The organism is Sphingopyxis sp. RIFCSPHIGHO2_12_FULL_65_19, assembly GCF_001830555.1.
Lineage (GTDB): Bacteria > Pseudomonadota > Alphaproteobacteria > Sphingomonadales > Sphingomonadaceae > Sphingopyxis.
In genome coordinates this window covers 1-40,771 of sequence record NZ_MIAM01000073.1, presented here as the reverse complement: position 1 = coordinate 40,771, position 40,771 = coordinate 1, and the positions used below count along the sequence as shown (strand labels likewise).

Genomic DNA, 40,771 nt, shown 5'->3' with positions numbered 1-40,771 from the left:
GATGGTCGGTCCCGACCGTTTTCGCAAAGGCACCGACCTGTATTTCGATCGCCATGATGGCGAAGCGGCGACGTGCGAGGATTTCGTGCGCGCGATCGAGGACGGCGCGGGTATCGACCTGACGCAATTCCGGTTGTGGTATGGTCAGGCGGGGACGCCGCGCATCACCGCGCGGGTTGCCACCGACGCGGTGACGGGCGAAACCATGCTTTATCTGACGCAGGCGGTGCCGCCGACGCCGGGGCAGCCGGTCAAGCAACCGATGCTGATCCCGCTACGCATCAAGGCCTATGACCGGGACGGCGGCGGCGAAAGCGCCGAGCAGCTGGTGTTGCTGGACAGCGCCGAAATGGCGGTTCCGCTGGGTCATCATCGCAGCCGTCCGATGCTTTCGATCAACCGCGGTTTTTCCGCCCCCGTGATCGTCGATTGCGCGCGCGACGAGGGCGAGCTTGCCTGGCTCGCGGCGCACGACGACGACCCGTTTGCGCGTTACGAAGCGCTGCAACAGCTGATGCTCGACACGCTGGTCGCGGCGGTCGCGGGCAAGAAGGTCGACAATGGCGCGGTGATCGAAGCGGTCGCGCAGACATTGGCTGGCCGCGACCGCGATCCCGCCTTTGTTGCCGAAGCGGTGTTGTTGCCCAGCGAGGCCTTCATCGGCGACCAGATGGTCACCGTCGATCCCGATGCGATCCGCCGCGAACGGCTGGCGCTGCAAGCGGCGATCGGCGCCGCGCTCGAAGCCGAGTGGCGCGCGATCCTTGCCGGTCACGCTCCGCCCGCGACCGATTTGTCGCGCGGCGCCAAGGGAGGCCGCCGACTGCGCGGCGTCGCGCTCGCCTATCTCGCGGCGACCGGGGCGGACGATGTTTCGGCGCTCGCGTTCCGCATCTTTTCCGACGCCGACGGGATGACCGAACGGCAGGCCGCGCTCGCGACGCTAGCGCATGGCGACAGCGACGAGCGCGCCCATGCGCTCGACATTTTTTACCAACGCTATCGCGACAATCCGCTCGTGCTCGACAAATGGTTCCAGGTGCAGGCCTGGTCGCTGCGTTCCGATACCCCCGATGCGGTAAAGGAGCTGGCGCGACATCCCGATTTCACGCTGGCGAACCCGAACCGCGTGCGCTCGCTCTATGGGGCGCTGACGGGCAATCAGGCGGCTTTCCACCGCGCCGATGGCGCGGGTTATCGGCTGATCGCCGACCTGGTGATCGCGCTGGACCCCAAGAACCCGCAGACCGCAGCGAAGATGATTCCCCCGCTGGGCCGATGGAAACGTTTCGACGAGGCACGCGCCGCGATGATGAAGGCCGAACTGACGCGCATCCTGGCGCAGCCCGGCCTGTCGCGCGACGTGACCGAGCAGGCGTCGAAAAGCCTGCTGGGATAGGGGCGGTTTTGGGGTGGGGAGCGGGCGTCTAAATCCTCCCCATCGACTTGTGATGGGGAGGGGGACCGCCGCCGCAGGCGGTGGTGGAGGGGCCGCAACGTTGCGCCATTGCCCCTCCGTCAGCGCTGCGCGCTGCCACCTCCCCATCGCAAGTCGATGGGGAGGAACTTTATGTCCGCTATCGGTCGTTTTAAGCCTTTTTCTCCTTCCGTTCGCATCGAGCGAAGTCGGGACACCCATCGAAAGAGCGCAATGCCGACGGGCATCTCGACTTCGCTCGATGCGAACAGGTCGGGGTAGGCCAGTATCTTTTCTTCCGGTCGCCGGCAGCCATCGCTGCCTAGCTCGCTGAAAACAGCTTGGTCCCGGCGACGCCGATGACGATCAGCGCCATAAAGCCGATCTGGACGGCGTTCACTTTCTCGCCAAACCAGAAGACGCCGCCGATGATCACGCCGATCGCGCCCAGCCCGGTCCAGATTGCATAGGCGGTGCCGGCCGAAATGCCGCGCATCGCAAAGGCCAGCAGCGCCATGTTGAGGAAACTCAGCGACACGGGAACAAGCGATGCTTGCCAGGTCCCGATCGTCGCGGCCCATTTGAGGCTCAGCGCCCAGATGATTTCGGTCACAACGGCGATCGCGAGGATAACCCACGCCATAAGACGGTCCTTTCAAGTCGGCGGGCTCGAAAGGAAAGGGCGCAAGCCGGAAACCCGAAAGAGGCTGCGCGTCGACCGATGATGTAGAGCGGGGCGTCCTAAAGCGGACGACGGGGAATGGCAACCCGGTGCGGCGGGCTTATTGGCCGCCCAGCCACCCCGTAACCTCCCCCGCGACCTTGTTCGCGGCGCGGGTCAGCGCCTCCCCGACGGGTTTGGCTTCGACCTCGGCACCGATCGCTTCGCGCGCCTCGAACCGGCGCTGCGTCACGCTCTTGCCACCGGCTGCCACCAGCATCGCCTGGTAGACGACGACCGCTTCGTTCGTGCGCGCGTCGACGCCGAATTCCATCAACTGGCCCGCGAGCTGCTCGCCCGGCGCGGTCAGATATTGTCCTTCGTCAAGGACAACACGCGACGTGCGCGCGGACACGGTTTCGGACACCAGCCGCTGGAACAGGCGCGACGGCGCCTCGACCCACTGGGCGTCCTTGACATAAGCGACGCTCGACCCGTCCTGCTGCACCGGGATACGCGTCGTGCGCAGTTTCTGGGGCGCGGTGGGGATCAGGATCGTCAGCGTCGATGCTTCGGCAGCGGTCCGGGCGTCACCCGCCGCGGGCGCGGCATCGGCGTCGAGCGTGAGGAGGAAAGGCGGGGTCTTGCCGCCAAGCCCGATGCACGCCGACAGCGAGACGGCGGCAACAGCGACAATCAGGGGAGCGCGGAGGCGGCGGATCATGGCGTAAGTCCTCATTGCTTGTAATCGGGCAGCTTGCTGCCGCCCAGAACGGCGCCGGCGCCCTGCTGGTCGAGCTTGTCGGTCAGGCTGGACAGCGAGGCGGAGGTGCGGCGCAGGTCGCGGATCAGGGCGTTGGCTTCGGGGATGGTCGTTTCGCTGAAGGTCTTGAGGCCCGGCCGCGCGTCCGAAATCGCCGATTCCAGCGTCGCCATCGACGCGTTGGCAGACTTCAGCGTATCGCGCAGGTTCGCCATTGCGGGGTCGACGTTGCGGTCGATCGTGCCTTGGGCCGACGCGGCGAGGTTGCCGATCTGTTCGGCGGCGTTGCCCGTCTGCTGGATCGCGATGCGCGTGTCGGCGAGCGCGCGTTCGATCGCCGGGCCGTTGCGGGCAAGGATCGCGGTCGATGCCTCGACATTGTTGAGGATGCCGCGAAGGCTGGCCTGATTTTCGTCATCGGCCAGTTCCGCCAGCCGTTCGGTCAGCGTCGAGAGCCGCTGGAGCAATTGCGGCGCGGTGTTCAGCAGTTCGCCGAGCCCGCCGACGCGCGTCGGAATGACAGGCTTGCCCGCCGGCCCCTTGTCGGCGATCGGCGGTGCATCCTTGACCGCTCCGTCGAGCGAGATTTGCGACACACCCGTAAAGCCGACGCCTTCCAGCGCCGCCGTCGTGCCTTGCAGCACGGGGACGCCCTCGTTCACCTCGATGCGCACGCGGACGAATTGCGGATCGTCGGGCCACAGCGCGATCTCGCGAACCTGCCCCGAAGGGACGCCGGAAAATTGCACCTGCGCACCCTTGTTCAGCCCGTCGACCGACTGTTTGAAAAATATGTCATATTCGCGCTTGTCGCCGCCACTGTCATTCGCCAGCCAGACGATGAAAAAGGCGAGCGCCGCGGTAAAGAAGAGGACGAAAGCGCCGACGAGGACGTTGTTTGAGCGTGTTTCCATCAGCTGTTCCTATTGCCGCTTCGCGGTTTGGTTCCCGCTTGCCGCAGCCCGGCCGCGTGGCCCGTTGAAATAATCCTGTATCCACGGATGCTCGGTGGCAAGCAATTCGGGGATCGTGCCGACTGCGATCACCTTCTTTTCCGCCAATACGGCGACCCGGTCGCAGGTTGCATAAAGCGAGTCGAGGTCGTGGGTGATGAGGAAGACGGTCAGGCCCATCGTATCCGCCAGTTCGCGGATCAACTCGTCGAATTTCGCAGCGCCGATCGGGTCGAGCCCCGCGGTGGGTTCGTCGAGGAAAAGCAGCGCGGGATCGAGCGCGAGCGCGCGTGCAAGGCCGGCGCGCTTCACCATGCCGCCCGACAGCTCGGCGGGATATTTGGGCCCCGCATCGGACGGCAGGCCGACCATCTGGACCTTATATGCCGCGATTTCGTCGAGCAATCGCTGGTCGAGCCGCGGATAATATTCGCGCAAGGGCACCTGGATATTCTCGGCCACGCTGAGCGTCGAGAACAGCGCGCCGCCCTGGAACATCACGCCCCAGCGCCGCCGCAGGTCGCGCGATTCCTCTTCGTCGGCGATTGTGTCGAGCGTCTTGCCATAGACCTCGATCTCCCCCGCGGTCGGCGTCTGCAACCCGATGATCGAGCGCATCAGCACCGACTTGCCCGTGCCCGACCCGCCGACGACGCCGAGGATCTCGCCCGAGCGGACGTCGAGGTCGAGGCCGTCGTGGATCACCGCTTCGCCAAACTCGTTGCGAAGCCCGCGGATGCAGATCGCCCGGTCGAATTTTTCGGGCCGCACCGCGTCGGCGGCGGCCAGTTCCTCGTTGATTTCGAGGTCGCTCTCTTCGCTCATCAATTCCATCCCAGCGAAGAAAAGAAGACCGCGAACATTGCGTCGAGGACGATGACGAGGAAAATCGCGGCGACAACCGCCGATGTCGTCCGCTGCCCCACCTCTTCGGCATTCTGGCGGACCTGCATTCCTTCATAACAGCCGGTGACGCCGATCAGGATGCCGAACACCGGCGCCTTGATCAGCATGATCCAGAAATCGGTCATCGGGATGATTTCGCGCAGGCGCTGGATATAGGTGAGCGGCGGGATATCGAGCCCGACCCAGCAGAAAAGCCCGCCGCCCGCGATTGCGCACAGGCTGGCGTAAAAGCCGAGCAGGGGCATGGTGATCGTCGAGGCGGCGACGCGCGGCAGCACGATCGCTTCCATCGGCGACACGCCGATGGTGCGCATCGCGTCAATTTCTTCGGTCAGCTTCATCGTGCCGATCTGCGCCGCAAAGGCCGACCCCGACCGACCGGCGACCATGATCGCAGTCATCAGCAGGCCGAGTTCGCGGATCGAGGCGCGGCCGACGAGGTTGATCGTGAACACCTCCAGCCCGAATTGTTCGAGCTGCACCGCGCCTTGCTGGGCGATGACGATCCCGATCAGGAAGCTCATCAGCCCGATGATCGGCAGGGCATCGACGCCGACTGCCTGAAAACGCGTGACAACGGCGTTCCAGCGAAGGCGGCGGCGCGCCCGGATCTGGGTGCCGAGCGCGACGATCATCGCGCCGAAAAATCCTATGATGCCGAGCAGTTCGTGCCAGATCGCGACGCTGGCATGGCCCACTTGTTCGAGCATCCGTACCCACGCGGGGCGGCGGTCGCGGTGGACGCGATACTCGCTCTTGTCGCTCGCCAGCGCGTCGAGCAGCCGCTGCGCCTCTTCGCTGGCGCCGATGACCTTTGCGCCATGTTCGTTGACCGTGCGCGTGACGATCCATGCGCCGACGGTGTCGATCCGTTCGAGCGCCGACAGGTCGAGGGTCGCGATCGGGCCGAGCGCATCGAGCCGCGCAGGCACATCGCCCAGACGCGCAAGCGTCAGACGGCCTGTAAAGCGAACTTCGGCGCCATCGGCGCCGTCGCCATGTTCGAAATCCGCCCGGGCCACCATCGTGCGGAGGACATTGTATTATTTGCCCCGCGACGGCAAGCGAATCCATGGCCGGGCATCGCGGCCCTTGGCCGCCGTGCAGGCCGACACTATGGGTGGGGGATGGAAGACCCGACCGCCGTTCCGATCCCCGACTATGCCCATCGTGTCGCGATGTACGACATGGACCGGACGATCACGCGGTCAGGGACTTACAGCGGTTTCCTCATGCATGTTGCGCAGCGGCGCCAACAATGGCGATTGTTGTTGTTGCCGCTGGTCGCGCTGGCCGCCGCCGCCTATTCGCTGCGCCTGATCGACCGGGCGCGGTTGAAGGCCATCAACCTCCGGCTGCTGGTCGGAAAACGCTTTCGCCGGACCGAAATCCTGCCGCTTGCCGAAAGCTATGCCGACAAGGTGGTCGCGCGCGGGCTACACCCCGCCGCGCTCGCCCAGATCGCGGCCGATCGCGAGGCGGGATACCGGCTGCTGCTGGCGACCGCTTCCTTCCACCTCTATGTCGACGCGATCGCCGCGCGGCTGGGCATGGACGATGTCCTCGCGACGCAGCTCGACGAACCCGACGGCGCCGACCATATCCACGCGCGGCTGGCGGGCGACAATTGTTATGGCGACGCGAAGTTCGCGCGCATTTCGGACTGGCTGGCGGCGAACGACATCACGCGCGAAGCGGTGCATGTCCGCGCCTATTCGGACCATGTCTCCGACCATCCGATGCTGCATTTCGCCGACGAGGCGGTCGCGACCACGCCATCGCGCAAGCTGAAATTGCTCGCGCCGCAAATGGGCTGGCAGGTCGTCGACTGGCGGACGCGCCGCGGTCGTTAAACCGCGTCCAGTGCCTGCGCGAAGTCGGCGATCAGATCCTCGGGGTCTTCGATGCCGATCGACACGCGCACCAGATTGTCGGTGATGCCGAGCGCCTTCTTGCGCTCTTCGGGCACCGACAGGTGCGTCATCGCCGCGGGATGGCTGGCGAGCGTTTCGGTGCCGCCGAGGCTGACCGCAAGCTTGGCGATCTTCAAGGCGTCGAGGAAACGAAAGCTTTCCTCCTCGCCGCCCTTGATGAACAGCGAAAAGGTCGATCCCGCGCCGGTGCAATGGCGGTCGAAAATGTCCTTCTGGCGCGCATCGCTGATGAAACCGAGATAGCCGAGGCCATCGACCTTGGGATGGTCGCGCAGGAAGGTGCAGACCTTCAGCGCATTTTCGCCCGCACGGGTCATCCTGAGTTCGAGCGTTTCGAGGCTGCGGAGCAGCATCCACGCGGTGTTGGGGTCGCAGATCGTGCCGATCGTGTTGCGCATCGGGCGGATGATGTTGAGCAGATGCTGGTCGCCCGACACGCCGCCCGCGACGAGGTCCGAATGGCCGCCCGCATATTTGGTGAGGCTGTAGACGACGAGTTCGGCGCCCTGTTTCAGCGGCTTTTGCCACAGCGGGCCGAGGAAGGTGTTGTCGATGGCAATCGCGGGCTTTTGGTCGCCAGGGAATGCGGCGTCGCGCGCGGCCCGCACGGCTTCGACATCGACGAGCGCGTTGGTCGGGTTCGCCGGGCTTTCCAGATAGACGAGCGCGACCTTGCCGCCCTTGTCTTCGGCGAGTGTCTTGGCGCGGGCGAGGATCGCGTCGATTTCCTCGCGCGTCGCCCCCGCGGGGAAGTCGACGAAGCTGACCCCGAAGCGCGACAGGATGCGCGCGATCAGCGATTCGGTCGCGGCATAGAGCGGGCCGGAGTGGACGATCACGTCGTTCTGACTCACCAGCGCGAGAAGCAGGGTCGCGATCGCCGACATCCCGCTCGAAAAGACCAGGCTGTCGTCGGCGCCGTCCCAGACGGCCAGGCGGTCCTCCAGGATTTCCTGATTCGGGCCGTTGAAGCGCGAATAGACGAGGCCGTCGGCAGGCCCCTCGCGCTTGCCCGTGATATGTTCAAAGAAGCGCTTGCCCGCGGCGGCGCTTTCAAACGCAAAGGTCGAGGTCAGGAAGATCGGCGGCTTCAGCGACCCTTCGGAGAGCACCGGGTCATAGCCGAGCCCCATCATCAGCGTGGCGGGGCTGAGCTCGCGATCGCCGATTTTCCGGATATTCGTCTTGGGTTTGCCGCGCATGGCCATGAAACTGCTCCTGATGATGTTGCGGCCCTTATACCGCGATAAGTTTCGTTTGAAACTATATTGCGCGGGATCAGGCGATCGCGGCGATCGCCCAGACAACACCGATCAACAGCGGCACGCCGATGATGTCGAGCGCAAATCCCGCCTTCAAGATGCGCGGTAGCGCGATATGCCCGGTCGCCCAGGCGAGCGCATTGGGCCCGGTGCCCGACGGCAGCATGAAGCCCCAGCTTGCCGCCATCGCGACGGGCAGCGCGAGCAGGATCGGGTCCGCGCCCGTCGCCGCGATCAGCGCCGCGAGCACGGGCATGATACCGCTGGCGGTCGCGACATTGCTCGCAAATTCGGTGATGAGGATGGTGAGGGCGACGATGATTGCGGCGAGCAGGATCGTCGGTATGTCGCCGAGCGGCGCGAGCACCGCGCCCAGCCACGCGGCAAGCCCGCTCGCGGTAATCGCGGCGGCGAGCGCAAGGCCGCCGCCGAACATCATGATCACGCCCCATGGCGCGCGGTCGGCTTCTTTCCAGACCAGCAGCGGCCGGCCGGTGCCGTCGGGCAGGACGAACAGGAGGAGGCTGCCGGCGACCGCAATGGTGCCATCGGTCAATGCGCCGTCGGGCAGGAAGGGTTCAAGCCACGGCTGCGCGATCCAGGCGATCAGGACGAGCAGGAAAACGGGAACGACACGGCGTTCGGCGGTCGACCATATCGCCTGATTGCCAAGCGCCGCAGCGGCGCCTTCGCCATCGAAGGGGTGGGTCGACAAGCACTGGACGCGCGCGACGACAAACATCGCGGCGGGGGTGGCAAGCAGCACAACGGGGACGCCGTAGATCATCCAGTCGAGGAAGGAAATGCGCAAGCCCAGCGCCTTTTCGATCAGCCCCGCGGCAATCGCATTGGTGGGGCTGCCGACGAGCGTGCCGAGCCCGCCGATCGACGCGGCAAAGGCGATGCCCATCATCACCGCGCCTGCAAAGCCGGTCGTTTCACCCTCCTGCACGCCGCCCGCGCGCACAACGGCGAGCGCGATCGGGATCATGATGAGCGTCGTCGAGGTGTTCGAGATGAACATGCTGAGCAGCGCCGTCGCCGCCATGAAGGCAAAGAGCAGGCCCGGTGCGGTCGGCGAGGCGCGTTTCAGCAACGCGAGGGCAAGGCGCCGGTGCAGGCCGACGCGCTCGATCGCAAGGGCAAGGAAGGCGCCGCCGAGGATCAGGAAAAGGATAGGCGAATAATATTCCTTGGCGATGGCATTGGCGTCCATCACCCCGAAGGCGGGGACGGTGAGGAAAGGGAGCAGCGCGGTGACGGTAAGGGGCAGCGCCTCGGTCATCCACCAGATCGCCATCAACAGGGTGAGCGCCGCGACATGCCAGGCGGTAAGTTCCATGCCCGCCGGGGCAGGGAGGAGCAGCATGGTGCAAAAAACGACGAGGCCGCCGATCAAACCCAACCAGCGCGTCCTTGTCATTGCTCCCCCTGTCCCATCTCTCTTATCTCGTCATCTCGGCGAAGACCGGGATGACGGCTATTGGATGTGGGCTATTTTGCCAACCCGATCACCGACAATTGGCGGCCATAGGAATTTTCCCCTTTGTGGCACGCGCGGCGATAGCTGAAATAATCTTCGGTTTCGGCATAGGTGTCCTGTCCGCCGATGGCAATTCGCGTCAGGCCCGCCGTGGCGAGCCGCGCCGCGACATAAGCCGCGATATCGAACATCGCGTGGCCGGGCTTGCCCGCGGCGAAGAAGCGCTCGTTTGCGGGATCGTCGGCGAGGAAGGTCGCGACGAAGCCGTCGTCGACCTCGTAAGATGCGCGGCCGATGCACGGACCGATCGCAGCGGCGATGTTCTCGCGGCTCGCGCCGAGGCTTTCCATCGCGTCCAGCGTTGCGTCGGTGACCCCGGCGATCGCACCTTTCCACCCCGCATGAGCGGCGCCGACAACACCGGCCGTGCGGTCGGCGAACAGCACCGGCACGCAGTCGGCGGTCAGGATGCCGAGCAATATGTCCGGCGTGCGCGTCGCCAGCGCATCCGCCTCTGGCCGCGCGGCAAGATCGGTATCGCCATCGACGATCACGCAGCGATTGCCGTGGACCTGATAGGCGCCGGTCAGCGTCGCGCCCGGCAGCACCGCGTCGGCCACGCGCCGACGGTTCTCGTCGATCAGCGCACGGTCGTCGTTCGAGCCAAGGCCACAGTTCAGCGACGCGAGTTCGCCCGCAGACACGCCGCCGCGGCGGCCGAAGAAGCCGTGGGGGACGCCGTGCAGCGGCAGAGCGGTGACGAACGGCGCGGTCACAAGTCGAGCCTGAAAAAGCGGTCCTCGTCGATATGATTGCCGACCCGGAAAGCGTTTCGCCCGACGTCGTAGAAACCATAGCGGCGGTAGAAAGCCTGCGCGCGGTCATTTTCGGTAAAGACGCTGAGGTAGAGGATCGAGGCGCGCGTCCGCGCCCAGGCGATACCCCAGTCCATCAAGGCGGCTGCGACGCCGGTGCCCTTGGCGGCTTCGGCAACATAAAGCTGGTGAAGTTCGACGGCGCCGTCTGTGGGTTGATCGTCGGGCAGGTCGAAATCGAGCGGGCCCATCTTGATATAGCCAAGGATCGCGCCTGCCGCGTCGCGGGCCAGCGCGATGTCATGCTCTTCACTCGCGATCTGCGCACGAACGCGATCGGGCGGATTCCAGCTTGCCAGAAAAAGCGCAAGATCGGCGGGGGCATAGATGTGGCCGAAAGTATGTCTGAACGAGCGTTCGGCAAAGGCAGCGATCGCGCCGGCATCCTCCGGCGTTGCCAATTGGATGTCGGTCATGCGGCGTCTCCTGAAAATCCGGTGGGGGTCGGCCAGCCTGGCGCGGTGAAGGCCATCACCTTGAACAAGTCGCCCATGGCTTGCGGCGTGACCAGACGGTCGCGCTGGCCTTTGAGTTCGGCGGCACGCGCGGGCGCCGCTGCCTGGAGCGACGCCAGTCGCGCATCGATTCCCAGCCGCCGCAGCCAGTCGCCCTGCGCCGCGAGCGCGCTGACGGTCACCCCGGCGTTATGGGCCGCGTCGGCCAGCGTAGTGAAGTCGACATGCGCGGTCAGGTCGACCTCGCCCGGATCGGCAAAGGGCGGGGCGAAGCGGTGCGCCCTGACCGCCTGCAACGTGTCGCCCGCGGCGGGCCCCGCATAGCCATAGTCGATCGCGAGCATCGCGCCGCCCTGCCGGGCGAGGCGAAAGGCGCAGCGTTGCATGATGACCGCGGAGACGGGGGTGGTTTCGACGATCGTGCCTTCGGGCTTGCTGCGCAGCGCAGCGGGGATCGCGTCGTCGGCGGGCGCATCGCCCGCGATCGGCGCGAAGGCACCGTCGCGGCGCTCGACCATGCGTTCGCGCCACCCGCCGGCGACACGGACATATTGGTGGATCGGCAGCGCGTCGAAAAATTCGTTCGCGACGATGATCAGCGGCGCGTCGCCCGGCAGCGCGTCGATCTCGTCGTGGTGCTCGGCCGCGGGCACGCGCGCATGCTGTGCCGCGCGCAGTGCCGGGCTCGTCTCGACGAAGTCGACGCCCACGGGTGCGCAGCCAAAGCGCGTCATCACCCGCAGCGCATCGACCGCCAGCGTGCCGCGGCCGGGGCCGAGCTCGACATAGCGAAAGGCGGGATTGCCCGCGCGCTGCCACATATCGGCGATCCAGATGCCGACCATTTCGCCGAACATCTGGCTGATTTCGGGCGCGGTGGTGAAATCGCCCGCCGCGCCGAGCGGGTCGCGGGTGGCATAATAATGGGCGTTCGCCGCGGCCATATAGTCGGCGACGGTCATCGCCCGCGCGGCGGCGATGGCGCCGATCAGCTGCTCAGGGCGCGGCGGCCCGTCACGCAACGCTGTCGATTCCGGCGACCGGCTCCACCCGCTGGCGGCGGCCCTTGGCGGTGACGACGAGCCAGACACCGATCAGCAGCATCGGCACGGTCAACGTCTGGCCCATGGTGAGGCCCCACGACAGGGTGCCGAGCTGGACATCGGGTTCGCGCACGAACTCGACCGCAAAGCGGCTGAGGCCGTAGATGATCGCGGCCATGCCGAACAGGAAGCCCGGCTTGTAGCGCGCGTCGGTGCGCCAGAAGAAGAAGGCCAGGATCGCCATCATCACAATCCCTTCCAGGCCTGCTTCGTAAAGCTGGCTGGGGTGGCGCGGGTCCATCGTGCCGCTATCCGGAAAGATGATCGCCCAGGGAACCGTCGTCGCGCGCCCCCACAGTTCGCCGTTCACGAAATTGGCAAGGCGGCCGAAGAAGAGGCCGAACGGCACGACGCAGGCGACATAGTCGCAAAAGCGCAGGAAGCTGAGCCTGTCCTTTTTCGTCACATACCAGATTGCGATCAGCACCCCGACCACCCCGCCGTGCAACGACATGCCGCCGTCCCACAATTTGAAGATTTCGAGCGGCTTCTGGATATAATTGCCAAGATTATAGAACAGGACATAGCCGAGGCGGCCGCCGAGGATGATCCCCAGCATCGCGTAGAAGATCATGTCGTCGGCGTGGCGCCGCGCCATCGGGGCACCGGGCTGCGCGATCAGCTTCAGCAAATACCAGTAACCGACAAAAATGCCGGCGAGATAGGCGAGTGCATACCAGCGGATCGGCAGACCGAAGACGCTGAACGCGACTTCGCTGTTCTGGCCCATCAGCTCGTTGAAGTTCACATATTGCGTTGCTTCGGCTAAGGTTGCAAAAAGAAACATATAGTCGCGCTGTCCTTCCCCAGGAGAGGCCTCCCCATAAGGGGTAAGGCGAGCGAGACCAAGAGGAGAGATGAAAGATGCCATCAGCGCTCGATTTGCGCCTGGAAGCCGCCTATAATCTGATCACCGGACCGGGCGGGCCGATCCAGATCGGGTCCGTCGAACGCTTCGGTCAGCAGCTTCCCTTCATTGCCAACGCGCCAACGAATCTGGCTGATTATGTTGCATTCTTTGCTGCGCAGCATGGCGACGCGACCTTCCTCGTCGAGGGTGAGGAGCGGCTTTCGTTCAAACAGGTCTATGTCGCGGCGCGGCAGGTCGCGGCGGGGCTGGTCGACGGCTATGGCGTCCAGCGCGGCGACCGTGTCGGGCTTGCGATGCGAAACGCCAACGCATGGTGCGTGACCTATATCGGCATATTGATGGCGGGCGGATGCGCGACCTTGCTCAACGGCTGGTGGCAGGGTGGCGAGCTTGCGGCTGGCATCGCGGACAGCGAAGCGAAGCTGGTGATCGCCGACGTCCAGCGCGCCGCGCGGCTCGACGGCATTGCGCATGATGCAAAGGTCGTCACGCTCGACATCACCCGCCCGATCGGAGAGGCGATCGCCCCGATTGCGGATAAAGGCGGCGCCGACACGGTTTTGCCGACACTGACCGGGCAGGATCTGGCGACGATCCTTTTCACCTCCGGCTCCACGGGTCAGTCGAAGGGCGCCTATTCGCGGCACGAAGCGGTGTGCCAGGCGATCTTCAACTATGTCACGCAGACCGCCAGCATCGTGCATCTCTTGACCGAGGATGGGCAGATGTCGGACATCCAGCCGGCAACGCTGATCTGTACCCCGCTGTTCCACGTCACCGCCGAAATCCCGGTGTTCCTGCAAAGCTTTGCGCTGGGGCGCAAACTGGTGCTGATGCCCAAATGGAATGCGGAAGAAGCGATGCGGCTGATCCAGGACGAACAATGCAATTATTTTGTCGGCGTACCGCTGATGAGCTATGAAATCCTGATCCACCCGAACCGCAAGAATTACGACCTGTCGACCTGCAAAAGCTATGCCGGGGGAGGCGCGCCGCGTCCGCCGGAACATGTGAAGCGCCTCGCGACCGAGATGGGGGAAGGCAAGCCTCTGCTCGGCTATGGCCTGACCGAAACCAATGCGGTTGGTTGCGGCATCATCAATGAAAATTATCTCGCCAAGCCGATGTCGACCGGCCCCGCGTCGAAGCCGCTCGTCGATCTCGCGATCCTCGACGATGACGGCAATCCGGTGGCACAGGGCGGCGTCGGCGAGGTGTGCATCCGGTCGGTGTGCAATTTCGAGGGCTATTGGAACAATGAGGCGGCGACCAAGGCGGCCTTTTTCGACAATGGCTATTTTCGTTCGGGCGACCTCGGCTACCTCGACGAAGACGGGTATCTTTTTATCGTCGATCGCAAGAAGGACATCATCATTCGCGGCGGCGAGAATATCAGCTGCCAGGAAGTCGAAGCGGCGATCTATGAACATCCGGACACGAACGAATGCGCCGTGTTCGGCCTTCCCGACGAGCGGCTGGGCGAGTGCGTCGGCGCCGTGGTGTGGATGAAGCCGGGCAGCAGCGTGACCGCCGACGATCTGACCGCCTTCCTCGGATCGCGGCTGGCGCCTTACAAGGTGCCGTGCCAGATCTGGATGTCGAGCGACGCTCTGCCCAAGCTGGGCAGCGAAAAGATCGACAAGGTCGGCTTGCGGACCCAGTATCGCGAGGAATATGCGGCGAAGGTCGTCGCGTAACCGAACGCGGTGAAGGAGCGAACCGGGACCATGGCCGAGGCTGAAACTCCCGTCGCTCCTTCCCCAAGCGCCCCGCCGGTTCGCGTCTATCGCCACCGGCTGCCGACCCGCGTCTGGCATTGGGTCAATGCCGCGACCCTGCTTATCCTGCTGATGAGCGGGCTGATGATATTCAACGCGCACCCGCGGCTTTACTGGGGTGAATATGGCGCGAATTTCGACCGCGCCTGGCTCGTCATCGGGTCGACCGCCGATGCGGGTTATCTGCGCGTCGGCGACTGGAAAGTCGACACGACCGGCGTGCTTGGCCGCTGGACGGATGCCGACGGCGCGGAAAAGACATGGGCCTTTCCGGGCTGGGCGACCATCCCGACCAGTTATAGCCTCGCCGACGGGCGGCGCTGGCACCTGCTGTTCGCATGGGTGCTGTCGATCGGTCTGGCGCTTTACATGCTGTGGACGCTGATCGGCGGTCATCTGCGCAAGGACCTGCACGTCCGCCGTTCCGAATGGTCGCCGCGCCACATCTGGCGCGATGTGAAGGACCATGCGCGGCTGCGCTTTCCGCGCGGAGAGGCGGCGGCGCGTTACGGCATATTGCAAAAGCTCAGCTATATCGGGGTGATTTTCGTCGCGCTTCCGCTGATGATCGCAACGGGCCTGACGATGTCGCCGGGGATGAATGCGGCGTGGCCCTGGCTGCTCGATATTTTCGGTGGCCGGCAATCGGCACGCTCGATCCATTTCATCACCGCCTTCGCGCTTGTCGCCTTCTTCCTCGTCCATATGGCGATGGTATTGCTCGCGGGGCCGGTCAACGAGCTTCGTTCAATGATCACCGGCTGGTTCCGCCTGCCCCCCGAGCGGGAGGAGCGCGCATGAGCGAGATCATGCTGCCGCGGCGTCAATGGATCGCGCGTGCTGGCGGCCTTGTCGCCGCGGCGGGCGCGATGCCGTTGCTGTCGGGCTGCGACGCGATCAACGACGCGCCCGCGGTGCGCAAGATATTGTCGATGGGCGAAGAGATGAACCGCGCCAGCCAGCGTGCGCTGATCGACCGCCATGCGCTCGCGCGCGAGTTCGATCGCGCCGACCTGTCGCCCTATTTTCGGCCCAACGGCACGCGGCTGCCCGCCGGGGCTGATTATGCTGCCCACGCCGCGGCCGGCTTTGCCGACTGGCGCGTCCGGGTGACGGGCCTGGTGGCGCGGCCGCTGTCGCTATCGATGGCCGATATTCGCGCCATGCCGCAGCGCACCCAGATCACGCGCCACGATTGCGTCGAGGGATGGAGCGCGATCGGTCAGTGGACCGGGGTTCAACTGAGCCGCATCCTTGCCGCGGCAGGGGTGCAGGATCGCGCGCGCTATATCGTGTTTCGTTGCGCCGACCGGCTGGGCGACGCGCTCTATTATGAGAGCTGCGATATGGTCGATGCGCGGCACCCGCAGACGATCCTCGCCTGGGCGCTCAACGATGCGGTGCTGCCGATTGCGAACGGCGCGCCGCTGCGCCTCCGGATCGAGCGCCAGCTTGGCTATAAACATGCCAAATATGTCAATGCGATCGAAGCGGTCGCCAGCCTCGACGCGATCGGCGCGGGCAATGGCGGCTATTGGGAAGACCGGATCGATTATGAATGGTACGCCGGCATCTGACCGGGAAGGCCATACGACGTCAGGCCGGATAGCATTTGTTCATGCTATCCCAGCTCAACGCGACGAGCTGTTCGAGCGCGTCGAGATCCACATCGGAGAGCTTGTTGATATACAGGCATGACTTTCCCGTCTTGTACTTGCCGAGCCGGGCGAACAGCGCGTCGGCTTCGGGCTGGCGATCGCAATAATGGCCCATCAGATATAGCGTCATTGCCGCCTTGCGGGGGCTGAACCCGGCGCGGCACATCGTCCCCGAATGGCCGCTCGCGTAACGATAATCATAGCTGCCATAGCCAATGATCGACGGTCCCCACATTTTCGGGGTCATGCCGGTCACGCGCCGATGCAGGGCGTCGATCAGCCCGGCCTCTTCGCGCCGCCGCGCGTCGGGGACCGACGCGATAAAATCGCCAACCGCCGTATCGGTGACCTTGGTCTTGATTTCCGCCTTGCCCATGCCGCTTCTCCCTGTCTCCGGCCGAGGGTGCGGGCGGGGGGCACGCCAATCCGGTTGCGCGCCAGCCAGCGGACTGCTAGCCGCGCCCGCGTCTTTCCCTCGCCAAAGGTGCCATCATGTCCGAGTCCTTCAAGCGCGTCGTCCTCGCCTATTCGGGCGGCCTCGATACCAGCGTCATCCTGAAGTGGCTACAGGTCACCTATGGCTGCGAGGTCGTGACCTTCACCGCCGACCTGGGCCAGGGCGAGGAACTCGAACCCGCGCGCGCCAAGGCCGAGCTGATGGGGATCAAGCCCGAGCATATCTATATCGACGACGTCCGCGAGGAGTTTGTCCGCGATTTCGTGTTTCCGATGATGCGCGCCAATGCGCGTTACGAGGGTGACTATCTGCTCGGCACCTCGATCGCGCGCCCGCTGATCTCGAAGCGGCTGGTCGAAATTGCGAAGGAAGTCGGGGCCGACGCGGTCGCGCATGGCGCGACGGGGAAGGGCAATGATCAGGTGCGCTTCGAGCTGTCGGCCTATGCGCTCAACCCCGACATCAAGGTGATCGCACCGTGGCGCGAGTGGGACCTGACCAGCCGGACCGCGTTGATCGATTTCGCCGAAAAGAACCAGATTCCGGTGCCCAAGGACAAGCGCGGCGAGAGCCCGTTTTCGACCGACGCCAACCTCCTCCACACCTCGTCGGAGGGCAAGGTGCTCGAAGATCCGTGGGAAGAGACCCCCGACTATGTCTATTCGCGCACGGTGAACCCCGAGGACGCGCCCGACACGCCCGAATATATCACGGTCGATTTCGAGCGTGGCGACGGTGTCGCGCTGAACGGGCAGGCGATGTCGCCCGCGACGTTGCTCGCGGCGCTCAACGACCTTGGCCGCAAGCATGGCATCGGCCGCCTCGACCTTGTCGAGAATCGCTTTGTCGGCATGAAATCGCGCGGCATGTATGAGACGCCCGGCGGCGAGATTTATGCGCGGGCGCATCGCGGCATCGAAAGCATCACCCTCGACCGTGGCGCGGCGCACCTCAAAGACGAGCTGATGCCGAAATATGCCGAGCTCATCTACAACGGCTTCTGGTTCGCGCCCGAGCGTGAGATGTTGCAGGCGGCGATCGATCATAGCCAGGCCAATGTCACCGGCACCGTCCGGCTCAAGCTCTATAAGGGCAACGCCAGCGTCGTCGGCCGCAAATCGCCGCTCAGCCTTTACAGCGAACGCCATGTCACGTTCGAGGACGACGCCGGCGCCTATGATCAGAAGGACGCGGCGGGTTTCATCAAGCTCAATGCCTTGCGCTTGAAATTGCTCGCGAAACAGGGTCAATAAAACGGCCGGGAACAGACCCGGCTGCGACAGGAGCTTGGTCCATGTTCTCCCTTCTGCTGGCTGCCGCCGGCCTGACGCCTGCGTTCAACGATGCCCCCTATGCCGACCTTGCCTATGCGAAGCCGGCCGCCACCGCCGGATGCACCGCGCGTTTCGACGGCGGCACGATCGAAATTACGCAGGCGTTCAACCCGGCCGCGCGGACGATGATCAACGTAGCGGTCGTCACCGGCAAGCCGACCCGCACGTTGCGCGCCGGATCGCAGCTTTGGGCAAAGTCGAGCTTTGGCCCTGCATGGCGAGCCCTGGTCACCGAATCGTCGCCGCAGCGCCTGCGTTTCGTTGCGCACCACCGTTTCGTCGGGGACCTGTTCAGCGACGATACGCCGACGATCATGCTCCACGAACGGATCGATGCGGGCGACGCGAAGGACGCGGTGTTCGTCGATATCGGATCGGGTAGCGGCTTTCGCGAAAAACTGGCGGCCGCGTTTGATTGCGCCGACTCGCTCGGTATCTAATTTCGCGCCCCGGTCCATGGCGGAGCGCGGGGCGGAAAAGCGGTGGCGCGAACGGCCGATCCCCGGCACTATCGCCTGATGCGCTTCTTCGACCTCTCGTCCTGGCAAAGCATCGGCATGACGTTGCTGGGTCTCGCGCTCGTCACGCTGATCGGCGTGGGCATTCGGCTGATGGTGATGATGACGATCCAGCAGCGGCGCGAACGGATGAACCGCCAGATCAACGAGCGGCTTCGCACGCTGATGGCGGCGTACAAGGCGCTTGGCGGTTCGTTTACCGGCGACCTGATGGTCGATCCGCGCCATCTGCGCGACATCAGGCGTCACGCGAGCGAACCGAAAGCGGAGGCACCGATCGACCTGTCGGACGAGGCGGCGCCTGGAGATGATGAAAGCGGCGAATCGGATCGGCCACGCCGTATCCGCGATGCCGTCGAGGCGGCGCTTTCCGATATCATCCTGCTCGGCACCGAGGCGCAAGTACGGCTTGCCAGCCGCGCGGCGCAGGAACTCGCCGACGGGCGTCCGGTGCATGTCCACGAACTGGTCGTCGAACTCCGCGATTTCATTCGTAAGGCGCTCGACCTCGATCCTGTTCCCGCCGACGTGATCATCCCCGCCCAAGGCCCGACGCGTCCGACGGGCAGCGGCGGCAAGGGCGGGGGCCGCAGCGGCGAGGCACGCGGCGGTGGGCGTGGCGGCGGGGGCGGCGGCATGGGCATGGCGGGCGGCCTTGGTGTCGCCGGCGGCGCAAGCCTCGCGCGCGGATCGGCGCCTGACGAAGCCGCAGACGTATCCGTCGACACACAGCAAAAATGAGGGGTTAGCAAGCGGACCGGACCTGCGCTAAGGCGCGGGGATGACCGCGACCCGCTTTTTCTCTGACAATGCAGCGACCGTCCATCCCGTGGTGATGGAGGCGCTGGCCGCCGCCAACCATGTCGATACCGCTTATGACGGCGATGCGCTCAGCCAGTCGCTCGACGCAGCCTTTTCCGAGTTGTTCGAGACAGCATGCGAAGTCGTCTGGATTCCTACCGGAACCGCGGCGAACAGCATCATCCTCGCGCATTTCGTGCGGCCGTGGCAGGGTATTCTTTGCTACGAAGAAGCACATATCGAAGTCGATGAATGCGGCGCGCCGACTTTTTATTCGGGCGGGGCCAAGCTGATGCCGCTGCCCGGACGCGGCGCGAAGATCGATACCGAAGCGTTGAAAACCCGCATAGCGGGTATCCGGCGGGATGTGCACCAGGTCCAGCCCGCGGCGGTCAGCATCACCAATGCGACCGAATATGGGCTGGCGTGGCGCCCGGACGAAATCGGCGCGATCAGCGAGATCGCGAAGGGCGCCGACATGAAGCTGCACATGGATGGCGCGCGTTTCGCCAATGCCGTGGCCTTTCTTGGCTGCGCGCCTGCCGATGTCACCTGGCGCGCGGGGGTCGACGCGCTGTCGTTCGGTTTTACAAAAAATGGCGCGATGATGGCCGAGGCGATCGTGTTTTTCGGCGGCAGCGGCGGCGCCGGGGTGCGCGAGCTGAAAAAGCGGGGCGGCCATTTGCTGAGCAAGGGACGTTTTGTTGCGGCTCAGATCCGCGCAATGCTCGCCAACGACCTGTGGCTCGCCAACGCGCGCGCTGCCAATGCGGGCGCGGCAAAGCTGGCGGCAGCGTGCGGCGGCCGATTGATGCACCCGGTCGAGGCGAACGAGCTGTTCGTGCGCCTGACCCCCGCGGAAGCCGCCCGTTTGCGCGCGGCGGGGTTTGATTTTTACGACTGGGGCGATGGCGCCGCGCGGCTCGTCGTCAGCTGGGACCAGGACGCCGAAGCCGTGGCGCCGCTGGCAGCCGCGATCGGCGCGCTATGACCAGCGAGCAGCCGACGCTGCTCAGCCCGCGCGTACTGCTGCCCTTCGCGCTGGTGACGTTGATCTGGGGATCGACGTGGATCGTGATCAAGGGTCAGCTCGGCATCGTCCCGCCAAGCTGGTCGGTGACCTATCGCTTTGCGGTTGCGGCGATCGCGATGTTCGCCTTTGCCATGGCGCGGCGCGAGCGGCTGTGGCTCGAACCGCGGGCGATGGCGTTTGCGGCCGGGCTGGGGATCGCGCAGTTCGCGCTCAACTTCAATTTCGTCTACCGCGCCGAGCAACATATCACCTCGGGGCTGGTGGCGGTGTTGTTTGCCTTGCTGATCGTCCCCAATACGCTGCTCGGGCGGGCCTTTCTGAAGACGCCGCTTGAGGGACGGTTCCTTGCGGGGGCGGGGATCGCGATCGTCGGGGTCGGGCTGATGATCCTTCAGGAATATCGCGCCGCGGCGCTGGGCGCGGACGAGGTGCTGCTGGGCACCGCGCTGACCCTCGCGGGCGTGATGAGCGCATCGACCTCCAATGTCATGCAGGGGACGCGCATGGCGCGCGCGCAGTCGATGGTGGCGATGATCGCCTGGGCCATGCTGTTCGGCGCGCTTGCCGACGGCGCCTTTGCGTGGATCACCACAGGTCCGCCCGTGATCGAGCGGACCGCGGCTTATATCGGCGGCGTTCTCTACCTTGGGATCATCGCGAGCGCGGTGACCTTTCCGCTCTATTTCAATGTGATCCGTGCGGTGGGGCCGGGGCAGGCGGCGTGGTCGAGCGTGCTGATCCCGATCATCGCAATGGGTTTCTCGACCGCATTCGAGGACTATCGCTGGGCGACGCTGTCGGTCGCAGGCGGGGTCGTTGCACTGATCGGGCTGGCGATCGCCGTTGCCAAACGTCCTGAACGGCCGTCGGTGAGTGGCAACATGATTTCCTTGCCGGTGCAGCGCGAGAATGAGTTGCCATAACTGTATTGTCGTAATAATACGGTGATATGAAAATATTCTTCGGCTCGCTCGTGCTTTTCGCTGCCTTCGCCGCCGTTCCGGCACAGGCGCAACCCGCCTGCCAGCCCGGCACCTATGCCGCCCCCGACGGCGATTTCGTCGTGCTGGCAGAGTTGCCGACGATTCCCGCGCCCGCGCTTCGCTATCTGTTTCGCGACGGGCGGCGCGGTGCGACGTCGGATGGGGCGGCACCACTGGCCTGTGGCACCGAGGACGTCATGGTCCAGGGCAAGGCATGGAAGCACGTCGCCTTTCACGAGACGCCCGCGACATTCGACAGCGTGGGCACGAAAATGACGGGTGTGCTGATCGAGCCGCCGGGCGCGCCAGATGCCGGGCGCCCGCTCGTCGTGATGGTGCACGGGTCCGAGCGAACCTCGCCGATCGGCGGCGTCTATGGCTATGCGATGGCGGCGCAAGGCCTGTCCGTCTTCGTCTATGACAAGCGCGGCACCGGCGCGTCCGACGGTGAATATACGCAGAATTTTGAACTTCTTGCCGAAGATGCGGCCAACGCCCTTGGTCAGGCGCGCGGCATGGCAGCAGGTCGCTTCGGCCGCGCGGGCTTCTTCGGCGGCAGCCAGGGCGGCTGGGTGGCGCCGCTCGCGGCGACGCGTGCGAAGGCCGATTTCGTCGCCGTCGGGTTTGGTCTCGTCGCCTCGCCGATCGAGGAGGACCGCGAACAGATGGTGTCGGAGGTGCGCGCGGCGGGGCTGGGGGAAGAAGCAGTGGCGTGGGTCAATCGCCTGTCGCAGGCGACGGCGACTTTGCTGCTGTCCGACTTTCGCACCGGCTATGATGCGCTTGACGCGGTGCGGGCCGACATGGCGGGCAAGCCGTGGGCGGCAACGATCGAGGGCGAATATAGCGGTGCGATTGCGCGCATGACGAATGACGATCTGAAACGGATCGGCCGCGCGCGCGTCGATAATCTCGAACTGATCTGGGACTATGACGCGGTGGCCGCGCTCAGGAAGCTCGACGCGCCGCTGCTCTGGGTGCTTGCGGGCGAGGATCGCGAAGCGCCGATCCAGACGACGCGCGCTGCGTTGCTGGGCCTCGCACGGGACGGCAAGCCCGTCGATGTCTATCTGTTTCCCGACACCGACCATGGCATGGTCGAGTTCACGACTGCGGCTGACGGATCGCGCCGCGCGACGCGCATCACCGACGGCTACCTGAAATTGCTCGGCGACTGGATCAAGCGCGACGTGCGCGGCGTTTATGGCCGGGCGGAGCGCCTTACCCCGCGCTGATCCGCTCGATATCGGCGCCGACCGCCTGCAGCTTTTCCTCCAGCCGCTCATAACCGCGGTCGAGGTGATAGACGCGGTTGACCTCGGTCGTGCCTTCAGCAGCAAGGCCCGCAATAATCAGACTCATCGACGCGCGCAGGTCGGTCGCCATCACCGGCGCGCCGACCAGGTGGTCGACCCCGCGCACCACCGCGCTGCGGCCGCGGACGTCGATGTCGCAGCCCATGCGCGCCAATTCGGGCACATGCATGTAGCGGTTCTCGAAAATGGTCTCGGTGAACAGCGACGCGCCCTTGCCCAGCGTCGCCATCGCCATGAACTGCGCCTGCATGTCGGTCGCGAAGCCGGGATAGGGCGCGGTCGACAGGGTCACGGGTTCGGCGCGGCCCGACATGGCGACACGGATGCCGCCCTTGGTTTCCTCGACCGTCGCACCGGCTTGGCGAAGCGCCGCGAGCGTTGCGTCCATCTCGTCGGCCTTGGCGCCGACCAGTTCGACGTCGCCCTGGGTAATGACAGCGGCGCAGGCATAGCTACCCGCCTCGATACGGTCGGCCATCACGCGATAGGTCGCCCCGTGGAGGCGGTCGACACCCTCGATCGTCAGCGTCTCGGTGCCGATGCCCTCGATATGCGCGCCCATCGCGACGAGGCAGTTGCACAGGTCGACAATCTCGGGCTCGCGCGCCGCATTTTCGAGGATGCAGCTGCCCTTGGCGAGCACCGCGGCCATCAGCGCATTTTCGGTCGCCCCGACCGAGACGACGGGAAAGGTGAACTTGCCGCCGGCGAGGCGCCCGCCGGGTGCAACGGCCTTCACATAACCGGAGGTCAGCTCGATCTGGGCGCCGAACGCTTCGAGTGCTTTCAGGTGCAGGTCAATCGGGCGGTTGCCGATCGCGCAGCCGCCGGGGAGCGACACCGTCGCTTCGCCCGCGCGCGCGAGGAGCGGCCCCAGCACGAGGATCGAGGCGCGCATCTTGCGCACGATGTCGTAGGGCGCGACGGTCGAGGTGAGCGTCGTCGTGCGCGCGGTCATCACGCGGCCGAAATCTTCGGGCCGCGATCCCTCGATCGTCGTCGAGCAGCCGAGTTGGTTGAGCAGGTGCCCGAAGCCGTCGACATCGGCGAGCCGCGGCAGGTTGCGCAAGGTCAACGGCTCGTCGGTGAGCAGCGCGCAGGGCAGCAAAGTAAGCGCCGCATTCTTGGCGCCGGAAATGGGAATACGGCCCTTGAGTCGCTGGCCGCCGCGAATGACGATTTGATCCATCGGCTGTCTTTAGCGCATGCGCGGGGGCGCGCAAGCGGGCTAGGTTCGGGACCCTAGGACGGCGACCCCGCCGATGGAGCGCGATAATCGGCGTCGCCGTCGAATTGCGTCCGCGCCTCGCGCTCGCCCTTGCCCATGAAGATGAAGCCAACAATGCCGAGGATGAACAGAAGGGTGCCCAGCACCGGAATGTCGCCGTCGACCGTGAACCGTAAAATCATCCACAAAAGGGCCATGATGGCCGAAATCAGGAATAGCCTCTGATTGTTCGTGGCAAAGCCATAGGTCGCACGGCCGTCGGGCGTGCGGACGCCGTGAACGCCCTTTTGATCGAAGGCGGTGTAAAGATAGAATCGACCCTGCGCACCGGGGGCCAATTCGTCGGCGACATTCTGTTTCACCACGGCATTGCGGATCGTTCGTTTCGGCCCGCTGTGGGGCTGGAAGACGATGGTGCGAAAGACGGACAGGCCGCCGCGGGCGCGCCGCAGTTCGGCGGATTCGACGTGTCCGTCGATGATTGATGTCGTCATGTGTCGGCTCTCCCCTGTTGCGGTGGCGCGACCCGTTGCGAAGCTAATCGATCGGCGGAAACAAGGAAAGCGCGATGATCTTTGAAGTCCTCTGGTCTGCGCCAAGCTTTCTTGATGGCGTTGGGAGCCGAAGTGTGAAAACATGATGGCCCGGATAGAATGCGTGGGGACTGTATTTTTTCGGATAAGCACTTGTCGAAAAGGGGAAAGACATGCGGAATCCTGTCATCGCGATCATCACCTCGCTGTCACTCGTCGGCACGCAGCTGGCCCTTCCGGTCGCAGCCCAGACACGCCCTTGGCCGCCGACGGGCGGACCCCAGATCCAGCCGCCACGGCCCGGCACGGGCTATGCCGGGACGATCCGATGCGAGTCGCGCGGCAATCGCGAACAGCGTTGTTATGTCCGGACCGACAATCGCGTTGAAATCCAGCGCATCTTGGGCGGCGATTGTGCGCGCGGGCGCGGTTGGGGCTATACCGCCGATCATATCTGGGTGACCGGCGGGTGCCGCGCCCAATTCGGCTATGGATATGCCAATGGCGGCGGCTATCCGACCCCGCTGCCACAGCCGGTCGACGATTTCGCCGGTATCGTGAACTGCGAATCCCGGGGCAAGCGTTACCAGCAATGCGATGTCCCGACGAACAACCGCGTCGAATTGACGCGAAAGATCGCGGGCAAGTGCAACGCAGGGCGCCAATGGGGCTACACGAGTGATTATATCTGGGTCGACAAGGGCTGCCGCGCCACGTTCGGCTATGGTTATCGCAATGTCCGCCCGCCCGAAAAAGACAAGGACAAGGGGCCGAGCACCGGGTTGATCATTGGCGGAATCGTTGTCGCGGGCGGGCTGCTGGCGTTGCTCGCAAGCCAGAAAAAGAAGAAGGCTGACGGCACGGCCGACGAAAGCGCGACGACCCATCCGCCGCAGGGCCCCGCGACGCTCACCGCCAATCTCGGCAGCCTGCCGAGCGCATCGCGGCCGTCGGTGCAGAATTGCATGAACGACGCCGCGCGCCAGATCGGGATCACCGGCGGGACGCGGTTGTCCTATGACAAGCTGATCTCGCTGGAACAGGGCAATGGCGGCTGGCGCATCCGCGCCACGATGACCGCGACTTATCCCGACGGCGCGAAGCAGGTCGAATTATATTGCCGCGCGACGCCAAGCGAAATCATCCAGCTCGACTTCACCTAGCGTTGGACAGAGCGGGCGCGTCCGCTATCCGGGTGTGAATTGGCAACGGGTTACAGGACGGACGTGATGATGAAGGATGGTGGGCCGGCCGTGACAATCTGGTCGCGCGCCTATCCGCTGCTGACGGTCACGGCGCTGTTCTGGGCGGGCAATTCGATCGTCGGGCGCGCGGCGCGCGACCTGGTGCCCCCCGCGGCGCTGTCCTTCTGGCGCTGGACTTTCGCACTCGCGCTGTTGCTGCCGCTCGCCTGGCCGCACCTCAGGCGCGACTGGCCGGTGCTTCGCGCGAATGCAGCGATCGTCATACTGCTCGGCGCGCTGGCGATCGGCGCGTTCAACACGATGCTCTATACCGGGTTGCAAAGCACGACCGCGCTCAATTCGATGCTGATCCAGTCGGCACTGCCCGCGCTCGTCCTGATCGTCGGGGCGTTGGTGATGGGCGATGACACCAGCGTGCGCCAGGTGGCCGGGGTGCTCATCTCGCTCGCCGGGGTGCTGGCGATCATCGCGCGCGGCGATCCCGCGATGCTCTGGGGGTTGCGGCTTAATATCGGCGACGCGATCATCGGCGCGGCGGTGCTGCTGTGGGCGCTCTATTCGGTGCTGCTCCGCCGCCGCCCGGCGGTGCATCCGCTCAGCTTCCTCGCGGCTTCGATCATCGTGGGTATCGTCGTGATCGCGCCGGTCTATGCGCATGAGCTCTGGTCGGGGCGGCGGATCGTGTTGGGGATGGGGAGTGCGCTTGCCATCGGTTATGTTTCGATTTTCCCGTCCTTCCTGGCCTATCTCTTTTTCAATCGCGGGGTCGAACTGATCGGGTCGGCGGCGACCGGGCAATATATGAATGTGATGCCGCTGATGGGCGCCGGGCTCGCCATGCTGTTCCTTGGCGAACGGCTGCACCCGTTCCACATCATCGGGCTGGCGCTGATCGTGGTCGGGATATTGGTCGCCGGGCGTCCGGAACCAGCGGCTCCAGCCTAGGCCAGTGCTTCTTCGACCTGCGCCAGCCGATCCTTGCCGAAGAACATCTGGTCGCCCACGAAGAAGGTCGGGATGCCGAACACGCCGCGCGCCACCGCGGATTCGGTGTTGGCGACAAGCTTTGCCTTGATGTCCGGCTCCTGCGTGCGCGCGAGCAAGGCGGGGCCGTCAAAGCCGTTCGCCGAAAGAAAGGCCGCGATCACGTCCGGATCGTCCATCTTCAGCCCCTCTTCCCACATCGCGCGGTTCACTGCATCGACATAATCGTCGAGCGTGCCTTCGTCGTCGGCGACGATCGCGCCGCGCATGATGGTGAGCGTATTGACCGGGAAGTGGGGGTTGATGCGGAATTTGGAGAGGCCATGCCTCTCGATGAAGCGGCGCATCTCGAGATTTTCATAAGCGAGCTTGGCGGGGGCGTCGGCATATTGGACCATCGGCGCCTTGTTCCCCGTTGACTTGAAAATGCCGCCCAACAGACAGGGCGTGACGACCAGATCGGCGCCGGTGCGGTCGAGCAGTTCGGGCAGCACCTTCATGCAAAGATAGGCGTTCGGGCTGCCGAAGTCGAAGATGAGTTCAAGACTGTTGGTCACCATTTTTCTCCCCAGGGACGGAGGTCGAGTTCGTGCGTCCAGGCGCTTTTGGGCTGGTTGTGGAGCATGACATAATTGGCGGCGATGGCATCGGGGTTCAGGATCAGATCCTGCGCCTTTGCATTGTCGAAATCGGGGTGGCGGCCCTTGATGAAGTCGGTGTCGATCGCGCCGTCAATGATCGTATGCGCGACGTGGATGCCCTGCGGCCCCAGCTCGCGCGCCATCGACTGGGCAAGCATCCGCAACGCACCCTTGGCGCCCGAAAAGGCCGAAAAGCCCGATCCGCCGCGCAAGCTGGCGGTGGCGCCGGTGAAGATGATCGTGCCGCGGCCGCGCGGCGCCATGCGTTTCGCGGCCTCGCGCCCCATCAGGAATCCGCCAAGGCACGCCATCTCCCAGACTTTGGTGTAAACGCGCACCGTCGTTTCGGCGATCGGGAAATTGACGTTGGCGCCGATGTTGAACACCGCGACCTCCACCGGACCGACCTCGGCCTCGACCTGGTCGAACAGCGCGATCATCTCGTCCTCGACGCGCGCGTCGCCGGGAAAGGCGCGGGCCTGATGCCCGTCGTTGCGGATCGCTTGCGCCAGCGCTTCAAGCTGGTCGGCGTTACGCGCGCGGCGGTTGACGCAGGCGGTCAGCCCCTCGGCAGCGAAAGCGCGGGCGATCGCTCCGCCGGTGGCATCGCCGGCTCCGATGATGACGGCGGCTGGATGGGACATGCGACTCTCCTCTTGCTGCGCATCGTAACTATGATAATCATAGTGACAAGTGATTTCTGTTCCCCGCCGGAGGAGGCTAAGGACGCGAGATGCCCAGGCGCGCTGATCTTTCGGATACTTATTGTCCCGTCGGACGTTCGGCCGAGTTGCTGGGCGACCGGGCGGTGCTGTTGATCCTGCGTGACCTGTTTTTCGGGCGACGGCGGTTCGAGGCGATCGCGGCGAACACGGGTCTGGGGCCGCAGCTCGTATCGGCGCGGCTCAAGCTGCTGGAACGCGAAAATGTCGTCGAGCGCCACGCCTATCAGCACAGGCCCCCGCGCCACGAATATCGGCTGACCGACAAGGGCAAGGATTTGTTTGGCGTGCTCTATGCGATGCGCGGCTGGGCCGAGCGTTGGGCGTATGAGGAGGGGGAGACCGGCGACGGGCCCGCGATGCGCTACATCCACCGGGCGTGCGGGGCCGACGTCGGGACGGCGCTGGTGTGTCCGGGGTGCGGCGCGCCGCTGGGCTATGGCGATCTGAAGGGCGAGCCGTCGGCGGCGCTGAAGGCCGAGCAGGCGCGGCGCGCGGGTTAGGTCAGGCCTTTTCCAGCGTGCATTGCAGCGGGTGCTGGTTCTGCCGCGCGGCGTCCATCACCTGATTGACCTTGGTTTCGGCAACCTCATAGCTGAACACGCCGCACACGCCGACGCCCTGCTGGTGGACGTGCAGCATCACCTGCGTCGCCTGTTCGATGTCCATGTTGAAAAAGCGCTGGAGGACCATCACGACAAATTCCATCGGCGTGTAATCGTCGTTGAGCAGCAGCACCTTGTACATCGACGGCTTTTTCGCCTTGGCGCGCGTGCGCGTCGCGATGCCGACACCGGGGCTGCCCGGTGAGCCGTCGTCCTTGTCCGCCATTGCGCGGACATTTTTCGGCTCCGCCATTACGCGCGCCGGAAACAGGGTCGAAACTGGAAACATCATGGGCAGGGATATCGCAAGCCGCGGGCGAAGCGCAAGGGGCGCGCGCGCGGATTTTAACCTCTTGTTCGCCAGCAGGGCGAGGAGCGCCCGGCAAAAACAAGAACCGCCCGCTTCTTGAGGAAGCGAGCGGCCTTGGGGGTGTCGGCGCAGGCGGGGAGGGAGGGGGAGGGTGCCCGCGCCAACGGAAGGTGAAAGCGCCTTAGGCGGCCTTCATCTTCGAGGTGATGACCGAAACGCGGTTCGAGATCGGCGCGAAGCTGTCGTTCGTCAGCTTGACGACGAGTTCGCTGGTCTTCGAGGTCTGCGCAACAGCGGCGTCGAACGCCTTCTTGCTGTTTTCGGCATAGAGCTTGAAGAAGTCGGCCGGGGTCTTGACGGCGGTGTAGCCCTTCAGCGCGGCGGTCGTGTCTTCAAAGCTCTTGCGAGCATAGGTGACGCCTTCCTGGCCGAGCGTTTCGATGCCCTTGGCCGCGATCTTGCCGGCTTCGACGAGCGCTTCGACGTTCGCCTTGTTGAATTCGACGGCGTCTTCAGCAAGCTTGCTGGTCTTGCTCATCGCTTCCTTGGCCTTCTCGTTGAAGTCAGCGGTCATGGCTTCGGCGCGGGTCTTCGCTTCGTCGGCGAACTTCTTGACGGTGTCGTTCATGGTCTTGAATCCTTTGGTGGCGGCGGCGACCGGCTTCGGCGCGGCCTTGGGGGGCTTGGATGCGATTTTCTTCACGGCCGCCTTCGGGGGAGCGACCTTCTTGGCAGCGGCCTTGGGGGCGGCAGCCTTTTTCGCGACCGGCTTGGCTTTTGCCTTCACCGTCTTGATCTTGGCAGGGGCGACGGCGGGAGCGGCCGCGGGGGCAGCAGCCTGGACCGGCGCAGCAGGGGTCGCCACCGGCTTTACCGGGGTTTCCAGCGTCGCGGCTTCAAAAGCCTTTTCAGCACTATCCATCTTGGTAGCCATCGAGACAACTCCTTTATGTTGCAGTGCACAATATAGGAGTGATGTGGCAATTTCAAGAGTATTTTTGTGCACTGCACAAAATTTCTCTCACTGCACCCCGACGGTGAGGATATTCGTCAGATATTACCGCTGTTTGACATAACGGCCCGGCGCATCCTCGGTCGCCTTTCGGGCGCCTTTTCCGGGGATTCGTGCGCCCTTGGCGGTGATTTTTGCGTCATCTTGGGTGGCAACCCAATCGATCCAGTGCGGCCACCAGCTGCCCTTGGTTTCCGCGGCGCCGGCAATAAACTCGTCGAGCGTCGCGGCGCCGCTGTCGCCGGTCCAATATTGATATTTGCCCGCGGCGGGCGGGTTGACCACCCCGGCGATATGCCCCGAACCTGCGAGCAGGAAGGTCTTGGGGCCCGACAAATGATCCATCAACCGCCACACGCTGGGGAGCGGCGCGATATGATCCTCGCGCCCCGCCTGGATGAAGGCGGGGGTCCGGATTTTCTTGAGGTCGATCGGCGTCCCCATCACCGACAGGCTGTTCGGGATTACCAGCCGATTGTCGCGGTAGAGGTCGACCAGATATTGGCGGTGCCATTTGGCGGGCAGGTTTGTCGTGTCGCCATTCCAGTACAGGAGGTCGAACGGCGGATAGTCGTTGCCGAGCAGGTAATTGCTGACGACATAATTCCAGATGAGGTCGCGCCCGCGCAAGCTGTTGAAGGTGGCCGCCATATAGCGTCCGTCGAGGAAACCGGGGGCCGACAGTTGCTGGAGCAGCGCCAGATAGCTGTCATCGACGAACATTTTGAGGTCGCCGGCCTGTTCAAAATCGACCTGCGCGGTGAAAAAGGTTACCGACTGGACCTTGTCGGCCTCTCCGCGCGCTGCGAGCATCGCCAGAGTCGCGGCAAGGGTGGTCCCCGCGACGCAATAGCCGATGCTATGCACCGCAGGAACGCCGAGCAGGTCGCGCACCGTGTCGATCGCATCGACCTGCGCCGCGACATAATCGTCCCAGGTAATTTCGCTCATCGATGCGTCGGCCGACTTCCATGATACCATGAACACGCTCAGCCCCTGATCGACCGCCCAGGCGACAAAGCTTTTTGCGGGGTTGAGGTCGAGGATATAGAAACGGTTGATCCACGGCGGGAAGATGACCAGCGGGACGGCGAACACCTCCTTCGTCGTCGGCGTATATTGGATCAGCTGATAAAGGTCGGTTTCGTGGATCACCTTGCCCGGCGTCGTCGCGATGTTCACGCCGACCTCGAACGCGTCGGGATCGACATGGCTGAGCTGCCCGCGCGACAGATCGGTGAGCATGTGCTTCAACCCTTTGAGCAAGCTTTCGCCGCGCGTTTCGACGGCGCGCTTGATCACCTCGGGATTGGTGAGTGCGAGGTTGGTCGGCGCCATCGCGTCGGCCATCGCCTTTGCCGCAAATTCCATCTTGGCGCGCGCCGCGGGGTCGGGACCGTCGAGCTGGCGCGTCGTCGCAAGCATCTGTTCGGCGAGCAGGCCATAGGTCTGACGGATCATCGCGAACACCGGGTTGGCGGTCCAGTCGGGATCGGCGAAGCGGCGGTCCCTGGTGTCGGCTGTCGGCGCGCCGGGGGCGATCGGCTGGCCGATGCTGGCGAGCGAGGTCCAGAAGGCGACGCCCTGGTCCCACATCCTCGACGATTGCGCGCTCCACAGCTGGGTCGCCGGATTGTCGATCCATTTGGCGGGGTCGAACAAGGCCGCGGCGCTGGCGTTGCCTTCATTCGCCTGACCCAGCGCAAATTCGAGCATCATCTGCTGGGCGCGGCCGATCACGCTCGTCCAATGCTGCATGTCGTCGGGGGAAGGCAGGAAGGGATTCGGAGCTTCGTTCGTGTCGCTTTTGTCTGCGTCGCTCATGCTCGTTCCTGCTGGTCAGTGCGGATATATTGCCTATAACAAGGCGCGATGCGGCTGGCGAGGCTGCCGCTCGCGTCAAGCACATCAAACGCAAAGGAGTTGTTCTAGTTTCCCATGTCCGAAGATGAATTCTATCGCATCAAGCGCCTGCCGCCCTACGTCATCGCCGAAGTGAATGCGATGCGTGCGGCCGCCCGCGCCGCGGGGGAAGACATCATCGACCTGGGGATGGGCAACCCCGACCTGCCGCCGCCGGCGCATGTGATCGAAAAGCTGTGCGAAGTCGCGATGAAGCCCGATGCGCATGGCTATTCGCAGTCGAAGGGGATTCCCGGTCTCCGCAAGGCGCAGGCCAATTATTATGCGCGCCGCTTCAACGTCGACCTCGACCCCGAAAGCGAAGTGGTCGTCACCATGGGGTCGAAGGAAGGGCTTGCGAGCCTGGCGACCGCGATTACCGGCCCCGGCGACGTCGTGCTGGCGCCGAACCCCAGCTATCCCATCCACACCTTTGGCTTCATCATCGCGGGTGCGACGATCCGCAGCGTGCCGACGACGCCCGACGAAAATTACTGGCGCGCTCTCGACCGCGCGATGGCCTTTACCGTGCCGCGCCCGTCGATCCTGGTCGTCAATTACCCGTCGAACCCGACCGCCGAGGCGGTCGATCTGGCCTTTTACGAACGGCTGGTCGCTTGGGCGAAGGAAAATAAGGTCTGGGTGCTGTCGGACCTCGCCTATTCGGAGCTTTATTACGATGGCAACCCGACGCCGTCGATCTTGCAGGTGCCGGGCGCGAAGGATGTCGCGATCGAATTTACCTCGATGTCGAAAACCTATTCGATGGCGGGGTGGCGCATGGGCTTTGCGGTCGGCAACAAAAGGCTGATCGCCGCGATGACGCGGGTGAAATCCTATCTCGACTATGGCGCCTTCACCCCGATCCAGGCCGCGGCGTGCGCGGCGCTCAACGGGCCGCAGGATATCGTGGCGAAGAACCGCGACCTTTATCAGAAGCGCCGCGACGTGATGGTCGAAAGCTTTGGCCGGGCCGGCTGGGACATCCCCAGCCCCAAGGCGTCGATGTTCGCCTGGGCCCCGCTGCCGCCCGCACTGAAGGACATGGGCAGCCTTGAATTTTCAAAGCAATTGCTGACCCATGCCAAGGTCGCGGTCGCACCCGGCGTCGGTTATGGCGAGGACGGCGAAGGCTATGTTCGCATCGCAATGGTCGAAAATGAACAGCGCATTCGCCAGGCCGCGCGCAATGTTCGCAAATTCCTTGCCATGCACGGCGTCAACACCCCGTCGGTTGCGGCGGGCAGCGGGGGATAATGACCCTCGACGCGAGCGCGATCGCGCAGACCATCCAGCTGTCGGTTACGCCGGTGTTCCTGCTGGTTGCGACCGGCAGCCTGCTCAATGTCATTGCCGGCCGGCTCGCGCGCGTCGTCGATCGGTCGCGCAACCTGATGGAACGCTGGGCTGAAACCGAAGGCCTGGAGCATGAGCGCATCGTTGCCGAGCTGCGCATCGCCGACCGCAGGATGGGAATCATCAACAATTCGATCCTGTCGGCGGTGGCGTGCGGGATCGTGGTGTGCGTGCTCGTCGCGCTGCTGTTCACCCAGGCCTTTACCGGGATCAACCTGGGGGTCGCGGCATCATGGGCTTTTGCGGCCGCGATGCTGTTGCTGCTCGTGTCGCTGATCCTGTTCCTCGTCGAGGTTCGGCTGGCGGTGCGCGCAATCCATGTGCCGATGGAGCTGCTCGAGCTCGAGGATATGGGCTGGAAGCGGCGGAGCGACCGGCGCTGACAAGATGCCGACGCGCTGACGATATCTCAGGGCGTCACGCTGGCCCGATAGGACGATATCTCAGGGCGTCACGCTGGCCCGATAGGTGGGTGCCACGCGCTTGCGGCTCGCCTGCTCATAGGCATAGCCTGCTGCCAATATGTCGGCGTCGCTCCACTTGGCGCCGATGAACGAGAGACCGATGGGCAGCCCTTCGACGGCGCCCATCGGGACCGTCAGGTGCGGATAGCCGGCAACCGCAGGGAGCTGGCTGGCGCTCGGACCGCTATAGGTGTCGCCCTTGCCCAGATCGCTGATCCACGCCGGCCCGTTGGTCACCCCGACGAGCAGATCGACGCGATGCTCCCGCAGCAGGCGGTCGATACCCTCTGGCCCCGCGAGCCGCGCCGCCTTTTCGCGCGCCGCCAGATAGGCTGGGGCGTCGAGGCCACCCTTTGTTTCGGCCAGTTCAAACAGCGATTGGTCGAACCATTGCAATTCCGCCGGGTGCGCCTTGTTGAACGCGATCAGGTCGGCAAGCGAGCGCGGCGCCGCGGCGTCGGGCAGGCTGGTCAGATAGGTCGCCATGTCGGCCTTGAGCTCGGTCAGCAGGATTTCCAGTTCGGCAGCACCGAGCCCGTCCATGCCTTTTCGGCTGTCGGTGATCGCGACGATCGTGGCACCAAGGTCGGCCATCTGCTGAAGAGCCGCATCCAGCAAGGCGGTGATCCCGGCATCGTCGCCGACGCGGTCGCGGAGCACCCCGATGCGTTTACCCTTGAGCGCATCGGGGGACAGCGCCGCCAGATAGTCGGTCCGGCGCGCGTCGGCCTCGACGGTCGCCGGATCGGCGGGGTCGCTGCCCGCGATCGCGCCCATCACCGCCGCCGCATCGCGCACTGTCAGCGTGATCGGGCCTGCGGTGTCCTGGCTGTGGCTGATCGGGACGATGAAGGTGCGGCTGACCAGGCCCACGGTCGGTTTGAAGCCTACGACCCCGTTGACACCCGCCGGGCAGGTGATCGATCCGTCGGTTTCGGTGCCGATTGCCAGCGGCGCAAGGCTGGCGGCGACCGCGGCGGCGCTTCCCGATGATGAGCCGCAGCTGTTGCGATCGAGCGCATGAGGGTTGCGCGTCAATCCACCGACCGCGCTCCATCCGCTGGTCGATTTGTTGGACCGGATATTCGCCCATTCGCTGAGATTGGCCTTGCCCAGGATGACCGCGCCGGCATCGCGAAGCCGCGCGACCAGCGGCGCATCGCGGCCCGTGACATTGTTCTTGAGCGCCAGCGAACCGGCGGTCGTCGCGACCGGCCCAGCTGTTTCGATATTATCCTTGATCAGGATGGGGATGCCGTGGAGCGGACCGCGTAGGCGTCCGGCCTTGCGTTCGAGGTCGCGTGAATGGGCCTGGCTCGTGGCGTCGGGAAAGGTGGCGATCACCGCATTGAGTTTCGGCCCATTGTCGTCGAGCATCCGGATGCGGTCCAGGAAGGCGGCCGTGACGACGTCGCTGTTGATCCGTTTTGCCGCCATTTCGTCCTGAAGCGACGCGGCCGTTTCGCCTTTAAGGTCGGGAAGCAGCGGCGGCATGGCGGCGGCCGGGGAGAGGATGAACAGGGCAGCGGCGGCGAGCGGTGAAAATTTTTGCATGGACCGCAGGCTGGCAGCCGTAGCGGCAATTGCAAGCGGGCATTTTCAGGACGACGCAACGGCGTTGACTTCGCTCCTTCGGATTGCTCCGATGGCGCCGGGAGATAAAAATGAACGATCAAGCCGCCTTGTCGCAGGGTGCGGCCGCACCGGCCGCCGGCGTTTCCGCACAGACGCGGACGATGTTGTGGATCTTGTTGATCGTCTACATCTTCAATTTCCTCGACCGGCAGATCGTCAATATCCTCGCCGAACCGATCAAGGCCGATCTTGGCCTGTCGGATACCCAGTTGGGCCTGCTTGCCGGCCCCGCCTTCGCGGTCTTCTATGCGCTGCTTGGCATTCCGATCGCGCGCTATGCCGACAAGGAGGGGACGAACCGCGTCCGTCTGATCTCGCTGGCGCTTGCCATCTGGTCGGCGATGACCGCGGTGTGCGGGCTGGCGCAGAATTTCGTCCAGCTGCTGTTCGCGCGGATCGGGGTCGGGGTCGGTGAGGCAGGGTGCACCCCGGCGGCGCATTCGCTTATCTCCGACAGCGTGCCGGCCGAAAAACGTTCGTCGGCGATCGCCTTTTACGGGCTTGGCGTGCCGATCGGATCGCTGCTCGGGCTGATCATCGGCGGCATCGTCAACGACCTTTACGGCTGGCGCATTGCGTTGATGCTGGTCGGGTTGCCAGGATTGCTGCTTGCCCTGGTGGTGTTGTTCGTCATGCGCGAGCCGCGGCATAGCCGGACAGCCGAAGCCGCCGCGACCGCCGCCGCGATGACCCGCCTTTCAACCGGCGAGGCGATGCGCGAAATCTTCACGTCGCGCGCCTTCGTCTATATTTTGATTGCCTCGTCGGTCGTCGCCTTCCTTGGATATGGCAAGGCGCTGTGGACGATCAGCTTCTTCATCCGCAGTCACGGGTTGTCGACGACCGAAGCCGGCCTGTCGATGGCGGTCGTGCTGGGGCTGGCCGGGGTGTTCGGCACCTGGCTGGGCGGCAAGATGGCCGACAAATTCGGTGCGCGCGACAAGCGGCACATCCTGACCTTCCCCGCATATGGCATGGCGGTGGCGGCGCCGATCCTGTTCCTCGGCTATTTCATGGAGGACTGGCGCGTCGCGGTGGCGCTGCTGATCATCCCGACCATCCTCAATTCGGCCTATTATGGTCCCGCCTATGCCTGTGTGCAGGGGCTGGTGCGGCCGCAGGCGCGGGCGGTCGCGGCCTCGATCATGCTGTTCGGACAGAATCTGATCGGGCTCGGCTTTGGGCCGTTCCTGTTCGGGGTCTTGTCGGATGCGCTCCAGCCGCTGGCCGGACAGGAAAGCGTGCGCTGGGTGCTTTATGGCGCCGCATGGCTCGGCCTGATCCCCGCCTTCTTCTTCTGGCGCGCGAGCTTGCGGCTGAAGGCTGAACTGAAGTCGGGGTAGCTTGTCCTTGCGAGCGAAGCGACGCTATCGCCGCGCCGCTTCACTCCTCGCAAAGATGATTCAATAGGGTGGATCTTGTTTCGCGCGTTGCGCCTTGGCGGCGTCGATCCACCAATTGAGGTCGTTGGCGAAACGCGGGAAAGATTTGACCAGCCGCGCGCCGTCGTCGCCCGTCGGTTCGCCATTGTCGTCGAATGCGCCGCCGATCCGCCCGACGGGCAGGATCGACGATGTGACTGCCATGCCCATTTCACCCAGCGTGTCGCGCCAGCCCATCATCGCGCGCACCCCCGACCACGGCCCGGCGGAGTAACAGGCGATCGCGGCGGGGCGCCAGAACCATTCTTCCAGATAATGGTCGGTAAGATTCTTGAGCCCCGGCTGCGGTCCCCAATTATACTCGCCCGTGACGAACAGAAAGCCGTCGGCGGCGCGGATCTTGGCGGCCAGATCGGCCATCGCGGGTGGCGCCTCGCCCTTGGCATATTCCTTGAACATGCGGTCGAGCATCGGAAGGTCCACCGCTTTCGCGTCGATCAATTCGGCGCTGTCGCCACGCGCGGCCAGCGCATCGACGATCCAGCGGGCAAGTTTGATCCCCTGGCGGTCGCGGCGATAGCTGCCGTAAAAAACAAGAATATGTCGGGCCATGGCGGTGTCGTGGCATGGCTTGCGCCGAAACGGAAGTCCCCTAAGCTGGTGATGACCATGGGGGGGGATACAGGATGCGCGTTTATCGCACGCCGGACGATCGGTTCGCGGCTTTGCCCGACTGGCCTTTCGCGCCGAACTATCTGGACATCGCGGGCGGGCTTCGTGTCCATTATATCGACGAAGGCGACCGCACCGCACAGCCCGTGCTGATGCTGCACGGCGAGCCGACCTGGGCCTATCTGTACCGGCATATGATCGGTCCCGCGGTCGATGCAGGCTTTCGCGTGTTGGCGCCCGACCTCATCGGATTTGGCCGGTCGGACAAGCCGCTCGACCGTGCGGCGTATAGCTATGCAGCGCAGGTCGCGTGGATGCGGCAATGGATCGAGGTGCTCGACCTTCAAAACATCATCCTCGCCTGTCAGGATTGGGGATCGTTGATCGGGCTGCGACTCGTCGCCGAAATGCCCGAGCGGTTTGCGGGCGTCGCGCTGTCGAACGGAGGCCTGCCCGAAGGCCAGGCTGCGCCGCGGGCGTTTGCAATCTGGCGGGCCTTCTCGCGCTACAGCCCGGTTTTTCCCATTGGGCGGATCGTCAAGGCGGGCACGAAGCGCGCGCTCAGCGCCGAAGAAATCGCGGCCTATGACGCACCCTTCCCGACACGCGCATCGAAGGTCGCGGCGCGCGTCTATCCTTCCTTCGTTCCGCTGGGAGACAATGTCGCGGTTACCGATCAGAAACGGGCATGGGCCGCGCTTGAAGCGTTCGACAAGCCCTTCCTTTGCTGTTTTTCCGACGGCGATCCGATCACTCGCGGCGGCGACGCCCTGTTTACCGCGCGCGTTCCGGGAACGAACGGCATGGCGCACCGCACGCTGAAAGGCGGCCACTTTATCCAGGAGGATGATCCCGCGGGTTTTGTCGCGGCGATCCGCGACGTGGCGACGACGCGGCGTTAATCGGCCACCCGGCCGATCAGCGTGCCCTTCGCTCCCGATCGGTCATAGGTAAATTCGATCTGCGGCCATCGTTTCTGCCAGCGCCGCGCGACAAGGCGCTCGCCGGGGCGTGCGGCATCGTCGAGCAGGATCATCGCGCCGCTCGCCAGCCGCGGGAACAGCGATTCGGCCGCGCCGCGGACCAGCGGGTGCAGCGCCCATGGCGGCCCGTCGATCACCAGCAGGCCGATGTCGGTCGGCAGGTCTGCCAATTGATACCACAGCCCCGGCCAGTCGCCGGGCGGCGGGCCGAGCGGTGCGTGGCGGAGATCGGCCGCAACCCCCTGGCTCGCCAACCAGTCGGCGGTCGCCGCGGTGAAAAACTCGTGCTGGTCGTAACTGATCAAGCGCCCGCCGCCATACAGCGACAAGGCCTTGGCGATGACCAGACTGCTTGCACCGCAGCCAAGTTCCACCACTGTGGCTGGGCGCAGCCGCTCGATGGCATCGACGATATGGGTCAGGAAGCGGGTGTCCGCTTTCCAACTGCCAAGGTGCGGCAGCGCATCGTCGGGAAGGTCCAGGCGCTGCAACAGCGCCGCCTTGTCGGCCTTGCGGCCGCCCGACAGCGACCGGAGCAGCCACGGCCACTGGATGGCGCCAAAGGCGACGACTTCGAGCCGTTCGCGCAGCGGCCGCGGCAACGCGTCATACAGATCGGGGCGGGCAAGCGGGTGCGTGGTTTCGCGGCTGGTCATCCGCACGCCCCCTAACGGCGGGCGGTGGCAGTTCGGTGACAGGCACGGACCCAGCGCCTCCGGTCGCCGCGCCCGCGCGGCGACCGGAGGCGCAGAGATTCAATCGCTGAACGGATCGCGGATCAGGATCGTGTCTTCGCGTTCGGGGCTGGTGGAAACCAGCGCGATCGGTGTTTCGATCAGTTCCTGCACGCGCTGGATATATTTAATCGCCTGTGCGGGCAGGTCGGCATAGCTGCGCGCGCCCGCGGTCGATTCGTGCCAGCCGTCCATTTCCTCGTAAATCGGCTCGACCTCGGCCTGATCGGCCGAATGGGCGGGGAAATAGTCGAGGATCTTGCCGCGCAGCCGATAGCCGGTGCAGATACGGATCGTGTCGAAACCGTCGAGCACGTCAAGCTTGGTCAGCGCGATGCCGGTCACGCCCGACACGGCGCAGCTCTGGCGCACCAGTACCGCGTCGAACCAGCCGCAGCGGCGCTTGCGGCCGGTGACGGTGCCGAATTCATGGCCGCGTTCGCCCAATTTCTGGCCGATCGCATCTTCCAGTTCGGTGGGGAAGGGACCGCTGCCGACGCGCGTCGTATAGGCCTTGGCGATGCCGAGCACGAAGCCGACGGCCGAGGGGCCAAGCCCCGATCCGCTCGCGGCGGTGCCGCTGACCGTGTTCGAACTGGTGACGAAAGGGTAGGTGCCGTGATCGACGTCGAGCAGCACGCCCTGCGCGCCCTCGAACAGGATGCGGTCGCCGCGCTTGCGCGCCTCGTTGAGCGTCACCCACACCGGCTTGGCGAACGGCAGCACAAACCCGGCGATGTCGGACAGGTCGGCCATAAGTCTCGCCCGGTCGACCGGCGGCTGGCCGAACCCAGCGCGCAGCGCATCATGGTGCGCGCACAGGCGCTCTATCTGAGGCTCCAGATCGTCGAGATGGGCAAGGTCGCAGATGCGGATCGCCCGACGGCCGACCTTGTCCTCATAGGCGGGGCCGATGCCCCGGCGCGTGGTGCCGATCTTGCCCGCGCCGCTCGCGTCCTCGCGCAGCCCGTCGAGATCGCGGTGGATCGGCAGGATCAGCGGCGCGGTTTCGGCGACGTGCAGCATATCGGGGGAGATTTCGATGCCCTGCTCGCGGATGCGGGTGACCTCATCGCGGAAATGCCAGGGATCGAACACGACGCCGTTGCCGATGACCGACAGGGTGCCGCGCACGACGCCCGAGGGCAGCAGCGCGAGCTTGTACGTCTTGCCGTCGATGACGAGCGTGTGTCCGGCATTGTGCCCGCCCTGAAATCGCACGACGCAGCTGGCGCGTTCGGCGAGCCAGTCGACGATCTTGCCCTTGCCCTCATCGCCCCACTGGGCGCCGATCACGGTGACATTTGCCATGGATACAGGTCTCCACCCTGCCGGGGTGGGTCCGGCTCGCCCTTCGACAGGACTCGGCGAGCGGACGGAGCGATGCGGCGGGATTCGCCGCTTTCCGCGCGGCGGATTAGCCGCGCGGGATCGGCGCGTCAAGGAGAGGAGGCGCGCGCCTCAGGATTCTTGCTTTGCCGCGATTTCCGACTCGCCGGATGTTACCGTCCGGCGCGAAATCGCTCAGAACACCTCGGCGAAGAAGTCCTTCATCGCCTGCCAGCTGCGGCGGTTGGTGTCGGGCTGGAAACCGAAGGTCTTGCCCTCGTCGAGCGGCACGTCATCGGCGGTGAACGCATGGCCGGTGTGGCCATAGGCGATCAGCTGCCAGTCAACGCCCGCTGCGGTCAGCTCGTTGCCCAGCGCTACCGTCGCCTCCGGCGGGCACAGCGGGTCGTTCCAGCCGTGGCAGACCAGCAGCTTCGCCTTGATGGGGGCGTTCGGGAACGGCGGCGCGTCATAGACGCCGTGGAAGCTGACGCCCGCGACGAAATCGCCGCC

General features: G+C 64.9%; 42 protein-coding genes. 18 read left to right on the top strand and 24 right to left on the bottom strand.

Annotation, left to right across the window (positions count from 1 at the left end):
- A partial coding sequence (locus A3E77_RS19400) for a DUF3458 domain-containing protein (RefSeq protein ID WP_293649335.1) occupies nucleotides 1-1,399 on the top strand: 1,399 nt, incomplete at its 5' end.
- A gap of 340 nt (nucleotides 1,400-1,739) precedes the next feature.
- Here the strand turns inward: A3E77_RS19400 and A3E77_RS19395 are convergent.
- The 5 genes from A3E77_RS19395 to A3E77_RS19375 form a co-directional block, all read right to left on the bottom strand.
- On the bottom strand, nucleotides 1,740-2,060 hold the full coding sequence (locus A3E77_RS19395; RefSeq protein ID WP_293649332.1) for a DMT family transporter: 321 nt from the start codon (nucleotides 2,058-2,060) through the stop codon (nucleotides 1,740-1,742).
- Between the two features lie 139 nt (nucleotides 2,061-2,199).
- The gene (locus A3E77_RS19390) at nucleotides 2,200-2,802 is read right to left on the bottom strand and encodes an ABC-type transport auxiliary lipoprotein family protein (RefSeq protein WP_293649330.1); all 603 of its coding nucleotides are present in this window, start codon (nucleotides 2,800-2,802) and stop codon (nucleotides 2,200-2,202) included.
- Between the two features lie 11 nt (nucleotides 2,803-2,813).
- Nucleotides 2,814-3,755: an MlaD family protein gene (locus tag A3E77_RS19385; RefSeq protein WP_293649328.1), complete on the bottom strand. Its 942-nt coding sequence runs from the start codon at nucleotides 3,753-3,755 to the stop codon at nucleotides 2,814-2,816.
- A 9-nt stretch (nucleotides 3,756-3,764) separates the two neighbouring features.
- Nucleotides 3,765-4,619 (bottom strand): ABC transporter ATP-binding protein, encoded by an 855-nt coding sequence (locus A3E77_RS19380; RefSeq protein WP_293649325.1) that lies wholly within the window; start codon nucleotides 4,617-4,619, stop codon nucleotides 3,765-3,767.
- Complete coding sequence (locus A3E77_RS19375; RefSeq protein WP_293649322.1) at nucleotides 4,619-5,725, bottom strand: ABC transporter permease; 1,107 nt, start codon at nucleotides 5,723-5,725, stop codon at nucleotides 4,619-4,621. Before A3E77_RS19375 ends, A3E77_RS19380 begins: the two co-directional genes overlap by 1 nt.
- Before the next feature lie 102 nt (nucleotides 5,726-5,827).
- Here A3E77_RS19375 and A3E77_RS19370 point away from each other — a divergent pair, with 102 nt between their 5' ends.
- Entirely contained in the window at nucleotides 5,828-6,553 is a 726-nt protein-coding gene (locus A3E77_RS19370; protein ID WP_293649319.1) for an HAD family hydrolase, read from the top strand.
- On the opposite strand, the gene A3E77_RS19365 is transcribed toward A3E77_RS19370, so the two are convergent.
- The 6 genes from A3E77_RS19365 to lgt all read right to left on the bottom strand — a co-directional run bounded on the left by A3E77_RS19365 (nucleotide 6,550) and on the right by lgt (nucleotide 12,599).
- On the bottom strand, nucleotides 6,550-7,842 hold the full coding sequence (locus A3E77_RS19365) for a cystathionine gamma-synthase family protein (protein ID WP_293649316.1): 1,293 nt from the start codon (nucleotides 7,840-7,842) through the stop codon (nucleotides 6,550-6,552). The genes A3E77_RS19370 and A3E77_RS19365 overlap by 4 nt on opposite strands.
- Nucleotides 7,843-7,912: 70 nt before the next feature.
- Complete coding sequence (locus tag A3E77_RS19360; RefSeq protein WP_293649313.1) at nucleotides 7,913-9,319, bottom strand: SLC13 family permease; 1,407 nt, start codon at nucleotides 9,317-9,319, stop codon at nucleotides 7,913-7,915.
- A 71-nt stretch (nucleotides 9,320-9,390) separates the two neighbouring features.
- Nucleotides 9,391-10,155 (bottom strand): peptidoglycan editing factor PgeF, encoded by a 765-nt coding sequence (gene pgeF / locus A3E77_RS19355; RefSeq protein ID WP_293649310.1) that lies wholly within the window; start codon nucleotides 10,153-10,155, stop codon nucleotides 9,391-9,393.
- On the bottom strand, nucleotides 10,152-10,670 hold the full coding sequence (locus A3E77_RS19350; RefSeq protein WP_293649307.1) for a GNAT family N-acetyltransferase: 519 nt from the start codon (nucleotides 10,668-10,670) through the stop codon (nucleotides 10,152-10,154). Before A3E77_RS19350 ends, pgeF begins: the two co-directional genes overlap by 4 nt.
- Nucleotides 10,667-11,671, bottom strand: coding sequence for a class I SAM-dependent methyltransferase (locus A3E77_RS19345; RefSeq protein WP_293649341.1), 1,005 nt, complete (start codon nucleotides 11,669-11,671; stop codon nucleotides 10,667-10,669). The genes A3E77_RS19350 and A3E77_RS19345 overlap by 4 nt, the downstream gene beginning before the upstream one ends.
- A 52-nt stretch (nucleotides 11,672-11,723) precedes the next feature.
- Nucleotides 11,724-12,599: a prolipoprotein diacylglyceryl transferase gene (gene lgt / locus A3E77_RS19340; protein WP_458574471.1), complete on the bottom strand. Its 876-nt coding sequence runs from the start codon at nucleotides 12,597-12,599 to the stop codon at nucleotides 11,724-11,726.
- Between the two features lie 77 nt (nucleotides 12,600-12,676).
- Here lgt and A3E77_RS19335 point away from each other — a divergent pair, with 77 nt between their 5' ends.
- Genes A3E77_RS19335 through A3E77_RS19325 form a run of 3 tightly spaced genes read left to right on the top strand, consistent with a single transcriptional unit; the run spans nucleotide 12,677 to nucleotide 16,038 of the window.
- Nucleotides 12,677-14,380, top strand: coding sequence for a class I adenylate-forming enzyme family protein (locus A3E77_RS19335; protein ID WP_293649304.1), 1,704 nt, complete (start codon nucleotides 12,677-12,679; stop codon nucleotides 14,378-14,380).
- 30 nt (nucleotides 14,381-14,410) lie between these two features.
- Nucleotides 14,411-15,262: a cytochrome b/b6 domain-containing protein gene (locus tag A3E77_RS19330; RefSeq protein WP_293649301.1), complete on the top strand. Its 852-nt coding sequence runs from the start codon at nucleotides 14,411-14,413 to the stop codon at nucleotides 15,260-15,262.
- Nucleotides 15,259-16,038 carry a molybdopterin-dependent oxidoreductase gene (locus tag A3E77_RS19325; RefSeq protein WP_293649298.1) on the top strand — a complete coding sequence of 260 codons (780 nt, stop codon included), beginning with the start codon at nucleotides 15,259-15,261 and terminating at the stop codon, nucleotides 16,036-16,038. Before A3E77_RS19330 ends, A3E77_RS19325 begins: the two co-directional genes overlap by 4 nt.
- Nucleotides 16,039-16,057: 19 nt before the next feature.
- On the opposite strand, the gene A3E77_RS19320 is transcribed toward A3E77_RS19325, so the two are convergent.
- Nucleotides 16,058-16,495: a DUF1801 domain-containing protein gene (locus A3E77_RS19320; RefSeq protein WP_293649296.1), complete on the bottom strand. Its 438-nt coding sequence runs from the start codon at nucleotides 16,493-16,495 to the stop codon at nucleotides 16,058-16,060.
- Nucleotides 16,496-16,611: 116 nt separating this feature from the next.
- Here A3E77_RS19320 and A3E77_RS19315 point away from each other — a divergent pair, with 116 nt between their 5' ends.
- From A3E77_RS19315 to A3E77_RS19290, 6 genes are read left to right on the top strand one after another with little or no spacing between them, the layout of a single operon-like run.
- Nucleotides 16,612-17,829, top strand: coding sequence for an argininosuccinate synthase (locus A3E77_RS19315; RefSeq protein WP_293649293.1), 1,218 nt, complete (start codon nucleotides 16,612-16,614; stop codon nucleotides 17,827-17,829).
- A 41-nt stretch (nucleotides 17,830-17,870) separates the two neighbouring features.
- On the top strand, nucleotides 17,871-18,350 hold the full coding sequence (locus tag A3E77_RS19310) for a hypothetical protein (RefSeq protein ID WP_293649290.1): 480 nt from the start codon (nucleotides 17,871-17,873) through the stop codon (nucleotides 18,348-18,350).
- Between the two features lie 42 nt (nucleotides 18,351-18,392).
- The gene (locus A3E77_RS19305; RefSeq protein WP_293649287.1) at nucleotides 18,393-19,169 is read left to right on the top strand and encodes a hypothetical protein; all 777 of its coding nucleotides are present in this window, start codon (nucleotides 18,393-18,395) and stop codon (nucleotides 19,167-19,169) included.
- A 40-nt stretch (nucleotides 19,170-19,209) separates the two neighbouring features.
- Nucleotides 19,210-20,220, top strand: coding sequence for a threonine aldolase family protein (locus tag A3E77_RS19300; RefSeq protein ID WP_293649284.1), 1,011 nt, complete (start codon nucleotides 19,210-19,212; stop codon nucleotides 20,218-20,220).
- A complete protein-coding gene (locus A3E77_RS19295) occupies nucleotides 20,217-21,185 on the top strand; it encodes a DMT family transporter (RefSeq protein ID WP_293649281.1) in 969 nt (322 codons plus the stop codon). The genes A3E77_RS19300 and A3E77_RS19295 overlap by 4 nt, the downstream gene beginning before the upstream one ends.
- Before the next feature lie 26 nt (nucleotides 21,186-21,211).
- Nucleotides 21,212-22,480 (top strand): alpha/beta hydrolase family protein, encoded by a 1,269-nt coding sequence (locus tag A3E77_RS19290; RefSeq protein WP_293649278.1) that lies wholly within the window; start codon nucleotides 21,212-21,214, stop codon nucleotides 22,478-22,480.
- Here A3E77_RS19290 and murA read toward each other — a convergent pair.
- Both murA and A3E77_RS19280 read right to left on the bottom strand, forming a co-directional pair.
- Nucleotides 22,467-23,750, bottom strand: coding sequence for a UDP-N-acetylglucosamine 1-carboxyvinyltransferase (murA, locus tag A3E77_RS19285; protein WP_293649275.1), 1,284 nt, complete (start codon nucleotides 23,748-23,750; stop codon nucleotides 22,467-22,469). The genes A3E77_RS19290 and murA overlap by 14 nt on opposite strands.
- A 53-nt stretch (nucleotides 23,751-23,803) precedes the next feature.
- Complete coding sequence (locus A3E77_RS19280) at nucleotides 23,804-24,283, bottom strand: hypothetical protein (RefSeq protein WP_293649272.1); 480 nt, start codon at nucleotides 24,281-24,283, stop codon at nucleotides 23,804-23,806.
- 212 nt (nucleotides 24,284-24,495) lie between these two features.
- Here A3E77_RS19280 and A3E77_RS19275 point away from each other — a divergent pair, with 212 nt between their 5' ends.
- Nucleotides 24,496-25,485 (top strand): DUF3011 domain-containing protein, encoded by a 990-nt coding sequence (locus A3E77_RS19275; protein WP_293649269.1) that lies wholly within the window; start codon nucleotides 24,496-24,498, stop codon nucleotides 25,483-25,485.
- 90 nt (nucleotides 25,486-25,575) lie between these two features.
- Nucleotides 25,576-26,472 carry a DMT family transporter gene (locus tag A3E77_RS19270; protein ID WP_293649266.1) on the top strand — a complete coding sequence of 299 codons (897 nt, stop codon included), beginning with the start codon at nucleotides 25,576-25,578 and terminating at the stop codon, nucleotides 26,470-26,472.
- Here A3E77_RS19270 and A3E77_RS19265 read toward each other — a convergent pair.
- Together A3E77_RS19265 and A3E77_RS19260 are read right to left on the bottom strand one after the other, a co-directional pair.
- A complete protein-coding gene (locus A3E77_RS19265; RefSeq protein ID WP_293649263.1) occupies nucleotides 26,469-27,071 on the bottom strand; it encodes a 2-hydroxychromene-2-carboxylate isomerase in 603 nt (200 codons plus the stop codon). The genes A3E77_RS19270 and A3E77_RS19265 overlap by 4 nt on opposite strands.
- On the bottom strand, nucleotides 27,065-27,796 hold the full coding sequence (locus A3E77_RS19260) for an SDR family oxidoreductase (protein WP_293649260.1): 732 nt from the start codon (nucleotides 27,794-27,796) through the stop codon (nucleotides 27,065-27,067). The genes A3E77_RS19265 and A3E77_RS19260 overlap by 7 nt, the downstream gene beginning before the upstream one ends.
- Nucleotides 27,797-27,885: 89 nt before the next feature.
- On the opposite strand from A3E77_RS19260, the gene A3E77_RS19255 reads away from it, so the two are divergent.
- Nucleotides 27,886-28,377 (top strand): winged helix-turn-helix transcriptional regulator, encoded by a 492-nt coding sequence (locus A3E77_RS19255; protein WP_293649257.1) that lies wholly within the window; start codon nucleotides 27,886-27,888, stop codon nucleotides 28,375-28,377.
- A gap of 1 nt (nucleotide 28,378) precedes the next feature.
- Here the strand turns inward: A3E77_RS19255 and clpS are convergent, their stop codons facing one another.
- The 3 genes from clpS to A3E77_RS19240 all read right to left on the bottom strand — a co-directional run bounded on the left by clpS (nucleotide 28,379) and on the right by A3E77_RS19240 (nucleotide 31,625).
- Nucleotides 28,379-28,732, bottom strand: coding sequence for an ATP-dependent Clp protease adapter ClpS (gene clpS / locus A3E77_RS19250; RefSeq protein WP_458574472.1), 354 nt, complete (start codon nucleotides 28,730-28,732; stop codon nucleotides 28,379-28,381).
- Between the two features lie 238 nt (nucleotides 28,733-28,970).
- Nucleotides 28,971-29,723 (bottom strand): phasin family protein, encoded by a 753-nt coding sequence (locus A3E77_RS19245; protein ID WP_293649254.1) that lies wholly within the window; start codon nucleotides 29,721-29,723, stop codon nucleotides 28,971-28,973.
- 123 nt (nucleotides 29,724-29,846) lie between these two features.
- Nucleotides 29,847-31,625, bottom strand: a complete 1,779-nt coding sequence (locus A3E77_RS19240; protein WP_293649251.1) for a PHA/PHB synthase family protein — start codon at nucleotides 31,623-31,625, stop codon at nucleotides 29,847-29,849.
- 114 nt (nucleotides 31,626-31,739) lie between these two features.
- On the opposite strand from A3E77_RS19240, the gene A3E77_RS19235 reads away from it, so the two are divergent.
- The gene (locus A3E77_RS19235) at nucleotides 31,740-32,960 is read left to right on the top strand and encodes an LL-diaminopimelate aminotransferase (RefSeq protein WP_293649248.1); all 1,221 of its coding nucleotides are present in this window, start codon (nucleotides 31,740-31,742) and stop codon (nucleotides 32,958-32,960) included.
- Nucleotides 32,960-33,442, top strand: a complete 483-nt coding sequence (locus A3E77_RS19230) for a DUF2721 domain-containing protein (protein WP_293649245.1) — start codon at nucleotides 32,960-32,962, stop codon at nucleotides 33,440-33,442. The genes A3E77_RS19235 and A3E77_RS19230 overlap by 1 nt, the downstream gene beginning before the upstream one ends.
- Before the next feature lie 60 nt (nucleotides 33,443-33,502).
- On the opposite strand, the gene A3E77_RS19225 is transcribed toward A3E77_RS19230, so the two are convergent.
- Nucleotides 33,503-35,077: an amidase gene (locus tag A3E77_RS19225; RefSeq protein WP_293649242.1), complete on the bottom strand. Its 1,575-nt coding sequence runs from the start codon at nucleotides 35,075-35,077 to the stop codon at nucleotides 33,503-33,505.
- Between the two features lie 110 nt (nucleotides 35,078-35,187).
- Here A3E77_RS19225 and A3E77_RS19220 point away from each other — a divergent pair, with 110 nt between their 5' ends.
- Entirely contained in the window at nucleotides 35,188-36,501 is a 1,314-nt protein-coding gene (locus tag A3E77_RS19220; RefSeq protein ID WP_293649239.1) for a spinster family MFS transporter, read from the top strand.
- 60 nt (nucleotides 36,502-36,561) lie between these two features.
- Here the strand turns inward: A3E77_RS19220 and A3E77_RS19215 are convergent, their stop codons facing one another.
- On the bottom strand, nucleotides 36,562-37,152 hold the full coding sequence (locus A3E77_RS19215; protein WP_293649236.1) for an NADPH-dependent FMN reductase: 591 nt from the start codon (nucleotides 37,150-37,152) through the stop codon (nucleotides 36,562-36,564).
- Nucleotides 37,153-37,226: 74 nt separating this feature from the next.
- On the opposite strand from A3E77_RS19215, the gene A3E77_RS19210 reads away from it, so the two are divergent.
- Entirely contained in the window at nucleotides 37,227-38,114 is an 888-nt protein-coding gene (locus A3E77_RS19210; protein WP_293649234.1) for a haloalkane dehalogenase, read from the top strand.
- On the opposite strand, the gene A3E77_RS19205 is transcribed toward A3E77_RS19210, so the two are convergent.
- From A3E77_RS19205 to A3E77_RS19195, 3 genes are all read right to left on the bottom strand, one after another.
- Entirely contained in the window at nucleotides 38,111-38,851 is a 741-nt protein-coding gene (locus A3E77_RS19205; protein ID WP_293649231.1) for a class I SAM-dependent methyltransferase, read from the bottom strand. The two genes, A3E77_RS19210 and A3E77_RS19205, sit on opposite strands and share 4 nt — an antisense overlap.
- Nucleotides 38,852-38,950: 99 nt before the next feature.
- Nucleotides 38,951-40,240 carry an adenylosuccinate synthase gene (locus A3E77_RS19200; protein ID WP_293649228.1) on the bottom strand — a complete coding sequence of 430 codons (1,290 nt, stop codon included), beginning with the start codon at nucleotides 40,238-40,240 and terminating at the stop codon, nucleotides 38,951-38,953.
- 213 nt (nucleotides 40,241-40,453) lie between these two features.
- The coding region (locus A3E77_RS19195) for a dienelactone hydrolase family protein (RefSeq protein ID WP_293649225.1) at nucleotides 40,454-40,771 on the bottom strand (318 nt) is incomplete at its 5' end.

What these genes read in the sequence shown, in the direction of transcription:
- A3E77_RS19395 (WP_293649332.1), bottom strand. Translation starts at nt 2,060, where the DNA reads ATGGCGTGGGTTATCCTCGCGATCGCCGTTGTGACCGAAATCATCTGG.
- A3E77_RS19390 (WP_293649330.1), bottom strand. Translation starts at nt 2,802, where the DNA reads ATGATCCGCCGCCTCCGCGCTCCCCTGATTGTCGCTGTTGCCGCCGTC.
- A3E77_RS19385 (WP_293649328.1), bottom strand. Translation starts at nt 3,755, where the DNA reads ATGGAAACACGCTCAAACAACGTCCTCGTCGGCGCTTTCGTCCTCTTC.
- A3E77_RS19380 (WP_293649325.1), bottom strand. Translation starts at nt 4,619, where the DNA reads ATGAGCGAAGAGAGCGACCTCGAAATCAACGAGGAACTGGCCGCCGCC.
- A3E77_RS19375 (WP_293649322.1), bottom strand. Translation starts at nt 5,725, where the DNA reads ATGGTGGCCCGGGCGGATTTCGAACATGGCGACGGCGCCGATGGCGCC.
- A3E77_RS19370 (WP_293649319.1), top strand. Translation starts at nt 5,828, where the DNA reads ATGGAAGACCCGACCGCCGTTCCGATCCCCGACTATGCCCATCGTGTC.
- A3E77_RS19365 (WP_293649316.1), bottom strand. Translation starts at nt 7,842, where the DNA reads ATGGCCATGCGCGGCAAACCCAAGACGAATATCCGGAAAATCGGCGAT.
- A3E77_RS19360 (WP_293649313.1), bottom strand. Translation starts at nt 9,319, where the DNA reads ATGACAAGGACGCGCTGGTTGGGTTTGATCGGCGGCCTCGTCGTTTTT.
- A3E77_RS19350 (WP_293649307.1), bottom strand. Translation starts at nt 10,670, where the DNA reads ATGACCGACATCCAATTGGCAACGCCGGAGGATGCCGGCGCGATCGCT.
- A3E77_RS19345 (WP_293649341.1), bottom strand. Translation starts at nt 11,671, where the DNA reads ATGACCGTCGCCGACTATATGGCCGCGGCGAACGCCCATTATTATGCC.
- lgt (WP_458574471.1), bottom strand. Translation starts at nt 12,599, where the DNA reads ATGTTTCTTTTTGCAACCTTAGCCGAAGCAACGCAATATGTGAACTTC.
- A3E77_RS19335 (WP_293649304.1), top strand. Translation starts at nt 12,677, where the DNA reads ATGCCATCAGCGCTCGATTTGCGCCTGGAAGCCGCCTATAATCTGATC.
- A3E77_RS19330 (WP_293649301.1), top strand. Translation starts at nt 14,411, where the DNA reads ATGGCCGAGGCTGAAACTCCCGTCGCTCCTTCCCCAAGCGCCCCGCCG.
- A3E77_RS19325 (WP_293649298.1), top strand. Translation starts at nt 15,259, where the DNA reads ATGAGCGAGATCATGCTGCCGCGGCGTCAATGGATCGCGCGTGCTGGC.
- A3E77_RS19320 (WP_293649296.1), bottom strand. Translation starts at nt 16,495, where the DNA reads ATGGGCAAGGCGGAAATCAAGACCAAGGTCACCGATACGGCGGTTGGC.
- A3E77_RS19315 (WP_293649293.1), top strand. Translation starts at nt 16,612, where the DNA reads ATGTCCGAGTCCTTCAAGCGCGTCGTCCTCGCCTATTCGGGCGGCCTC.
- A3E77_RS19310 (WP_293649290.1), top strand. Translation starts at nt 17,871, where the DNA reads ATGTTCTCCCTTCTGCTGGCTGCCGCCGGCCTGACGCCTGCGTTCAAC.
- A3E77_RS19300 (WP_293649284.1), top strand. Translation starts at nt 19,210, where the DNA reads ATGACCGCGACCCGCTTTTTCTCTGACAATGCAGCGACCGTCCATCCC.
- A3E77_RS19295 (WP_293649281.1), top strand. Translation starts at nt 20,217, where the DNA reads ATGACCAGCGAGCAGCCGACGCTGCTCAGCCCGCGCGTACTGCTGCCC.
- A3E77_RS19290 (WP_293649278.1), top strand. Translation starts at nt 21,212, where the DNA reads ATGAAAATATTCTTCGGCTCGCTCGTGCTTTTCGCTGCCTTCGCCGCC.
- murA (WP_293649275.1), bottom strand. Translation starts at nt 23,750, where the DNA reads ATGGATCAAATCGTCATTCGCGGCGGCCAGCGACTCAAGGGCCGTATT.
- A3E77_RS19280 (WP_293649272.1), bottom strand. Translation starts at nt 24,283, where the DNA reads ATGACGACATCAATCATCGACGGACACGTCGAATCCGCCGAACTGCGG.
- A3E77_RS19275 (WP_293649269.1), top strand. Translation starts at nt 24,496, where the DNA reads ATGCGGAATCCTGTCATCGCGATCATCACCTCGCTGTCACTCGTCGGC.
- A3E77_RS19265 (WP_293649263.1), bottom strand. Translation starts at nt 27,071, where the DNA reads ATGGTGACCAACAGTCTTGAACTCATCTTCGACTTCGGCAGCCCGAAC.
- A3E77_RS19260 (WP_293649260.1), bottom strand. Translation starts at nt 27,796, where the DNA reads ATGTCCCATCCAGCCGCCGTCATCATCGGAGCCGGCGATGCCACCGGC.
- A3E77_RS19255 (WP_293649257.1), top strand. Translation starts at nt 27,886, where the DNA reads ATGCCCAGGCGCGCTGATCTTTCGGATACTTATTGTCCCGTCGGACGT.
- clpS (WP_458574472.1), bottom strand. Translation starts at nt 28,732, where the DNA reads ATGGCGGAGCCGAAAAATGTCCGCGCAATGGCGGACAAGGACGACGGC.
- A3E77_RS19245 (WP_293649254.1), bottom strand. Translation starts at nt 29,723, where the DNA reads ATGGCTACCAAGATGGATAGTGCTGAAAAGGCTTTTGAAGCCGCGACG.
- A3E77_RS19240 (WP_293649251.1), bottom strand. Translation starts at nt 31,625, where the DNA reads ATGAGCGACGCAGACAAAAGCGACACGAACGAAGCTCCGAATCCCTTC.
- A3E77_RS19235 (WP_293649248.1), top strand. Translation starts at nt 31,740, where the DNA reads ATGTCCGAAGATGAATTCTATCGCATCAAGCGCCTGCCGCCCTACGTC.
- A3E77_RS19230 (WP_293649245.1), top strand. Translation starts at nt 32,960, where the DNA reads ATGACCCTCGACGCGAGCGCGATCGCGCAGACCATCCAGCTGTCGGTT.
- A3E77_RS19225 (WP_293649242.1), bottom strand. Translation starts at nt 35,077, where the DNA reads ATGCAAAAATTTTCACCGCTCGCCGCCGCTGCCCTGTTCATCCTCTCC.
- A3E77_RS19220 (WP_293649239.1), top strand. Translation starts at nt 35,188, where the DNA reads ATGAACGATCAAGCCGCCTTGTCGCAGGGTGCGGCCGCACCGGCCGCC.
- A3E77_RS19215 (WP_293649236.1), bottom strand. Translation starts at nt 37,152, where the DNA reads ATGGCCCGACATATTCTTGTTTTTTACGGCAGCTATCGCCGCGACCGC.
- A3E77_RS19210 (WP_293649234.1), top strand. Translation starts at nt 37,227, where the DNA reads ATGCGCGTTTATCGCACGCCGGACGATCGGTTCGCGGCTTTGCCCGAC.
- A3E77_RS19205 (WP_293649231.1), bottom strand. Translation starts at nt 38,851, where the DNA reads ATGACCAGCCGCGAAACCACGCACCCGCTTGCCCGCCCCGATCTGTAT.
- A3E77_RS19200 (WP_293649228.1), bottom strand. Translation starts at nt 40,240, where the DNA reads ATGGCAAATGTCACCGTGATCGGCGCCCAGTGGGGCGATGAGGGCAAG.